This is a genomic window from uncultured Devosia sp. (genome assembly GCF_964244875.1).
In the GTDB taxonomy this organism is placed as follows: domain Bacteria; phylum Pseudomonadota; class Alphaproteobacteria; order Rhizobiales; family Devosiaceae; genus Devosia.
On the sequence record NZ_CAXTKA010000010.1, the window covers coordinates 57672 to 114807 of the forward strand.

At 62.6% G+C, this 57136-nt stretch carries 50 protein-coding genes, 1 tRNA gene, 1 pseudogene and 1 CRISPR repeat array (2 of these 53 only partly in view); of the genes and pseudogenes, 25 read left to right on the top strand and 27 right to left on the bottom strand.

What is annotated here, in order from left to right:
- The 3 genes and pseudogenes from cas2 to ACFE8X_RS12560 form a co-directional block, all read left to right on the top strand.
- A protein-coding gene (gene cas2, locus ACFE8X_RS12550) for a CRISPR-associated endonuclease Cas2 (protein WP_375451820.1) crosses the window boundary here: on the top strand, positions 1–7 show its 3' end. Its footprint begins 359 nt before the window's first position; 7 of the gene's 366 nt are visible here — the last part of the coding sequence; its start codon lies beyond the left edge, outside the window; the stop codon is at positions 5–7.
- Between the two features lie 72 nt (positions 8–79).
- Positions 80–5199: direct repeats of the CRISPR family, unit length 36 nt; unit sequence AGCTTAGCAGTTCAGAAAAAGCGGTCCAGCGGCAAC.
- Positions 5200–5408: 209 nt separating this feature from the next.
- Positions 5409–5891 (top strand): hypothetical protein, encoded by a 483-nt coding sequence (locus ACFE8X_RS12555; protein WP_375451821.1) that lies wholly within the window; start codon positions 5409–5411, stop codon positions 5889–5891.
- 245 nt (positions 5892–6136) lie between these two features.
- Positions 6137–6322: pseudogene (locus ACFE8X_RS12560) on the top strand (transposase); the annotation flags it as partial.
- Positions 6323–6513: 191 nt separating this feature from the next.
- Here the strand turns inward: ACFE8X_RS12560 and ACFE8X_RS12565 are convergent.
- From ACFE8X_RS12565 to ACFE8X_RS12600, 8 genes are all read right to left on the bottom strand, one after another.
- Complete coding sequence (locus tag ACFE8X_RS12565; RefSeq protein ID WP_375451822.1) at positions 6514–7563, bottom strand: acyltransferase family protein; 1050 nt, start codon at positions 7561–7563, stop codon at positions 6514–6516.
- Between the two features lie 276 nt (positions 7564–7839).
- Positions 7840–9375, bottom strand: a complete 1536-nt coding sequence (locus ACFE8X_RS12570) for a hypothetical protein (protein ID WP_375451823.1) — start codon at positions 9373–9375, stop codon at positions 7840–7842.
- Positions 9372–10424, bottom strand: coding sequence for an ABC transporter ATP-binding protein (locus tag ACFE8X_RS12575; protein WP_375451824.1), 1053 nt, complete (start codon positions 10422–10424; stop codon positions 9372–9374). Before ACFE8X_RS12575 ends, ACFE8X_RS12570 begins: the two co-directional genes overlap by 4 nt.
- Complete coding sequence (locus ACFE8X_RS12580; RefSeq protein ID WP_375451825.1) at positions 10421–11473, bottom strand: ABC transporter ATP-binding protein; 1053 nt, start codon at positions 11471–11473, stop codon at positions 10421–10423. Before ACFE8X_RS12580 ends, ACFE8X_RS12575 begins: the two co-directional genes overlap by 4 nt.
- An 11-nt stretch (positions 11474–11484) precedes the next feature.
- A complete protein-coding gene (locus ACFE8X_RS12585; RefSeq protein WP_375451826.1) occupies positions 11485–12627 on the bottom strand; it encodes an ABC transporter permease in 1143 nt (380 codons plus the stop codon).
- Positions 12624–13601, bottom strand: a complete 978-nt coding sequence (locus ACFE8X_RS12590) for an ABC transporter permease (RefSeq protein ID WP_375451827.1) — start codon at positions 13599–13601, stop codon at positions 12624–12626. The genes ACFE8X_RS12585 and ACFE8X_RS12590 overlap by 4 nt, the downstream gene beginning before the upstream one ends.
- 69 nt (positions 13602–13670) lie before the next feature.
- Positions 13671–15650, bottom strand: coding sequence for an ABC transporter substrate-binding protein (locus ACFE8X_RS12595; protein WP_375451828.1), 1980 nt, complete (start codon positions 15648–15650; stop codon positions 13671–13673).
- A 182-nt stretch (positions 15651–15832) separates the two neighbouring features.
- Positions 15833–17242: a hypothetical protein gene (locus ACFE8X_RS12600; protein WP_375451829.1), complete on the bottom strand. Its 1410-nt coding sequence runs from the start codon at positions 17240–17242 to the stop codon at positions 15833–15835.
- Between the two features lie 135 nt (positions 17243–17377).
- Between ACFE8X_RS12600 and ACFE8X_RS12605 the strand changes: the two genes are divergently transcribed.
- Positions 17378–18232, top strand: coding sequence for a helix-turn-helix domain-containing protein (locus tag ACFE8X_RS12605; protein WP_375451830.1), 855 nt, complete (start codon positions 17378–17380; stop codon positions 18230–18232).
- A 101-nt stretch (positions 18233–18333) separates the two neighbouring features.
- Complete coding sequence (locus ACFE8X_RS12610; protein ID WP_375451831.1) at positions 18334–19149, top strand: inositol monophosphatase family protein; 816 nt, start codon at positions 18334–18336, stop codon at positions 19147–19149.
- A gap of 2 nt (positions 19150–19151) precedes the next feature.
- Here the strand turns inward: ACFE8X_RS12610 and ACFE8X_RS12615 are convergent, their stop codons facing one another.
- The 6 genes from ACFE8X_RS12615 to ACFE8X_RS12640 form a co-directional block, all read right to left on the bottom strand.
- Positions 19152–19985, bottom strand: coding sequence for a glycerophosphodiester phosphodiesterase (locus ACFE8X_RS12615; RefSeq protein WP_375451832.1), 834 nt, complete (start codon positions 19983–19985; stop codon positions 19152–19154).
- On the bottom strand, positions 19978–21027 hold the full coding sequence (locus ACFE8X_RS12620; RefSeq protein ID WP_375451833.1) for an ABC transporter ATP-binding protein: 1050 nt from the start codon (positions 21025–21027) through the stop codon (positions 19978–19980). The genes ACFE8X_RS12615 and ACFE8X_RS12620 overlap by 8 nt, the downstream gene beginning before the upstream one ends.
- A 17-nt stretch (positions 21028–21044) precedes the next feature.
- On the bottom strand, positions 21045–21866 hold the full coding sequence (locus ACFE8X_RS12625; RefSeq protein WP_375451834.1) for an ABC transporter permease: 822 nt from the start codon (positions 21864–21866) through the stop codon (positions 21045–21047).
- Positions 21866–22741: an ABC transporter permease gene (locus tag ACFE8X_RS12630; RefSeq protein ID WP_375451835.1), complete on the bottom strand. Its 876-nt coding sequence runs from the start codon at positions 22739–22741 to the stop codon at positions 21866–21868. Before ACFE8X_RS12630 ends, ACFE8X_RS12625 begins: the two co-directional genes overlap by 1 nt.
- Positions 22738–23892: an extracellular solute-binding protein gene (locus ACFE8X_RS12635; protein WP_375451836.1), complete on the bottom strand. Its 1155-nt coding sequence runs from the start codon at positions 23890–23892 to the stop codon at positions 22738–22740. Before ACFE8X_RS12635 ends, ACFE8X_RS12630 begins: the two co-directional genes overlap by 4 nt.
- A gap of 377 nt (positions 23893–24269) precedes the next feature.
- Positions 24270–24482 (bottom strand): AAA family ATPase, encoded by a 213-nt coding sequence (locus ACFE8X_RS12640; RefSeq protein ID WP_375451837.1) that lies wholly within the window; start codon positions 24480–24482, stop codon positions 24270–24272.
- A gap of 66 nt (positions 24483–24548) precedes the next feature.
- Between ACFE8X_RS12640 and ACFE8X_RS12645 the strand changes: the two genes are divergently transcribed.
- From ACFE8X_RS12645 to ACFE8X_RS12680, 8 genes are all read left to right on the top strand, one after another.
- Complete coding sequence (locus ACFE8X_RS12645; RefSeq protein WP_375451838.1) at positions 24549–25061, top strand: GAF domain-containing protein; 513 nt, start codon at positions 24549–24551, stop codon at positions 25059–25061.
- Entirely contained in the window at positions 25058–26296 is a 1239-nt protein-coding gene (locus ACFE8X_RS12650) for an amidohydrolase family protein (protein ID WP_375451839.1), read from the top strand. Before ACFE8X_RS12645 ends, ACFE8X_RS12650 begins: the two co-directional genes overlap by 4 nt.
- Positions 26297–26404: 108 nt before the next feature.
- Complete coding sequence (locus ACFE8X_RS12655) at positions 26405–27400, top strand: sugar ABC transporter substrate-binding protein (RefSeq protein ID WP_375451840.1); 996 nt, start codon at positions 26405–26407, stop codon at positions 27398–27400.
- A gap of 68 nt (positions 27401–27468) precedes the next feature.
- On the top strand, positions 27469–29007 hold the full coding sequence (locus tag ACFE8X_RS12660; RefSeq protein ID WP_375451841.1) for a sugar ABC transporter ATP-binding protein: 1539 nt from the start codon (positions 27469–27471) through the stop codon (positions 29005–29007).
- A 3-nt stretch (positions 29008–29010) separates the two neighbouring features.
- Entirely contained in the window at positions 29011–29985 is a 975-nt protein-coding gene (locus ACFE8X_RS12665; protein WP_375451842.1) for an ABC transporter permease, read from the top strand.
- 25 nt (positions 29986–30010) lie between these two features.
- Positions 30011–30760, top strand: coding sequence for a GntR family transcriptional regulator (locus ACFE8X_RS12670; RefSeq protein ID WP_375451843.1), 750 nt, complete (start codon positions 30011–30013; stop codon positions 30758–30760).
- Positions 30760–31989, top strand: a complete 1230-nt coding sequence (locus tag ACFE8X_RS12675; protein WP_375451844.1) for an NAD(P)/FAD-dependent oxidoreductase — start codon at positions 30760–30762, stop codon at positions 31987–31989. The genes ACFE8X_RS12670 and ACFE8X_RS12675 overlap by 1 nt, the downstream gene beginning before the upstream one ends.
- 11 nt (positions 31990–32000) lie before the next feature.
- Positions 32001–33005 (top strand): 4-hydroxyproline epimerase, encoded by a 1005-nt coding sequence (locus tag ACFE8X_RS12680; protein WP_375451845.1) that lies wholly within the window; start codon positions 32001–32003, stop codon positions 33003–33005.
- A 50-nt stretch (positions 33006–33055) separates the two neighbouring features.
- Here the strand turns inward: ACFE8X_RS12680 and ACFE8X_RS12685 are convergent, their stop codons facing one another.
- The gene (locus ACFE8X_RS12685; RefSeq protein ID WP_375451846.1) at positions 33056–33970 is read right to left on the bottom strand and encodes a dihydrodipicolinate synthase family protein; all 915 of its coding nucleotides are present in this window, start codon (positions 33968–33970) and stop codon (positions 33056–33058) included.
- A gap of 202 nt (positions 33971–34172) precedes the next feature.
- Here ACFE8X_RS12685 and ACFE8X_RS12690 point away from each other — a divergent pair, with 202 nt between their 5' ends.
- From ACFE8X_RS12690 to ACFE8X_RS12705, 4 genes are all read left to right on the top strand, one after another.
- Positions 34173–36251: a hydantoinase/oxoprolinase family protein gene (locus ACFE8X_RS12690; protein WP_375451847.1), complete on the top strand. Its 2079-nt coding sequence runs from the start codon at positions 34173–34175 to the stop codon at positions 36249–36251.
- Positions 36248–37906, top strand: coding sequence for a hydantoinase B/oxoprolinase family protein (locus ACFE8X_RS12695; RefSeq protein ID WP_375451848.1), 1659 nt, complete (start codon positions 36248–36250; stop codon positions 37904–37906). The genes ACFE8X_RS12690 and ACFE8X_RS12695 overlap by 4 nt, the downstream gene beginning before the upstream one ends.
- A gap of 1 nt (position 37907) precedes the next feature.
- Positions 37908–38063, top strand: coding sequence for a hypothetical protein (locus tag ACFE8X_RS12700; protein WP_375451849.1), 156 nt, complete (start codon positions 37908–37910; stop codon positions 38061–38063).
- A gap of 240 nt (positions 38064–38303) precedes the next feature.
- Positions 38304–38996: a L,D-transpeptidase gene (locus ACFE8X_RS12705; RefSeq protein ID WP_375451850.1), complete on the top strand. Its 693-nt coding sequence runs from the start codon at positions 38304–38306 to the stop codon at positions 38994–38996.
- A 225-nt stretch (positions 38997–39221) separates the two neighbouring features.
- Here the strand turns inward: ACFE8X_RS12705 and ACFE8X_RS12710 are convergent.
- The 3 genes from ACFE8X_RS12710 to ACFE8X_RS12720 form a co-directional block, all read right to left on the bottom strand.
- Positions 39222–39298: transfer RNA gene (locus tag ACFE8X_RS12710), tRNA-Arg, on the bottom strand.
- Between the two features lie 141 nt (positions 39299–39439).
- Positions 39440–40867 carry an ATP-binding protein gene (locus ACFE8X_RS12715; RefSeq protein ID WP_375451851.1) on the bottom strand — a complete coding sequence of 476 codons (1428 nt, stop codon included), beginning with the start codon at positions 40865–40867 and terminating at the stop codon, positions 39440–39442.
- 52 nt (positions 40868–40919) lie between these two features.
- Positions 40920–42356, bottom strand: a complete 1437-nt coding sequence (locus ACFE8X_RS12720) for an FAD-dependent oxidoreductase (RefSeq protein ID WP_375451852.1) — start codon at positions 42354–42356, stop codon at positions 40920–40922.
- A 275-nt stretch (positions 42357–42631) separates the two neighbouring features.
- Between ACFE8X_RS12720 and rpmH the strand changes: the two genes are divergently transcribed.
- The 5 genes from rpmH to yihA all read left to right on the top strand — a co-directional run bounded on the left by rpmH (position 42632) and on the right by yihA (position 46735).
- The gene (gene rpmH, locus ACFE8X_RS12725) at positions 42632–42766 is read left to right on the top strand and encodes a 50S ribosomal protein L34 (protein ID WP_299731626.1); all 135 of its coding nucleotides are present in this window, start codon (positions 42632–42634) and stop codon (positions 42764–42766) included.
- Between the two features lie 23 nt (positions 42767–42789).
- Positions 42790–43188: a ribonuclease P protein component gene (gene rnpA / locus ACFE8X_RS12730; RefSeq protein WP_375451853.1), complete on the top strand. Its 399-nt coding sequence runs from the start codon at positions 42790–42792 to the stop codon at positions 43186–43188.
- The gene (gene yidC / locus ACFE8X_RS12735) at positions 43185–45023 is read left to right on the top strand and encodes a membrane protein insertase YidC (protein WP_375451854.1); all 1839 of its coding nucleotides are present in this window, start codon (positions 43185–43187) and stop codon (positions 45021–45023) included. The genes rnpA and yidC overlap by 4 nt, the downstream gene beginning before the upstream one ends.
- Before the next feature lie 165 nt (positions 45024–45188).
- Positions 45189–45998 carry an outer membrane protein gene (locus tag ACFE8X_RS12740; protein WP_375451855.1) on the top strand — a complete coding sequence of 270 codons (810 nt, stop codon included), beginning with the start codon at positions 45189–45191 and terminating at the stop codon, positions 45996–45998.
- Between the two features lie 92 nt (positions 45999–46090).
- Positions 46091–46735, top strand: a complete 645-nt coding sequence (gene yihA, locus ACFE8X_RS12745; RefSeq protein WP_375451856.1) for a ribosome biogenesis GTP-binding protein YihA/YsxC — start codon at positions 46091–46093, stop codon at positions 46733–46735.
- On the opposite strand, the gene ACFE8X_RS12750 is transcribed toward yihA, so the two are convergent.
- The 5 genes from ACFE8X_RS12750 to ACFE8X_RS12770 all read right to left on the bottom strand — a co-directional run bounded on the left by ACFE8X_RS12750 (position 46732) and on the right by ACFE8X_RS12770 (position 50259).
- Positions 46732–47442, bottom strand: coding sequence for a type 1 glutamine amidotransferase (locus ACFE8X_RS12750; protein ID WP_375451857.1), 711 nt, complete (start codon positions 47440–47442; stop codon positions 46732–46734). The two genes, yihA and ACFE8X_RS12750, sit on opposite strands and share 4 nt — an antisense overlap.
- Before the next feature lie 75 nt (positions 47443–47517).
- Positions 47518–48018, bottom strand: a complete 501-nt coding sequence (msrB, locus tag ACFE8X_RS12755) for a peptide-methionine (R)-S-oxide reductase MsrB (RefSeq protein WP_375451858.1) — start codon at positions 48016–48018, stop codon at positions 47518–47520.
- Positions 48019–48196: 178 nt separating this feature from the next.
- Positions 48197–48733, bottom strand: coding sequence for a fasciclin domain-containing protein (locus ACFE8X_RS12760; protein WP_375451893.1), 537 nt, complete (start codon positions 48731–48733; stop codon positions 48197–48199).
- Between the two features lie 249 nt (positions 48734–48982).
- Positions 48983–49705, bottom strand: coding sequence for an anti-sigma factor domain-containing protein (locus ACFE8X_RS12765; RefSeq protein ID WP_375451859.1), 723 nt, complete (start codon positions 49703–49705; stop codon positions 48983–48985).
- Positions 49702–50259 carry a sigma-70 family RNA polymerase sigma factor gene (locus ACFE8X_RS12770; protein WP_375451860.1) on the bottom strand — a complete coding sequence of 186 codons (558 nt, stop codon included), beginning with the start codon at positions 50257–50259 and terminating at the stop codon, positions 49702–49704. Before ACFE8X_RS12770 ends, ACFE8X_RS12765 begins: the two co-directional genes overlap by 4 nt.
- A 197-nt stretch (positions 50260–50456) precedes the next feature.
- On the opposite strand from ACFE8X_RS12770, the gene argB reads away from it, so the two are divergent.
- Positions 50457–51356, top strand: a complete 900-nt coding sequence (gene argB, locus ACFE8X_RS12775) for an acetylglutamate kinase (protein ID WP_375451861.1) — start codon at positions 50457–50459, stop codon at positions 51354–51356.
- 95 nt (positions 51357–51451) lie between these two features.
- Here argB and ACFE8X_RS12780 read toward each other — a convergent pair whose 3' ends face one another.
- Complete coding sequence (locus tag ACFE8X_RS12780) at positions 51452–52399, bottom strand: hypothetical protein (protein WP_375451862.1); 948 nt, start codon at positions 52397–52399, stop codon at positions 51452–51454.
- Between the two features lie 413 nt (positions 52400–52812).
- Positions 52813–53994 carry an FAD-dependent oxidoreductase gene (locus ACFE8X_RS12785; RefSeq protein WP_375451863.1) on the bottom strand — a complete coding sequence of 394 codons (1182 nt, stop codon included), beginning with the start codon at positions 53992–53994 and terminating at the stop codon, positions 52813–52815.
- Positions 53995–54083: 89 nt separating this feature from the next.
- Between ACFE8X_RS12785 and ACFE8X_RS12790 the strand changes: the two genes are divergently transcribed.
- Positions 54084–54644 (top strand): TetR family transcriptional regulator, encoded by a 561-nt coding sequence (locus tag ACFE8X_RS12790; RefSeq protein WP_375451864.1) that lies wholly within the window; start codon positions 54084–54086, stop codon positions 54642–54644.
- A gap of 33 nt (positions 54645–54677) precedes the next feature.
- On the opposite strand, the gene ACFE8X_RS12795 is transcribed toward ACFE8X_RS12790, so the two are convergent.
- Together ACFE8X_RS12795 and ACFE8X_RS12800 are read right to left on the bottom strand one after the other, a co-directional pair.
- On the bottom strand, positions 54678–56171 hold the full coding sequence (locus ACFE8X_RS12795; protein ID WP_375451865.1) for a DHA2 family efflux MFS transporter permease subunit: 1494 nt from the start codon (positions 56169–56171) through the stop codon (positions 54678–54680).
- 4 nt (positions 56172–56175) lie between these two features.
- Positions 56176–56790: a TetR/AcrR family transcriptional regulator gene (locus ACFE8X_RS12800; RefSeq protein WP_375451866.1), complete on the bottom strand. Its 615-nt coding sequence runs from the start codon at positions 56788–56790 to the stop codon at positions 56176–56178.
- A gap of 304 nt (positions 56791–57094) precedes the next feature.
- Between ACFE8X_RS12800 and ACFE8X_RS12805 the strand changes: the two genes are divergently transcribed.
- Positions 57095–57136, top strand: partial view of a hypothetical protein gene (locus ACFE8X_RS12805; RefSeq protein ID WP_375451867.1) — the beginning only. It continues 1203 nt past the right edge of the window; the window shows 42 of its 1245 coding nt (coding positions 1–42); the start codon lies at positions 57095–57097; its stop codon lies off the right edge, out of view.

Sequence of the window (57136 nt, forward strand, 5' to 3'; positions counted from 1 at the left end):
TTTCTGACCGGAAAATGCCTTTTCCAAGCACCGATACCGCCGATTTCCTGTTTGATAACAAGACGTTCGGACGGTATCGAGCTTAGCAGTTCAGAAAAAGCGGTCCAGCGGCAACTCGGACTCCTTCGAGTGGTCGGTCTGGAACAGCTTAGCAGTTCAGAAAAAGCGGTCCAGCGGCAACTGAACTGCACCGCGCCGTGATGCGTGACTCAGCTTAGCAGTTCAGAAAAAGCGGTCCAGCGGCAACCGAACGCTGCAACGACCGCTTCTGGCATCAAGCTTAGCAGTTCAGAAAAAGCGGTCCAGCGGCAACCAAGACCAGATATCGAGCTGGAAGGTGATTAGCTTAGCAGTTCAGAAAAAGCGGTCCAGCGGCAACACCCCACCGTCATACGACGTTCGGCCATTGAGCTTAGCAGTTCAGAAAAAGCGGTCCAGCGGCAACCATCTGCATAGCCCACAATCGACCACGGTTAGCTTAGCAGTTCAGAAAAAGCGGTCCAGCGGCAACATCGAAAAGCTCGATGCCGATCATAACCTGAGCTTAGCAGTTCAGAAAAAGCGGTCCAGCGGCAACTCTGGCGACAGATGACGAAATGGACATTGAAGCTTAGCAGTTCAGAAAAAGCGGTCCAGCGGCAACCCGAACCAGGCAACCAGGCGCCGCCCGTTGTAGCTTAGCAGTTCAGAAAAAGCGGTCCAGCGGCAACCTTGAAGCCCGCCGCCTGCATAATCGGAAAAGCTTAGCAGTTCAGAAAAAGCGGTCCAGCGGCAACTCAGGCCGGATGCTTTGCTATTCGTCGCCAAGCTTAGCAGTTCAGAAAAAGCGGTCCAGCGGCAACTGAGCCAGATCGGCGGCAGTTCCAGTCCAAAGCTTAGCAGTTCAGAAAAAGCGGTCCAGCGGCAACTCCAGTGGTGAACTGGACGGCAGGCTAAGCAGCTTAGCAGTTCAGAAAAAGCGGTCCAGCGGCAACTTGGGGGCACTGTCGGCGATGTTGACGATTAGCTTAGCAGTTCAGAAAAAGCGGTCCAGCGGCAACTACTCGGTCTTCAAGTCCTGATCGCGTACGAGCTTAGCAGTTCAGAAAAAGCGGTCCAGCGGCAACTAGTGGTAAGCCAATTCGTGCTCAGCGTCGAGCTTAGCAGTTCAGAAAAAGCGGTCCAGCGGCAACTGGTCGAATTAATGATGCTGATCGGCAAGCAGCTTAGCAGTTCAGAAAAAGCGGTCCAGCGGCAACCACAAGCGCCGAGGACAGATGGACCCTCACAGCTTAGCAGTTCAGAAAAAGCGGTCCAGCGGCAACCCGCATGATTCAACTACATTGCGGTTAAGTAGCTTAGCAGTTCAGAAAAAGCGGTCCAGCGGCAACAGAACTGGCCCTCGCGATCCGTCGCGCGCTAGCTTAGCAGTTCAGAAAAAGCGGTCCAGCGGCAACTGCGCCCCGCCTCCATCCACGGCAGGCTATAGCTTAGCAGTTCAGAAAAAGCGGTCCAGCGGCAACTCCGAAGCCTGAAAATGCGGGTCAAGAAGTAGCTTAGCAGTTCAGAAAAAGCGGTCCAGCGGCAACTTCTGCTGAAGGAGGGCGTGAAGGCCCATGAGCTTAGCAGTTCAGAAAAAGCGGTCCAGCGGCAACCCATCATGGCCGCGATCGCGACCGCGTCGGAGCTTAGCAGTTCAGAAAAAGCGGTCCAGCGGCAACCCAACTCTGGCGTTGAAATGTTTGGCGGCGAGCTTAGCAGTTCAGAAAAAGCGGTCCAGCGGCAACAGCCTGTTTCGATCTTGCTGGGGAGTTCGAGCTTAGCAGTTCAGAAAAAGCGGTCCAGCGGCAACGGCCACTGCAGCGCATCCAGGCTCATAGCCAGCTTAGCAGTTCAGAAAAAGCGGTCCAGCGGCAACTGCGGCACATGGCGCAGGCCGGGGTGCGGCAGCTTAGCAGTTCAGAAAAAGCGGTCCAGCGGCAACCCGCATCGGCATACCCCGCCGTAAAGGTGAAGCTTAGCAGTTCAGAAAAAGCGGTCCAGCGGCAACTCAAGGGCGCGATCGACAATGCCGACGCCAAGCTTAGCAGTTCAGAAAAAGCGGTCCAGCGGCAACGAAAATCTGAACCACCCCATCCTTGCCGCGAGCTTAGCAGTTCAGAAAAAGCGGTCCAGCGGCAACATGACGTCGCCGTTGCCTGCACGTCGCGGGAGCTTAGCAGTTCAGAAAAAGCGGTCCAGCGGCAACCGCGCCCTCGCCATTACCCGCCGCCAGGCCAGCTTAGCAGTTCAGAAAAAGCGGTCCAGCGGCAACTGCTCATTCTTTTCGCCCTTCGTTGCTTTGAGCTTAGCAGTTCAGAAAAAGCGGTCCAGCGGCAACGGTCAACGTCCAGCAGTCGATCAGTCAAAGAGCTTAGCAGTTCAGAAAAAGCGGTCCAGCGGCAACTTGAACCGTTCGATGGCGCGCTTTTCACCCAGCTTAGCAGTTCAGAAAAAGCGGTCCAGCGGCAACATCTCGCGCCGGTGCAACTTCCCGGCCCGCAGCTTAGCAGTTCAGAAAAAGCGGTCCAGCGGCAACTGGGAACGCGCATTGCGGCGGGTGAACTGGAGCTTAGCAGTTCAGAAAAAGCGGTCCAGCGGCAACCCTCCCAATTGGCTAGATCGGAGGCATGTCAGCTTAGCAGTTCAGAAAAAGCGGTCCAGCGGCAACAGGGCGAAATTCAGGCTGAATTTCTGGGAAAGCTTAGCAGTTCAGAAAAAGCGGTCCAGCGGCAACAAAGCGTTGCTCCACGAGTTTGCGCCGCCGAGCTTAGCAGTTCAGAAAAAGCGGTCCAGCGGCAACGCGCCAACCTTTCCGTGCATGCGCATCAGTAGCTTAGCAGTTCAGAAAAAGCGGTCCAGCGGCAACTCGCGCCCTTCGTTGAGAAAAGGGATTAACAGCTTAGCAGTTCAGAAAAAGCGGTCCAGCGGCAACCGAACGCTGCAACGACCGCTTCTGGCATCAAGCTTAGCAGTTCAGAAAAAGCGGTCCAGCGGCAACGTGAATTGCAGGCTGACGCGCTGTTCGATGAGCTTAGCAGTTCAGAAAAAGCGGTCCAGCGGCAACGCAGTGATTTGCCGTAAGCCGTAAGCCTTAAGCTTAGCAGTTCAGAAAAAGCGGTCCAGCGGCAACGGACCGGGCCGGTGATGTTGGTCGCGCCGGAGCTTAGCAGTTCAGAAAAAGCGGTCCAGCGGCAACCGATGGTCCCGAGAAGACACCGGACCTCAGAGCTTAGCAGTTCAGAAAAAGCGGTCCAGCGGCAACCAATTGCCGCCCATATAGACATTGCGATAAAGCTTAGCAGTTCAGAAAAAGCGGTCCAGCGGCAACTCAATTTCTCTAATCCGGCCACGTAATCCAAGCTTAGCAGTTCAGAAAAAGCGGTCCAGCGGCAACCGGCCAACGGGTCGAGAAACGCCCCGGTTAAGCTTAGCAGTTCAGAAAAAGCGGTCCAGCGGCAACTGAGCATGCGATTGAGGGCGCGGAGACCACAGCTTAGCAGTTCAGAAAAAGCGGTCCAGCGGCAACTGTATGGCAACACCAGCGGCGGGACCGTGCAGCTTAGCAGTTCAGAAAAAGCGGTCCAGCGGCAACCGTTCCTGACGTGCGTACCTAACCCTCACCAGCTTAGCAGTTCAGAAAAAGCGGTCCAGCGGCAACTCGGCGTCTCCAGCAACATCAGCGGCCGGAAGCTTAGCAGTTCAGAAAAAGCGGTCCAGCGGCAACCTGCCGCGTAGCGAGAATGGCTTGGCAGTTCAGCTTAGCAGTTCAGAAAAAGCGGTCCAGCGGCAACCGGTTCTAACTCTGGCGCTGTCCTGAGGAAAGCTTAGCAGTTCAGAAAAAGCGGTCCAGCGGCAACTGATGAACTTCGGCGGCGTTAGATCGCAACAGCTTAGCAGTTCAGAAAAAGCGGTCCAGCGGCAACTCAAACGGGCTGCGCCGCTGAATGACCGGGAGCTTAGCAGTTCAGAAAAAGCGGTCCAGCGGCAACTTGCGGACCGTGAGCGTGAAGCTGGCAGCGAGCTTAGCAGTTCAGAAAAAGCGGTCCAGCGGCAACTGCCCCATCTGGTGGATGTGTTCCGGCAGAAGCTTAGCAGTTCAGAAAAAGCGGTCCAGCGGCAACTCGCTCATGGCTATGATGCCCTCGCCATATCAGCTTAGCAGTTCAGAAAAAGCGGTCCAGCGGCAACGGAAAAGCTTCGCGTCGATGATCAAAATCGAGCTTAGCAGTTCAGAAAAAGCGGTCCAGCGGCAACTAGCCCATACTGGTACAGTTCATGCGCAAGAGCTTAGCAGTTCAGAAAAAGCGGTCCAGCGGCAACGGGCGGCGGCCTTGAGTTCGCTGGCGGGGTAGCTTAGCAGTTCAGAAAAAGCGGTCCAGCGGCAACACGGCACCACAACTGAGCGCGTAGCCAGCGAGCTTAGCAGTTCAGAAAAAGCGGTCCAGCGGCAACACCAATGGACTTCACCAATGCCAGAGCCGCAGCTTAGCAGTTCAGAAAAAGCGGTCCAGCGGCAACTCGCCTTTGCCACGGGTCTCGCGCCCGACGAGCTTAGCAGTTCAGAAAAAGCGGTCCAGCGGCAACGCAACCTTCGCGCGGCCCTTATTAAAGCCCAGCTTAGCAGTTCAGAAAAAGCGGTCCAGCGGCAACTCGTCGAACATGACGTCGGATTGAAACACGAGCTTAGCAGTTCAGAAAAAGCGGTCCAGCGGCAACCAATTGCCGCCCATATAAACATTGCGATAAAGCTTAGCAGTTCAGAAAAAGCGGTCCAGCGGCAACACAGATGATAGAACCTCTTGAACGATCGAGAGCTTAGCAGTTCAGAAAAAGCGGTCCAGCGGCAACGCCAGCTCGACGATATCGGTTTCGCCTGGCAGCTTAGCAGTTCAGAAAAAGCGGTCCAGCGGCAACTGGCACGCGCGCCGAGCTGGAATCGCTTGGAGCTTAGCAGTTCAGAAAAAGCGGGCCAGCGGCAACACAATGCGCGACTACTCCTTCGGGAGCCGCAGCTTAGCAGTTCAGAAAAAGCGGTCCAGCGGCAACTAGCCGGGACGCGCATCTATATCGGTGGCGAGCTTAGCAGTTCAGAAAAAGCGGTCCAGCGGCAACAGGCGCTGCGCATCATGCACAGCCTGGCACAGCTTAGCAGTTCAGAAAAAGCGGTCCCACATCGTACTACATGGAAATCTGCATGATGTGCAATCTAGGAAAGGTGGGAATCGCGATGCATTTGGGTGAAGCCGGTATTTACAGGCAGACTAACTTACCCGGCACGCTTAATGGCGGGCCAGGCAACTATGAAATTGGGGTAAAATACCCAATGAACCCCTTTTCAACTCAAAACCCTCGGGTAACCCATCGCTTTTTTCGACCGTGGTGACGCAGTGGAATTTCAAGCTCAGGAATGGTTCATTGATGACGTTAAATTGGGCGACATCGTTGACCTCACTATTGGCCGGACAAAGATTGGAGGTCGACCGCGGACATACGAAATTGCTCAGCTTGGTATTACCATTGCACTAGATATCGAAGTGGAGCGGGGAATTCGTGTTGGAGCCGTTCGCGGCTCTGATATGAGCCAAGTCTTCGTCGACTGGAGCGACGTCATTTTATATTCCACAGAAAGCAAGGCGGTTAAGCTGCTAAGTTTTTTTTGGCAGGGCGTTTCGTTTGAGGAGAATGTGACCATAGCATTGGGCCAGGGAGAGATTCTTGTTTTTTATCGCGATGGATATCGTAGTTTTGATTATCCCAACAACTTCGATATTGAGAGTATTACGGTGCATTCAGAGGATATTGTAGTAAATTTCTCACATGGAGAACAAGAACGTTTTAAGAAATTGGAGTCGGGGGGCGAAAGTTCCTGATTCTATTACCAATGAATGCTCAAGCGCTCAGGTTTGTTGGCTCATGTTATTGCCCGCGAGTTTATCGACTTGACCGCAGAGCTTGTCGGCATCGCTCATAGGCAAGATATTGGTGAGTCGGTGGTCGCCCGTGCCTACAAGGGCAAATCCGGCCACCATGGCAGCCGCGTTCGAGAACGCGACTTACCTTGCTCCCTGCATTTGATCCGGTTTGAAGTAGGCTCTGGCCCCAGTAAGGACCGGAGATGGAGCGCAGCAGGTTCACTGAAGATCAGATTATCGGTATTGAATGAGGACGAGGCGGGATGCCGGTCGCCGATCTGTGCGCAAGCATGATGAGCAACGCCAGCATCTGCAAGTGGAAGGCCAAGTATAGCGGCATGGACCTCGGCGAGGCCAGGAAGCTGAGGGCGCTGGAGGATGAGAACGCCATCACCGGATCAGCTAGTTCCGGCATGGTGGTGTCAGGCTCGGTTCGAGTTTGGCAATCAGAAAACCCTCGAGCGGCGCAAGCTTGCAGCCTGATTAACTGGGCGCACAACAGATCAAATTTTGGCAAGGCTGCCCGGCTTGACTGGGAACCTTGCAAATGCAGAGAACTAATCCGGCATGCTATTCCAACCTAGGAAACGCGATCACGCCATTGCATTGCTGGTACTTCGATAAAACGGTGCAGCAAGATCGAGCTGGTTATGACAAGTGCGAGGTAAATTGGCACAAGGGGGTGGCTAAACGGGATGCCGAGCTGGCGCCAAGCGAATACGAAGAGCGGATGCACGAGATAGATGGAATAGCTGATATCGCGAATTGGACTCCACATGCGCCAGGTCAAAGCTTTGCCCAGGTAGCCCTTTTCAGATGCCAGAACGACGATGATGACGGCAAAAAGACAGGGTGCAAGCAGGTCATTTCGTGGGTCGTGCCCATCGGGCAGGAACAAAATCGCCGCGACGGCGACCAGCGCAATTTCGATGGTTGATAGCAGTCGTCGGCCCTGAATCCCGGCAATTCGCCGATAACCGTAAAAAGCGACGACCCCGCAGCAAAATCCCAGGATGCACCGCAGCCCGCCAAAGCCGAGCAGCGAACTGGAGACACGCTGCAGATTGACGTCCATGACGTTGGGGGAATAATTCGCTATCAGCGCCAAGCATAGAACGGCACCGGCAACGCACAAACTACACAGAAGGGCGGGGTGTTTCGTCAACGGGAAGACGGCGGCGAAAAACGCAAGGCTAAGCCAGAATTCTACAGAGATCGACCATGCAATGCCGATGGTGGTGTCGGCAAAGATAACGGTTGCACCATTGTCGAGGCCCATGGCCTGCAATAGTGCCGCCGATATGGCGTAGTAGTACACTGGATCAGCAAGGCCATGTAGCCAAAGCACGGTTGCGGCGGATGCGACGAATAGAACGGCGTAAAGTGGAAACAGCCTGAAAAACCGGCGCGCTACAAAAGCGCGAAAGAACTGGTCAAATTTCGGTCTTGGATCGAACAGGATGGACTGAAAGAGGACGAAGCCGCTCAGGACGAAAAAGAAGTCGACTGCCAGAAAAAAGGCCCTCGGGAAAGCTGTGCTCGTGCCGTTCCAATAGAAATAATGGCCGGCGGCCACCGCCAGAGCCAAAGCCGTTCGAACGGTATCAAGGCCTTTAAAATTTTTCTTCAAGCGCTGTCCCACAGCTCAATTTGCGCACGGGATTCCGCGAAACGCATCATGGGCTGAGTTAATTGGTCATCGACACCAAAGTACATCCATATTCACTGGCGTGCCGCCGCGTCATATGCCGACGAGCTGCCGGCCTGGCCAAAAGTGCCCCGGTTCTTGTCTTCTGTCGAAGTGTTCGTCCCACGTGGCATGTTGGCGTGGGTATTGCTCCCACGCCGTGGACAGAGCGAAGCGTGTCGGGTGTGGACGCTGTTGGGTCCGGGTGATTGGCGGCGGCTATGAGACGATGGCGGATATGTCGAGGCTGTAGATCTGGCGCTGGCCGGTATGGGCGGAGTCGATGCTGACTTTGCGGCCGTCGCGGCTCCAGCGGGGGTGCAGGTCGCAGCGCAGTTCGTTGCGAAGCTCGGGCGGCGAATAGAATTTGCCGATATCGACACGCCGGCCGGTGGCCAGTTCATAAAGGATCAAAGTGCGATCCTGATTGGCATCGGGATAGGTGTCGGTCAGCATCCAGCGGCGATCGGGCGAGAACGAGCAGTGGCCGTCCGAGGAGAAGACATCCTGGCCGACGGGGGTGAACTTGTCCTCGTAAAGATCGTAGAGCGCGTATTCGTCGCGCTGGGTGCCGGGGGTGCGCGCATAGGCGACGATGGTGCGTTCGTCCAGATAGCCGAAATGGGAGAAATAGGTGTTGTCGTGAACGAGCCGGATATCGCTGCCGTCAGGCGATGAGCGATAGAACCGATCGTTGAAGCGCAGCTTGGGATCGAACTGGCAGCGGTTGAGAAAGACGAAGTTGCTGCCGTCAGGCGAAACGGTCAGGTGGTTGACCCAATGGGGTCCCAGATGCATACGCGGGATGGTGTGGGTTTCGAACAGGCGCTGCAGGGAAATGATCAGCTCGCTGGCACCGGTCGCAAGATCGATGCGGTAGACGCCGTCATCGTCGGGGTGGGGAGCGGGCAAGGTGTTCTCGGCGCCATCGGGATAGCCGTAGCCGGGGCGGGTGTGGTGCAGGCGGGCATAGTTGAGGCCCAGCGCATAGTGTTCGCCCACAGCATAGAACGAGCGCGACAGCCGCCGCTTCTCGCCGGTCTCGATATTGTGGATGACGGCATAGAAGCGATCATCCTCGCGGACATTGTAGATGATGGTGTGTTCGGGCTCGGAAGGCAGCCATTGGAGCATGGTGCCCTGCTGCCAGCTCCAGGCCGAGGTTTCGGCGAGCGGCGTCCAGGCATTGCCATTGTGGGTATCGATGATGCCGATGACGGCCATGTCCTTTCGCGTGGGCTGGCGATCGAGAAACTGCGTCTCTAGCCCCAGGTGATAGCGCCCGCTGCGGTTCCAGGGGAACTTGTCGTAATAGCCGAAGAAGTGCTGGTGACCGGTGGTTATCGCCTCGACGGGCACCACATGCTGCTCGATTTTGGGAGACCGCAAGGCTGCGGGGCCAGCGCCGCTCTGGGGCGCAGAGGCCGTGCCGATGGACAGGGGAAGACGATGCTCGATGCTGGTCATGGCAAAATACTCGGCAAGAGGTGGGGTGGCCACGACATCGTAGTCGCCGCCAGGAAGGTTGGTGATGGGCGTCAACGCGATGCGGATCACGTCGGGGCTAAGCTGCACCTGTCGCTCGGCATAGATGCGCCCGCCTGCTGCGATCAGGCGCAGCGTCACATCGCATAGCTCGTCGAGCGGGGGGTCGACGATCAGGTCGATAGAGCCGCCCGGCTCAGCCGGCGCAAGATCGAGCCGGGGCAGGACCCGGCGGTACTTTTCCAGGCGGTCGTTGGCGGGCTCGTTCATGCGGGCACCCGTTCGGGGCCGGGCGCGCCGATGCCGGCAAGGCCCAGGGTTTCGGCATAATGGCAGCGGGCCTGGTGATCGGGCCCCACCGGGCGCAGCAAGGGAAGCTCGGTCTGGCAGCGCTGGCCATCGTTGAAGCGGCAACGGGTATGGAACGGACAACCGGACGGCCGGGCAAACGGATCGGGGACTGTGCCGGCAATGGGCTCCAGGCGCCGGCCGGTCTGGCGCTGGCCCAGGCGCGGAATGGAATGCAGCAGCGCATGGGTATAGGGGTGGCGCGGGGCAAAGAAGATATCGTCGACCGGCGCCGCTTCGACCACCTGCCCCATATACATGACCACGACATATTCGGTCATCTGCGCCACCACGCCCAGGTCGTGCGTGACGAACAGGATGGCCATGCCGAACTCGGTCTGAAGCTTGCGCATCAGGGCCAGGATCTGCGCCTGGGTCGTGACGTCGAGCGCCGTGGTCGGCTCGTCGGCGATCAGGAGGCGCGGCTCGCAGGACAGCGCCATGGCGATCATGGCGCGCTGGCGCATGCCGCCCGACATCTCATGGGGATATTGATCCACGATCTGCTCGGGGCGCGGCATGGCGACCCTGGCCAGGATGTCGATGGCCAGGCGCCGGGCTTCGGCTGCGCCGACGCGCCGGTGGAGCATGATGGCTTCGATAATCTGATCGCCGATGGTGTGGACCGGGGACAGCGAACTCATCGGCTCCTGGAAGATCATGGCGATTTCGCCACCGCGAATGGCCCGGATCGGACGGCCATTGCCGTCCAGCGTGGTCAGGTCGACCACCTCCCCGTCCTTGCGCCGAAACTTGAGGTGGCCGCCGACGATCTTGCCGGGATTGGGCACGATACGCAGGATCGAGCGCAGCATCACCGATTTGCCGCAGCCGCTTTCCCCCACAATGCCCACTGCCTGCCCTTCGCGGATGGCAAGGCTGGCCCCGTCCACGGCGCGCACCGTGCCCTGGGGTGTGTGATAATGGGTCTTGAGCTCGTCGATATCGAGCAGGACCGGGTTCTGGTTCATGCCGGTTCCCCGTAGCTCAGATCGGGCGCGACACCGGCCAGGTGCAATTCCTCGGCGCGGTGGCAGCGCACCAGCCGGCCCGGCACGATCTCGCGCAATTGCGGCTCCTGGGTGCGGCAAGGCTCGATGCAAAAGCTGCAACGCGGGTGGAAATGGCAGCCGCTGGGCAGGTTGACCGCATTGGCGATATCGCCATCGAGGATCCTGGGCAGGCCGACGGCGCGCGGATTGGCAGCCGGCACCGCCGACATCAGCGCTTCGGTATAGGGATGCAGTGGCCGCTCGAACAAGGCGCTGGTCTGGGCCAGCTCGACGATTTGGCCCACATACATCACGGCGACCCGGTCGCAGAGATATTCGACCACGCCAAGATCATGGGCGATGAACAGATAGGTCAGGGTCTGTTCGGCCTGCAGATCCTGCAGGAGGTTGAGGATCTGGGCTTGTACCGAGACGTCGAGTGCCGAAACCGGCTCATCGCAGACGATGACGCGCGGATTGAGCGCCAGGGCCCGCGCGATGCCGATGCGCTGGCGCTGCCCGCCGGAAAAGGCATGGGGATAGCGCACCATGTGGTCGGCGCGCAGGCCGACGCGCTCGAGCAATTCGCCGACCCGTCGGCGCAGTTCGGCGCCTTTGGCGATGCCGTTGACGAGCATGGGCTCGCCGATGATATCGAGCAGCGTCATGCGCGGATTGAGCGAGGAAATGGGATCCTGAAAGATCATCTGGACGTCGAGGCGGTAGGGCTTGAGCTGGCGCGGAGTGAGCCTGGCCAGATCGACCGGGGCGCCTTGGCGGGGGGCATAGATGATCTCGCCAGCGGTGGGGTCGAGCGCCCGGGCGATGCAGCGCCCCAACGTGGTCTTGCCACAGCCGCTTTCCCCGACCAGGCCGAAGGTTTCCCCCTCATAGATATCGAAGGTGATGCCGTCGACGGCACGGATGGATTTGCCCGGCTTGCCGGCCCAGGTGGCCTTGCCGCCATAATGTTTCTTGAGGTCGCGGACCGACAGGACCGTCTTGGCCGAAGCCGATGGCATGGTCATGGATCGGGCTCCTACCTGGAAAAGGGGTCGGCAGCATCGCGCGCACCGTCACCGACGAAGTTGAACGCCAGCACCACCGAGACGACGCAGGCGGCCGGCCCGATCCACATCCAGGGATAGAACTGGATGATCTGCACCTTCTGGGCTTCCTGCAGCAGCACGCCCCAGCTGACGGTGGGGGCCTTGAGCCCGACGCCCAGAAAGCTCAATGCCGTTTCCCCGATGATGATGCCGGGAATGGCCAGCGTCAGCGTGACGATGACGTAGCTCATCAGGTTGGGGACCAGGTGCCGGGCGATGATGCGGGTCTTGCTGGCGCCGTAAACCCTGGCAGCGGTGACGAAGTCCTGCTCGCGCAGGGCCAGGAACCGGCCGCGGGCCACGCGCGCCGTGCTGGTCCAGGAGATCAGCGACAGCACCACCAGGATTGCAAAATACTGGTAGAGCGCCGGCCAGTCACGCGGCACGGCAGCAGCCAGGCCAAGCCATAATGGAATGGTGGGTATGGCGATGATGGCTTCGATGATGCGCTGGATGACATTGTCGATCCAGCCGCCATAGAGCCCGGAAATGCCGCCCATGACGAGGCCCAGCACCAGGCTCACCAGGACCGAGATCAGGCCGACCGACAGCGAGATCTGGGAGCCATAAATCAGCCGGGTCAGCATGTCGCGGCCGAAATTGTCGGTACCGGCGAGGTGGATATAGCCCCCCTCCTCCACGCCGAACAGGTGGATGTCGGTGCCGAGCAGGCCCAGCAGCTTGTAGGGCTCGCCATGAACGAACAGCGAGATGGGAAACATCGCTTGCGTGTCGACGGTATAAACGGGGCTCAAGGTCTTAAGGTCCCGTTTCATCTTGTAGCCATAAACGAACGGCTGGAGGTGAAACCGACCATCGGCGTCGATGAACTGAATACCCTGGGGCGGCGCGTAGAGGTTGCGGCTGCGGCCGGCCGGATCATAGGGCGACACGAAGCCGGCAAGGATGGTGCAGAGATAGGCAAAGATCAGGAAAGCCGCCGACACCACAGCCAGCTTGTGCTTGCGAAATTTCCACCACATCAGGCGCCGCGGCGAGATGATGCGGGTCGGCACACCGTCGGCACCGGCAAGCGGCTTGGCGATGGGCGGGGCGCTGATATCGGCGGTCATAGCTTGATCCTGGGATCGGCCCAGACCAGCAGCAGATCGGAAATGAAGGTGCCGATCACCGTCAGGATGGACAAAACGAAAATGATGGAGGCGGCTAGGAACATGTCCTGGGAGCGCACCGCATTGAGCAGCAGGGGGCCGGTGGTGGGCAGGTTGAGCACGGTGGCCGTGATCTCGGTGCCCGAGATCAGATGCGGCAGCACGAAGCCGATGGTGGAAAGGACCGGCGAAACGGCAACGCGTACCGGATACTTGAAGATCAGCCGCCATTCCGAGAGGCCCTTGGCGCGGGCGGTCTCGACATAGGCCTGGCTCAGTTCATCGAGCAGCATGCCGCGCATGACGCGGATGGTGGCGGCGGTGCCGGACAGCCCGATGATGAGCACGGCGACCGACATGTTCTGCACCATGTTGAGCGCCTTGCCGATCGACCACGGCGCCAACTCGTATTCGGGGGAGAACAGGCCGCCGACATTGCCGCCGAAATAGCGGGAGCTGACATAGATGGCGATGATGGCAAAGAGGAAATTGGGGATGGCGAGGCCGATGAAACCCACAAACGAGAAGATATAGTCGAGCGGGGAATATTGGCGCACGGCCGAGTAGATGCCGATGGGAATGGCCAGGAGGTAGACGAAGATTGCCGTTGGTATGGTGATGGCCAGGGTCAGTGGCAACCGCTCCGCCAACAGGTCGGCGACGGTGCGCTGGTATTGAAACGAGATGCCCATATTGCCAACCAGCAGGTTGGTGATCCACTTCCAGTATTGCACCAGAAGGTTCTCATCGAGCCCGAACTGGGCGCGCAGGCCCGCGATCGCATCCTGGGTGACGATGGTGCCGCCCGACAGCGTCGCGAGATAGGAATTGACGAAGTCGCCGGGCGGCAGTTGGATCACGATGAACGCGATCACGCTGATGACGAAGACCGTCACCAGCATCTGCCCGGAGCGTCGAACGATATAGTTCACCATGGGCGCACCGTCTCAAACAGAGGCGAAGGGGCGGCTGGAAGGATCATTGCCGCCCCTTCCCGGGGAGCTCTAGGCGCGTTCACCAGACCAGGCGCCGCCCTCGAAATAGGTTTGCTCGATCTGGTAATTGTAATTGCCCAGCCAGGAGAAGCCGGTGAAGCCTTCAGCGGGATAGTTCTTGAAGTTGGTGCCCAGGATTACCGGAATCGGCACTTCGCCGACGTCACCGATATTCCAGAGGTTATCGATGTTGAGCTGCAGGATCTGGGTGCCGATCTCCTGGCGCCGGGCCTCGTCGACGGTGATCTGCATTTCGTCGAACAGGTCCTGCACCATCTTGGCGTCGCCCTGCGGCTGCTCGCCCTTGGTGCCCTTGCTCGAATACCATTGGGCCCAGGACATGCCCCAAACATTCCAGCCGGTGGTCAAATAGGGCACATGCCATTCGGGCGAATGGGGGAACATGGCATCGGAACACTTGTCGCCGATCCAGATGCCCACTTCCATGTCGTTGTTGTCGATCAGCGCGCGCACCTGTTCGCGCGCGACGGAGCGGACGTTGAAGGTCAGCCCGACTTCGCGCATGAACTCGATGATAAGCTCGGCGACCGCCAGGCTCCCCGGATCATCGACAGGGATATCGATGTTGAGCACCACGGGCTTGCCGTCGGAGCGCAGGCGGATGCCCTGCCCGTCCCGCTCGCTCAGACCCGCCTCGTCGAGCAGCGCGTTGGCCGCGTCGGGATCGTATTGGGTGTCCTTGGCGACCCAGTCCTCGTTGCGCAATTTGGAGCCGGGTACCATCTGCAATTGCGAGGGCACGGCGAAGCCGAGATAGACGGTATCGGCGATCTGCTGGCGATCGATGGCCAGCGAAAAGGCGCGCTTGAACCGGATGTCATTGTAGAGCTCGCGCAGCACCGCATCCTTGGCCGTGTGGTTGAACATGATGGTGTGCTCGGCGCCGCGATCGGTCTGCCAGAGGTGGGCAACATAATTGCCGCGCTCTTCGCCTTCGCGATAGAGCGGCAGGTTGGTAAAGGTGGTGTCGGTATTGACCCAGTTCATTTCGCCCGCCGCGATGGCCGCGTCGCGCACTTCGGCGCTCTCGAAATTGGTCAGGATCACATCGTCGATATAGGGCAGTTGCTGGCCGGTGGGATCGACCTTCCAGTAGAAGGGATTACGATCGGCGACCAGGATGTTCAGCGCCATGGCCTTGCCCAGCTTGAACGGCAGGAGCGTGGGCATATCGACATTGTCGAAGGGCATGAGCCACTGCACGAAAGAGCGGTTGTTGAACAGCTCCACCCAGGTCTGGAAGCCGGCGGCCGAAACTTTTTGCGCCAGTTCGGCTGGATCGGCGTAATCCTCGTGGAACTGCTCGAGATAGTGGCGCGGCAACCAGCGGGGAATGGTGCCGCCGGGACCATGGGCGAGCAAGCCCGGCAGGTTCGCGTGCGGGGCCACGAAGGTCCACTGGACGGTGTATTCGTCCACGACTTCAAAAGTCGGCACCTGGTTCTGCACCATGAACTGGGCCATGGGTGCCGGGCTGAGCTGGGTGTTCAGATTGACGGCATTCCACCAGAATTCGAAACCGGCCGCGTTGAAGGGCTCGCCGTCCGACCATTTGATACCCGGGCGCAGATGCAGCACGAAAGTCTTGCCGTCACTGGTATATTCCCAGCTTTCGGCCAGGTTCGGCTCGACCGTGCCCCCATCGCGCCCAAGACGCAGGATGGGTTCGGGACCCCAGGCGGAGCGGGCCTGGAAGCCGCGGTTCTGGATGATGCCGGTGCGCAGGTGACCACCATAGACACCGGTGGATTCGAGCGGCTCGACCACCAGCGGGGTCGGCGGAAGGCGATCGGCGACGGGCGGCAGGGTGCCGGCCGCGACCAGTTCGGCCAGTTGCGGGGCCTCGCTGTATTGGGCGGTCGCTTGGGCGAAGCTGCGTCCGGCCTGGGTCGAGAGTGCGACGGCCGCGGCGGCGGCGCCCGAGAGCTTGATGAATTGCCGGCGCGAGGGCCGGATCGATGTCGGCATGATAGTCCTCCCTAAAACCGGCAGGCGCACGCGAGCGGTGCGAACAGGCCGGGCTTCCTCCGTAGGGACGGCGGCGCTCTTGGGGGCCACTCGTCCATAATCAGCCTAAGAATTTCCGGCCACGATGTCGTTCAAGTTTGTGGTCGGAGAAAATCATACATCGGCCTGGCTCGGCCGCTCGTTCAGGACGCCTGGGCACGCAGGGAGCCTTCACCGCCATACCAGTGCTGGGGGATGACATCGCGCTCGGCGTCGAGCAGGTCGTCGATCAGCGCTTCGGTATCGCCGATCGAATTGGTCAGCGGGTCGACCAGCAGGGCCCGGCGCAGCAAGGCGCGGTCGCCCTTGGCAACGGCCTCGGCGGTCAATTCGTGGGTATCGAGCACGATTTCCTGCATGGCGCGAATGCCGCGCGGCATATCGCCGACCGGGCGGGGGCGGGGGCCATCCATGTCGACGTCGCAGAGCAGTTCGAGATAGGCGTCATCGGCCATGTTGGTCACGGCGCCATCGTTGCGCGTGTTGATGTAGAACGGCTTGCCGAGACCGCCGACCATGTTTTCGATGATGTCGGTGGCGTGGTCGGGCCCGAAGGTCTGCATATAGTCCGCGATCGGAGTGGCACCGGAAATGAAGCCATCGATCTGCTCCCACATTTCGCGGTGGCGGGCATAGCGAGCCTCGGTTTCCCACAGGGTCAGCTCGGGGATGTCCTCGGGCGTCACGCCATGACCCTGCCAATAGCGGACATATTCCTTGGTGTGGGCCACGCAGGCCGGCACCTTGTCGAACAGCTGGAACAGCTGGTAGCCGATGGCATCGTTGTTGACGGCCTTGGCGCCCTTGTCGCCGCCATCGGTTTCGGTCGCGGCACGCCGCCCGATGGCTTCGCCGATGTCGGACATGACGTCCTTGCCATCGTATTCGGCCTTGAGCACCCAGGTGAAGTGATTGACGCCGGCGATGCGCAGGTCGAACCGCCGGTCCTGTTCGGCGCTCAGTTTTTCACCGGGACCGACGATGCCGGCGCGTTCGGCATAGGAGCGCTTGACGTGGGGCATGTGCAGGCTGTCGCAGAGGCCAAAGCTTTTGAGCCGGGGGGCGAAACGCTTGAGCGCCATGCCGTTGACGGCTGACGGATTGATGTAATTGATCACCCAGGCGTCGGGGCACAGCTCCTCGATATCGCGGGCGCAATCGAGAATATGGGGCAGTTCGCGCATGGCGCGGAACACGCCGCCCGGCCCGATGGTGTCGCCCGAACACATGCGAATGCCGTATTTCTCCGAAATCACGGTGTCGAGCCCGCGATAGCGCACGGTGTCCTTGGCAAAGCTCAGGACCACGAAATCGGAACCCGCGAGCACGGCGCGGCGATCCGTGCTGGTTTCGATGGTCAGGGAAACGCCCTCGCTCTCGACCACCATGCGGGCCAGTTTTTCGAGCTTGTGCAGCCGCTCGACATCGGTATCCACCAGCGCCAGCGTTCCGGTATTGAGATGGGGCGAATGCACCATCTGCCAGATCGCCTGGCGCCCGAAGAACAGGCTGCCTGCCCCGATAACCGTCACCTTGGGACCATTGGCCGCCATAAGAACCTCCCTTGCCGTCAAAGCATCCGGGTCGTGCGCCGGGGCTTGATCCCACATGCCTTGATAAACCCGCTTGTTGGGTCATAGGTAATGGCGGCAGGCGCCGCTGTCTTTCAAAATTGGAAGCTGAGAAATTTGAACATCGAAACCTTCGAGATGTATCGACGCCCCAATTTCATCGTCCTGCCGGAACTGGTGAGCCTGGGCATGTTCGTGACGGCCGAGTCCCGCCTGGGCGGCGTGCGGCAGGACGGGACCGGGGGTCTGGAAATCGGCTATCTCGAACATGGCAGCGTCGAATGGTGGGACGGCAGCCATCTCGATGAAGCCGGTCCGGGCAGCGTGCTGATCGATCATCCCGGCGATTGGCAGGGCGGGGCAAGCGCCATCGTGCATCCCTGCACGCGCTATTGGATGCGGTTCGATTTTCCCGAAGCGGGCAGCCTGCCGGGCCTGCCGGGCGCAACCAAGCTGTCGTTGCAAACGGCCTATGGCGCCATGAACAGGCGGCATTTTCCCGGTTCGCCGGCCCTGCGCGACATGTTCAACAAATTGCTGATCGAGCAGCGCCAGCCCGATGCGCTGTCGCAGGATTTCAGCCGCGCCCTGTTCCACCAGATCCTGATTGCGGTGTTGCGCGACTACCAGCGCATGCAGCTCAGACAGGTGTCGGCGGTATCGGCCAAGGCGCAGGCGTTTTTGCGACACAACCTGGCCAGCGACATCCACGTGGAGACGCTGTCGCGCCATGTCGGGCTCAGCACGGGCTATTTTCACGACGTGTTCCTGCGCGAAACCGGCTTCACGCCGGCGCGCTATCACCTGTGGCTGCGGGTGGCCGCGGCCAAGCGGGCGTTGATCGAAACGGGGGGGTCGATCACTGACATCGCGCTGGATCTGGGGTTTTCCTCGAGCCAGTATTTCGCCACGACCTTCAAGAAGGTGGTCGGCTTGACGCCGCTGGAATACCGACAGCTCAGGGGCGGGTGAATGGCCGCGGTGGCTGGGCGCGATTCATGCGCTAAAAGGTTGCGCTGCCGGGCATTTTTCGCCATTAGGCTGGGGACGCAACCTCATGGAGCTCGCTCACGATGTCGGTCGATTACGATGCCGTCCTGGCAGATATGGTCGCGGTGGCGCGACAGGCCGGCGCGCTGACGCTGGGCTATTTCGAACGGTTCCGCGAATTGGAGATCGGCATCAAGGGGCCCGCCGATTTCGTTTCGGAGGCCGATAAGGAGTCCGAACTGCTGATCCGCCGGTTTCTTGCCGAACGCTATCCGGACTGGAGCTTTACCGGCGAGGAATTTCCTCCGGTCGACGGGCAGGACCAGGACTTTCGCTGGCTGGTCGATCCGATCGATGGCACCACCAATTTCCTCAACGGGATGCATTATACCATCTCGATCGCGCTGCGGCGCGGCAACGAGACAGTGTGCGGCGCGCTCTACAATCCTGCGGCCAATGAAATGTTCACCGTGATCAGGGGGCAAGGCGCATTGCTCAACGGAACACGGCTGCAGGTCAGCGGGCAAAGCGAGATCGGCTTGCTGACGGTGGGCACCGGGCTGCCCACGTCCAATCTTTTCACCTTTCCCGGCGCCTACCAGCGCCTGCAAGACATTCGCGATCCGATCGGGGCCGTGCGCGTCGTTGGCAGTTCGGCCAATTCGTGCGCCTATGTCGCCTGTGGCCGGCTGACCGGCTATTTCGAGGAATCGGGGCTGATCGATTGGGCGGTGGGTGTCCTGCTGGTCCAGGAAGCGGGTGGCATCGTCACCGACTGGCAGGGGCGCGGTCCTGAATTCTACGAAAAAACCGGCACCGTCATCGTCGCCAACACGGCCACCCACGCCTACCTGCTGGACAAACTCAGGAGTGCCCCGGTCAAGAATCCGGCAGACTGATCTTACCGATCGAGGGCCGCAGCCAGGCCTTGGGGATCGTCGGTGGTGATCTGGTCGACCTTGAGCGCCAGCAGGCGCTCGACGCGCCCTAGGCTGTCGCGATCGGCCTGCTGGATGGTATAGGCATCGACGCGCCTGTCCCGTGCATGGAAGGCGGCGACGAGATCGAAGCCGGCGTCTTCCGCTTGCAGCACCAGTTGATGGGCAAGATAGATCATTTCTGCGGGGGAGGCCGCCACGGCGTCCGTGACGAAGCCGGTAAAATCTCGGCTTTGGGCCAAACGGGCCAGCGCGTCGCCATGGCAGGGATCGTAGCCGATGCGCAGACCCGGTGCCGCCGTGGTCAATAGTTGAACCGCCTCTGCATCGCCTGAGGACAGAATCATATTGCCGGCCACCGAGGCAACGCTGTTGGCAAAAGTGTCGAGGGCGCGCGGGTCGAGGGCTGCGGCGTCTTCCTTGTAATCAAGCTGCAGCAGGGCGTCGGGATGGACGCGCCCGTTCAGGAGCAAGGCCGCCAGATCGTCGAGCAGCAGCACCGGCTCGTTGGTTGGCACACCGTCATTGTCGCGCAGTTTTTGCGTACGCAATTGGGCTGCGGTCTTGGAGAGCACGGGGCCTTCGCCGGTGCTTTCGCGCCCCAACCGAAGATCATGCAAGACGGCAAAGCCGCGGTCGGCGTGAATGACCAGATCCACTTCGATGCTGGCCCCCAGCCGCATGCCCTCGAGGATGCGCGAGAGGGTAAATGCCGGATCACCGACGCATTTGCGGGCGCGGTGCCATTTGAAAAAGGTGCGGTGCCCGGCTCGCGTGATCGAAATCGGATCAGCCATTGGCATCCAGGCTCCGAAAGATGGCGGCATTGTCGCGATAGGCGGCAAAGGCGCGCGGCTTGAGTGCGACAGGCTGTCCGGCGTTCCAATTGCGCGCATCGGGCACCATTGCCTTGAGGCGGACGCCGTCCGGCAGTTCGATATCGACCACGGCATGGGTGCCATAGTCGGTGACGCGGTGGATCGTTGCCATGCCCGAGCCGGCAACGTCGACGATATCGAGCGCCTCGGGGCGCACGGCGAGCGTGGCCACCCCGTCGCTCACCGCCAACGGTACGGTGAGACCGGAATGGGTGAACACGCCATTGGCGACCACTCCATCGAGCAGGTTCATGCTGCCGATAAAGCCGGCAACGAAGGGCGTTTCGGGCTGGCGATAAACAACATCGGGACGGTCCGCCTGCTCGGTGCGCCCGTCACGCATCACCACGATACGGTCGGCCAGCGCCAGGGCTTCGTCCTGGCCATGCGTGACGAACAGGGTGGTGATCCTGAGGCGCTGCTGGATATCGCGGACCTCTTCGCGCAGGCGCTCGCGCAGATGCTGGTCGAGGCTGGCAAAGGGCTCGTCGAGCAGCAGGATCTTGGGTTCCAGAACCAGCGAACGGGCCAGGGCGACGCGCTGCTGCTGGCCACCGGACAATTGGCCGGTCTGGCGCGCGCCATAGCCACCAAGGCCCACCAGATCAAGCACGGCCTCGACCTTGCGCCTGATCTCGGCGCTTTGCAGGTGCCTTAGCTTGAGGCCGAAGGCCAGGTTGTTGAAGACGTTCATATGCGTCCACAGGGCATGGCTCTGGAACACCATGCCGGTGGGGCGCCGTTCGGGCGGCACGCGCGTCACGTCCTCGCCATCGATGGCGATCAGTCCATCGCTGGGGGTTTCAAAGCCGCCGACCATGCGCAACAGCGTCGACTTGCCCGAGCCGGACGGGCCCAACAGGCAAACCAGTTCGCCATCCGCCACGTTCAGGCTGAACGCATCCACGGCGGTCGTGGTCTGGAAGCGCTTGGTGACGCCTTTGATTTCAAGCACGGCCATCGGATAGATCAGCCTTTCTAGCCGCCAAAGCCACGGGCGAACGAGCCCGAACTGATGATGCGCCGCGCGAACAGCAGCGCGGCAAAGGAAGGCACCCACAGGATCACCGACAGCACGGCGCCGTATTGGATCACCGGCTGGTTGTTGATGAACGAAATCATCAAAACCGGCAGGGTGCGGATCTGCGGGGCGCCGATCAGCCAGGCGCCCTCGGTTTCATAGAACGTGCCGACAAAGCTCAGCAGCACCGCCGCCGCAATGGTCGGGCCGGCCTGCGGCAGGGTGATGGACCAGAACACACGGAAGGGGCCGGCGCCCACATCGCGCGCCGCTTCCTCCATCCGCCGGTCCACCGATTGAAAGGCGGCCACCGGGATCCAGATCATGAACAGCAGCGTGCCCACGAGTTGGATGAGCACTACGCCCCAGAAGGTGGCGATCAGGTTGAGTTGCAGGAAAATGCCGGCGATCGCCACCAGCAGGCCGAACTTGGGAAAGGCGTGGCCGGCCAGAAACGAAAAGAACAGCAGGTTGCGCGCCGGGAACTCCATGCGGGCAAAGGCATAGGCCGCCGGCAGGCAGATGATGCAGGAGAGCAGCGTCACGGTGACCGAGAGGCTGAGACTGGTGGAAATGGAAATCCACACATCGGCCCGCGCCAGCGTCTGCTGCCAGAACTTGAGCCCGAATTCCTGGGGAATGACGGAGGGGTAGCGCCACACATTGGTGAAGGCCCAGGTGCCCACGATCAGCAGCGGAAAGATGATGACCAGGGTCAGCACCGCGGCAAAGGCGATGCCGGTCCAGTCCGTGCGTTTTTCGATCAGGGCACGGGCCATCAGGGTGCTCGATTCCTGGCGACGGAATAGACGTAGAACAGGCCAAAGACGATGCAGAAGCCGAACGCGATCACCGCCTGGGTGATGGCCGTCGTCGGCTCATTGAGATCGCGGAAGGTGCGCTGCATGAACGGGCCCATCATTTCTGGCGCGGCCGGGCCCAGCACATAGGGCAGTGTAAAGGCCGAAAAGATACCGAGCACGGTGAAGGATACCGCCACCAGCAGCGAATTGGAAATGCGCGGCAGGATGATATGCCACAGCACGGCGATCCGGCCGGCGCCGACATCGCGGGCCGCCTCGATCGACTGGTTGGACACATTGCCCAGGCCCGACAGCAGGATCAGCACGGTCAGCGGAATATTGTCCCAGACCAGCCCGATGACCGGACCCCAGGGCGTCAGATAGGGAGAGCGGATATGGGGCAGATGCACGGCGTTGAGCAGCAGGTCCACCGTGCCATTGGGGCCCAGCACGCGGATAAAGGCGTAGCTCAGGATGATGGAGGGCACGAACATGGGAAAGATCGCCAGGCCCTGCACATAGGCGGCAATGCGGTTGGTGGCAAAGCGCAGGTAAAGGGCAATGGGCAGGCAGATCAGCAGCAGGATCAAGGCGGTGACGGCAGTGGTCCAGAGCGTGACCGTCAGATTGTTGATGCTGTACTGGTCGGAAAAGAAGAACTGGTACGTCTGGAGCGTGAAATGGCGCTCGCCGGCGTCATCGGGCAGCCAAACCGTACGGATGACGGCGGAGATGATCGGCCAGATGATCAGCCAGCACACCAGAAGGACAGGCGCGGCGACGAGCAGGAGACCGACTGGCCTCCTGCTCGGTTTGCTGCCGACAATGTCGTTTGCCGGCGCGATGGTCACGCGGCGTTGCGATCGACATTTGGCGCCACGGCGCGATACCAGCCGTCATTGACCGCCTTTTCCCAATCGCCGCCCGGGAAAACCGGGATCGAGGTCGGCACGATATCCTTGAACTTCTCGCGCAGGTCCGCTGCGACATAGTCCCACGATACGCCGGGGTAGCCGCCAAGCTCGGTCAGCACAGCGGACTGGATTTCTTCGGTGAGGAGGAAATCGGCGAGCTTGAGCGCGGCATCCTTGTTCACGCCGTTGGAGAACACGCCAACCTTGGTGAAACCGCCGGGCAGGCCCAGATCGGTCAACTGGACGAGGCCCGTGGTTTCGGGCAGCACGCCCTGGCTGATCGCCGACAGGGCCTGGTCGGACCAGGCCGGAATCATGGTGACGGCCGACTGGCTGAGCAACTGGATCGACTGGGTATTGCCCGACGTATAGGCGCCATTGTCGAACAGAGCGCCGGAGAGGTCCTTAAGAATGTCCCAGGCGGGGTTCAGCGAGGCGTCGGCGAGTTCCTGGGTATAGTTGTCGACGGCGAACTTGGAGGGGTCCTTGCCGGTCGCTTCAAAAATAGCGCGGCGCACGAAATTGCCGCCGGAGCCGCCCTTGTCGGGACGGTTGTAGATGAACTGGCCGGGATTGGCCTTGATCCAGGCAACCAGATCCGGCCAGGTCTTGGGCACATTGGCGGGATCGAGCTTGGTGGTGTCATAGGCCAGCAGGACCTGCGAGCCGCGATAGGGCAAGTTGGTCGGAATGTCCTGCGCCAGTGGATTGATCTTGGAATAGTTGGACAGGCCGGCAGCCGAAAAATCGACCCAAAGGCCGGCATCGATGCCGCCGCTGGGCAGGCGGGTGTCGAAGCCTTCGGCCAGGTCCGACTGCGGGTCGGCGCCGGTCGGCAGTGCGGCAAGCGCGCGGTCGGCGATCGCCTGCACGCCGGCACCATCGCCGCCATCGATCAGGTTTAGGGTGACGCCCGCATTGGCGGCCTCGAACTTCGGCTTGACCACATTGGTCCAGAAATCGATGACGTTCTGATCCGAGGTGAAATACACATCGATCTTGCCGGCCTCGGCGAAGGCCAGCCGCGGCAGCAGGGCCAGGCCGGCGGCCGTGCCGGCCGCGGAAATCATAAACGAGCGACGTTTCATAACTGTTCTCCAGTTGGCCGGCGGGACGTCCCGCGGCTTCAAGGTCCGACGTCGGCGACAGGCCGATCTGCTTGCGCGGGCGGCCCCCTGCCAAAGCAGGTGGACAAACCAGCTCGGCCGAAAGTGGCGGAAGCCAGTGGGCATTAAGAGACGCATATGACAGGCCGATGACCGTCGCTGCGCCTTGGGCAGACGTGCTTGGGCTCCCCCCGTGCGGCGCTTTGCGGCCTCCCTTGTACACGTGCACACTTTTAGGCGGCACTCCAGCGGGTTTTGCCGGGGAACCACGAGAACAATCTCGCCGCTCCTCGCCTATTCGTGAAGCCGTCAACGCCCAGACGACGGTCTCGATTGGCGCAGGCGTTGCCGTTGGCTGATCAGGCGCCTGCGAATGCGGCGTCGCGACGGCACTGCAGAGCAGACAGTCCGGCAGATCCCGCAGCGGCCGCGGACAACGGGCTGCCCAGTTCGCCATAGCTGCGCAGCATTTGGTCAGCGCCGGCGCGCAAGCGGACCGAATTCGGGCCGAAGGCGCGCTTGAACACGTCCCGGGACAGTGCGCCGACACAGGAATACAACATGTTCGGCATGCCAATCTTTCTGTTGTCGACAATCTGGATACGATATAGCGTTGCGGCAATGCTGGAGCGCGTGACGTGATCGAGCCTGTCCTGATTTCCGACTTCATGGCCAGCGTCCGCCGTCCCGGCACCAGTGCTGCCGAGCTGATCGGCGGCGTTGGCCGCATGGTCCATGCGAGCATCGGCACCAAATTGCTGACGGCCTCGGTGTTCGATATCGGCAAGCGCCAATCGCGCCGCATCCATTCGGAAAATCTCGCTGCCTATCCATTGGCCGGCGTCAAGCCGATCGAGGACAACCGATGGACCGAAATCGTTCTGAGGCAGCACAGGGTGTTCAGCACCCTGCGCATCGAGGACATCGCCGAGGTGTTTTTCGACTGGAGGCTGATCCAGTCCCTGGGCTGCGAGTCCAATGCCAATATTCCGGTGGTGGTCGATGGCAAGGTGATCGGCACACTCAATCTGCTGCACGAGGCCGGCTATTACACGGCCGAGCGCCTCGCGCCGGTCGAGGCTTTGCTGCCCTATGCCACCATTGCCTTTCAATTCCTGGCAAAAGTTCTTGACGCGGACCCACGCCCATGACGCGCATCCTGTTTTTCAATGGTCGCGTCCTTGACCCCAAGGCCGATGCCCTGTCCGATCAGACCAGCGTACTGGTGGACGATGGGGTGATTGTGCACGTGGGCATCGACACGATAGAGGCTGCGGCCGACGAGCGGATCGATCTGGGCGGCCGCACCATCATGCCGGGCCTGATCGACTGCCATGTGCATGTGGTCTCCAGCTTCATGGACCTGATGAAGAATGCCATCGAGCCCACTTCGCTGACGGCGTTCCGTGCCGCAAGGATCATGAAGGCCGCGCTGCATCGCGGCTTTACCACCGTGCGTGACCTTGGCGGCGCCGATATCGGCCTGGTCCAGGCCGTCGAGGAGGGCCTTATCGAGGGGCCGCGCCTGATCATCTGCGGCAAGGGCCTCAGCGCCACCGGCGGCCATTGCGACACCCGTGCCCGCACCGACGATCGCAGCTCGATCATGGCGCACCATCTCGGCTCGATGGGACGCCTGGTCGACGGGGTGGACAATTGCCGTCTTGCGGCGCGCGAGGAGCTCAAGGCCGGCGCCAGGTTCATCAAGATCATGGCCAATGGCGGCGTCGCTTCGCCGAACGATCCGATCCATGTGCTGCAATATTCGCGAGACGAGATCGGCGCCATCGTCGAGGAAGCCGAAAACGCCAATACCTATGTGTCGGCGCATGTCTATACCGACCGCGCCATCCGCCGCGCCGTCGAGTGCGGCGTGCACAGCCTTGAACACTGCAACCTGATCGAGGCCGAGACTGCGGCCATGGCTGCGGCTGCCGGCTGTATCGCGGTGCCGACGCTGGTCGCCTATGAAGGTCTGGCGCTGGAAGGGGAGCGTTTCGGGCTGGGGCCCGAAGCTGCCGCCAAGATCGAAACGGTTCGCTCGGGCGGTCTCAGGTCACTGGCGGTAATGCGCGATGCCGGCCTGCCGATGGCCTTTGGGTCAGACCTGTTGGGGCCGCTGCAAAAGTATCATAGCATGGAATTTCAAATCCTGGCCCGCGTGTTGAGCCATGCCGACATCATTCGATCGGCGACGCTGGTCGGGGCGCGGCTGTGTGCGCTTGAAGGCCAGATCGGGGTGATCGCCGAAGGCGCCCGTGCCGATCTGCTGGTGGTCGATGGCGACCCCTATGCCGACATCACGCTGCTTGGCAACGACGGCGCCCATATGGCGGCGATCGTGAGAAACGGAGCGTTCGTCAAGAACGATCTGCGCGTCGCCTAGCCGCGAGGCGAAGCGAAACAGGGCGCCCGGCCGGCTTACCGGTGGGGCAATTGGTTGGAACGCCGTCGACGGAACAGGGCTTCCGCGCGGCTGGTAAGGGAAATCGTCATGACGCTACGTCTTGCATTGCTGACCTCCGTTGCTGCATCCGGGCTGCTGGCAGCCTTGCCGATCGCGGCGCAGGAACCGTTCCGCGTCGCGTTCCTCGCCTCGAGCAGCCAGAACGGCTATAATCAGGCGATCTATGCCGGCGTGCAGGAGGCCGCCGCCGAACACGGCGTCGCGGTGGAAATCTTTGATGGCGCGTTCGATTCGACCAAGCAGTTCTCGCAGGTCGAGGACGTGGTGGCCGGTGGACGCTTCAACGCCTTTATCGTGACCCCGAACGATACCGTGGGCATCGCCCCGGCGCTTGAAGAAGCAACCTCGGCCGGCATCACCGTGGCCACCACATTGTTTCCCGTTGGTCCCGAACTCAGCAATATGGAACCGCAGGTTCCGGGACTGACCACGACGGTTGCCGCCAACCCGGCCAATGGCGCCACCGCCCAGGCCCAGGCCGTCGTCGATTTCTGTGCCGACAAGGACCCCTGCCGGGTCGTGGTGATGATCGGCCAGTTGATCTATCCGTTCGACAATCTGCGCAACGACACCTTCAAGGCCGTGCTCGGCACGCATGCCAATATCCAGATCGTGGCGACCGGCGAAGGCAATTACGACCCCGACGCATCGCTCACCGCCATGCAGGATATCCTGCAGGCCAATCCGGAAGTGGACGCAGTGCTGTCCAATGCCGACCAGCATCTGATCGGCGTGGAAATCGCCCTTGCCGATGCTGGCATCGACGCCTCGTCGGTGTTCCTGATCGGTGGCGGTCTCAACCAGATCACGGTGGATGCCATTCGCGCCGGCAAGGTCGATGCCACATTGGCCGAATATCCCAAGAGCATGGGCAAGGCGGCGCTCGAAGCGGTGCTGACGACGCTGGAAGGCGGCACCGCGCCGACATGGATCGACCCGACCACGCTGGGCTCGGCGCCGATGATCGTGACCAAGGAATGGCTGGACGCGCATCCCGACTTTACGGCCGAATGGCAGGGCTGATCGATGGCAGGCAGCCCTTGGGGCGGGACCTTGGGGCCCCGCCGCGCCTATCCTGAAGGTCGCCGGCGATGAGCCAGGCCAGCAAACCTGCCGTTCGGCTGAGCGGGATCGACAAGAGTTTTGGCAATGCCAAGATCCTCAACGACATCACGCTGGATTTCGCAGCTGGCGAAGTGCACGCGCTGATCGGGGAAAACGGCGCCGGCAAGTCGAGCGTGGGCAAGATCATCGGGGGCTATTACACCGCCGATGCGGGTCAGCTGGACATCGGCGGCATCCCGTTGCAACAGGCCACGCCGCGCGGTGCGCTGCGGCAGGGCGTGGCGATGATCCATCAGGAACTCCAATTAGTGCCGCAACTGACGGTGGCGCAGAATGTGTTCCTGGGGCTTGAGGCCAATATAGCCGGCCTGCTCAGCGGCTCGGATGAAAGACGCTTTGCCGCGCTCGAAAAGCGCTGTCAGTTCGGGCTCGACCCGCGCCGCAAGGTGAGTGAACTGGCGATCGCCGACCGCCAGAAGGTGGAGATCATGCGCGCCATTGCGCGCGACGCCCGCGTCATCATCATGGACGAGCCGACCTCCTCGTTGACCGCCGACGAAGCTGAGCGCCTTCACCGCGTGATTGCCAGTTTGTGCGCCGAGGGGCGCACGGTGATCTATGTCACCCATTTTCTCGACCACGTGCTGGCGGTGTGCGATCGCGTCACCATCATGCGCGATGGCAGGGTGGTGCGCACCGGCGTCGTCGCCGAGGAGACCAAGCAAAGCCTGGTGGAGGCCATGCTCGGGGAAAGCATCGATGTGGCCTATCCCACGCTCCCCGCCGCTCCCGATGCCGGGGTCGCGCCGCGCATTGCGCTTGATGGGATTGCCACCGCTGCGGGCATCCACGATATCAGCCTCGTCATCCGGCCGGGCGAAATCGTCGGCCTTCTGGGGCTGGTCGGCTCAGGACGCAGCGAGGTCGCCCGGGCTGTGTTCGGGGCCGACGCTCTCACCGCCGGCAGCATCGCCCTTGATGGGCAGACGATTGGCGAGATGTCGCCCAAAAAGGCCGTGCGCAACGGCATGGCGTTCATTCCCGAAGACCGCCGCAAGCAGGGCCTCGTCTTGGCGCAGCGCACCCGAGCCAATATGAGCCTGCCTCACCTCGATCAAATCAGCCGGCTGGGCTTTCTCGACATGGCCGAGGAACGGCGCCGGACCGCGCGCCTGATCGCCCATTTCGGCATCGTGCCCAATAGCGTCGACGGCGAGGTCGCCTATTATTCCGGCGGCAACCAGCAGAAGGTGCTGCTGTCCAAATGGGCTTATGGCAAACCGCGCGTGGTCATTCTGGACGAGCCCAGCCGCGGCGTCGACATCGGTGCGCGCCGGCGCATCCACGATTTCATCGTCGAACTGGCAGAGGACAATGTCGCGGTGCTGCTGATCTCCTCGGAACTGGAGGAAGTGCTCAAGCTCTCGCATCGCGGCTATCTGATGCGTGCCGGCACAATTATCGGGGAGCTCGACTGTCCCCATGCCAGCCTCGAGGATGTGCTGTTCCGCTTGTTCAATGTGCAGAAGCCGCACGCCTCGCCCACCCCGCCGAAACTGGATTGACCCATGGCCCAAGCCAATATTGCCGCCTCGACATCTGCAGGATTGCGCCGGTTCGCGGTCGGTGACTTCCTGCGCGAATATGGCGTGTTGCTGATCATCGTGTTGCTGATGATCGGCCTGAGCTTTCTCAGCCCTTCGTTCCTGACGCCGCGCAACCTGCTCAACATCCTGAACCAGAGCGCGCCGCTGGCGCTGATCGCGGCGGCGCTGACGCTGGTGATCATCAGCGGGGGCTTCGATCTGTCGACCGGCGCGATCTTTGGGGTAGCCAGCGTCACGGCCGCCTGGCTGGCGGTCAATGTCGATCCGACGCTGGGCATGATCGCGGGTCCGGTCGTGGGCGTCGTGCTCGGGGTCATCAATGGCCTGATCATCACGGGCTTCAACGTCCACTCGTTTCTGGCCACGCTGGCATCGTCCATGGTCTATCGCGGCATCGCCGTGCTGATCACCGGCGGCGCGCTCATCCCCGTACGCATGGAGGAGTTTGCATGGCTGGGCCGAGGCCGCGTCGGCATGGTCAATGTGGCGGTCATCCTGCTGGCGATTTTCACCATCATCATGATGGTCCTGCTGAACCGGACGACCTTCGGGCGCCGCGTCATCGCCGTGGGCGGCAATGAGGAGGCGGCGATCCTTTCGGGCGTGCGCACCAACCTGGTCAAGATTTCCGCCTTTGGCCTGACCGGCTTCGCCGCGGGCCTGGCCGGCATCATCGCGGTGTCGCGCATTTCGATGGGCCAGCCCCAGGCCGGCGTCGGCATGGAACTGGAGGCCATTGCGGCAGTCATCCTGGGGGGAACCAGCATCTATGGCGGCGCCGGCGCGGTATGGCGTTCGATTGCCGGGGTGCTATTGCTGGCGCTGATCGGCAACGGTTTCAACATCCTCAACGTCAATCCGTTCTACAAGGACTTGACGACAGGCGTGATTATCGTTGTTGCCGTCGCATTGAGCGCCGGCAAGAAGCGTCGGTAGGGTCCGACACCGGATGGAGCAGCGGATGGCAAAGGCGAAGGTCAAGGCCGACAAGATCGAGGCGGCCGGCGATGCCCCCGGAACGGGCCGCGTGCGCGGCCAGGGCGCGCGGACGGTCTACGATACCTTGCGGCAGGCCATTCTGGAGCTGACGCTGGAGCCGGGCAGCCCGCTCGACGAGGTGACGCTGTCGGAGCGCTTCGACATGTCGCGCACGCCAATCCGCGAGGCGCTGGTCCGCCTGGTGGCCGATGGGCTGGCCAAGACGCTGCCCAATCGCAACACGGTGGTGGCGAGCATCGATTTCGAGCAGCTTCCCACCTATTTCGAGGCACTCACCCTGATGTATCGGGTGACGACCCGGTCGGCGGCGGTGCATCGGCGGGCCGAGCATATCGCGATCATCCGGGCGTTCGAGGCCGGCTATGCCGATGCCGTTACGCGGCGCGATGCCCTTGGCATGATCCAGGCCAACCGCGATTTCCACATGGCCATTGCCGAGGCGGGCGGCAACAGCTATTTCACCACGCTGTTCGGCCGGCTGCTCGATGAGGGCCGGCGCATCCTGCGCCTCTATTACCAGTCCTTCGACGACCAGTTGCCGCGCCAATATGTCGACGAACATGGCGCAATGGTTGCCGCGATCGAGACCCGGGATGCCGAACGGGCCGATGCCCTGGCGGCTGCCCATGCCGCCCAGATCGTGCGGCAGATCCAGAGCTACATTGCCCGCTCGACGGTCACGGGCATCGCCTTGACGATGGAGCGCGACTGATGGCCCGAATTGCCGTCGTCGGCGCCGGCATTATCGGCTCGACCATCGCGGCGCGCCTGTTGGGCGAGGGACACGCGGTCAGCCTTTACGAGCCGGAGCCCGATGGCCTGCCGACATCGTCGGGCAATGCCGCGTTGATCGCCCTGCCCGAAATCGCGCCCATTGCCAGTCCCGGCATGCTGCGGGCGGTTCCCGGCTGGCTGCTCGACCCATTGGGACCGCTGACGGTACGCTGGACCGACGTTCCGGCCTTGCTGCCTTGGCTGATGGCGTTCCTTGCATCGGCAACTCAAGCGCGGGGCGCCAGGGCGCGCGGGGCCTTGACGCAACTGATGCTGACGGCCTTGCAGGACCATGTGTCGCTTGGCCAAAGCATCGGCCTGACCGACCACCTGCGCCAGACCGGGTACCTGTCGGTGCATGATAGCGAAGCCAGCGTCACGGGTGCACTGGAAGAGGCCAAGGGCGTCAAGGCCGCGCTTGGCTACGATTATGAGCGGCTTTCCAGCGCCCAGGCCCGCAGGCTGGTGCCGCAGCTGGAGGGCGAGTTCGTCGGCGCGGTGCATCAGCCCTTGTACTGGGCGGTGTCCAATCCGCTGACGGTCTTGCGGCGCTACCAGAGCTTTGTGGCCGGGCGCGGCACGCTGGTGAGGGAGCGCGTGGTGCGGGTCAGCGCGGACGCCGATGGCATTTGGTTGCACACGCAGACCGGCCAAACCTCGTTCGACAAAGTGGTGGTGGCGGCCGGCGTGTGGTCGCGCGACCTGGTGCGCGGCCTGGGCGTCAAAGTCCTGCTCGAGACCGAACGGGGCTATAACACCACCTATCATGATCTGGACTGGAGCCTGGCCATGCCGGTGGGTTTTGCCGATCACGCCTTTGTCGCGACGCCCTTGGTCGATGGCCTGCGCGTGGGGGGCGCGGTGGAACTTGCCAGGCCGCAGACCAGCCCGAACTTCGCGCGGGCCAAGGCCATGCGGACCAAGATGCGCCGCTATATCCCGGCCCTTCCCGAAGGCGGGACGGAATGGATGGGACGGCGCCCGTCGACGCCCGACTCCCTGCCCGTCATCAGCTTTCATCCCGGTGACGAGCGCATCGTGCATGCCTTCGGTCATGGCCATCTCGGCTTGACCCTGAGTGCGGTCACGGCGCGCCTGGTGTCGCAGATGATTGCCGGCACCGCGGCGGCGGCGGCACTCGCCCCTTTTCACATCAATCGGTTTTAATAGGCTCCCCCATGGCTAAGAAGAGTTTTTTCTGCGTCGATGCGCATACCTGCGGCAATCCCGTGCGGGTGGTGACGGGAGGCGGCCCCGATCTGGTCGGGGACACCATGAATGCCCGGCGCGAGCATTTCCTGGCGGAATATGACTGGATCCGCACCGGGCTGATGTTCGAGCCACGCGGCCATGACGTGATGTCCGGATCGATCCTGTATCCGGCCTTGCGCGACGACATGGATGCCTCGATCCTGTTCATCGAAACCTCGGGCTGCCTGCCCATGTGCGGGCATGGCACGATCGGGACCGTCACGGTGATGATCGAGGAGGGGCTGGTCCGGTCAAAGGTGCCCGGCCGGCTGCGGCTGGAAGTGCCGGCGGGGGTGATCGAAGCCCGCTATGACATGGACGATGCCGGCCATGTCACGCAGGTCAAAATCACCAACGTGCCCTCGTTCCTTTACGCGCAGGACCTGCAGATCGATCTGCCGGGCCTGGGCCCCCTGCGGTTCGACGTCGCCTATGGCGGCAATTTCTACGCGATCTTCGAGCCCCAGCAGGGCTTTTCGGACATGAGCCAGTTCACCGCGTTCGACATCCAGCAGCTATCGCCCATCGCCCGCCGCCTGATCGGGGAGCAATACACGTTCCAGCATCCCGAATTTCCCACGATCAATTCGCTGCGCCACGTGATGTGGACCGGCGCGCCGCGCCATCCGGACGCCGATGGGCGCAATGCGGTGTTTTACGGCGAGAAGGCCATCGATCGCTCGCCCTGCGGCACCGGCACCTCGGCGCGCCTGGCGCAGAAGGTAGGCAGGGGCCAGTTGCAGGTCGGCGACAGCTTCGTGCACGAGTCCATCATCGGCAGCCTGTTCCACGGCAAGGTGGAGGCCGCGACCAAGGTCGGCGATTTCGATGCCATCGTGCCGTCCATTGCCGGCCAGGCCTGGATGACGGGCTACAACACGATCTTCCTCGATGATCGCGACCCGTTCGTCAAAGGTTTTACCGTGTCCTGACGCTGCGGCAGTACGGCGGATCACCGGGTGCGGCCACGAGATGCAGGCGATCAGAAGCCGTATTTGGCCAGGTCCGGACGATGCTTGAGCCCGGTCTCGACCACACTGCGCACCGCCTGCGCGTCGGCGCCGACCAGTTCGAGACGCGGCTGGCGCACGACGGGCGAGGTTCCGCGCACGATGGCTTCGGCCAGCTTGATGTTCTGGACGAATTTAGGCCCGATATCGAGATGCAGCAGGGGCAGGAACCAGCGATAGATTTCCAATGCCTCGTTGATGCGACCGTCCTGAACCAGCTGGTAGATCGCCACGGTTTCCCGGGGAAAGGCCACGACCAGGCCGGCAATCCAGCCAACGCAACCCAGCACCAGGCTTTCGAGCGCCAGATCGTCAACGCCGGTCAGCAGGTGATAGCGGTCGCCGAAGGCAGCGATGGTCTCGTTGATGCGGCGGGTATCGCCGGTCGATTCCTTGATGGCGACGAATTTAGGCTCGTCGGCCATTTCGCGCAGCATGGCGGCGGTGATGTTGATGCCATAGGCGATGGGATTGTTGTAGACGATGATCGGCAGCGCCGATACTGCGGCAATCGCCCGGTAATGGGCGACGACTTCGCGATCGTCGGCAAGATAGCGCATGGCGGGCAGGACCATCAGGCCCTCGACGCCGATGGTCTGCGCTTCGGCGGCAAGGCTGGCGCCGGCAGCGGTGGAGTCCTCGGCAATGGTCAGGATGATCGGCACGCGGCCAGCCGCGGCGTCGATGGCGACCCTGGCGATCTCGAGCTTTTCGGCGCGAGTCAGGCTGGACGCCTCGCCCAGCGAGCCGCAGACCACCACGGCATCGACGCCGGCGTCGCGCTGGAAGATCACATCGGCACGCACGCCACCGAAATCGACCTGCTGGTCCGGCGTCATCTTGGTGGTGATCGCCGGCAAGACACCGCGAAAATCGCTTTTCTGCATCGTTTCCTCTTGGTCGCAAACCAGGTCATTCCATTCACCCCTAGTCTGATGTATTTAGTTTGTCGACAGCAAAGTTAGGGCGAACCGTCGGGAAAGTGTCCCTGCCCTTATTGTCGACAGTTTGGATGTAAAATAACCTGGCAAACCAGGGGCGGCGCAAATTGCTGTGCGCGGCCGGAACCGGTTTTGGGGCAATCTCGTCATGAGCGAAACGATCAGCCGAATGGCGACCGATGTGGGCGGCACCTTCACCGATCTGGTCTATTTCGAAACCGACAGGACCACCGGCCGCCAGACGGTGCGAACCGAAAAGTCCGATACCACGCCGCCCGATTTCGAGCAGGGCGTACTGAACGTTATCGAGAAAGCGGGCCTGTCGCTCGCCGAAATCTCGTTTTTCGCCCATGGCACGACCGTCGTCATCAACGCCCTGACCGAGCGCAAGGGCGCCCATACGGCGCTGATCACGACGGCGGGCTTCCGCGACGTTCTGGAAATTGCCCGCGGCAATCGCCCCGACTTCTTCAATCTCTCCTATGAGAAGCCCGCGCCGTTCGTCGAGCGCTATCTGCGCCAAGAGATTGCCGGCCGCATGGATTATCGCGGCAGCGAAACGGTGGCGCTGGACCTGTCGGGCCTGCCGGCCATCATCGATGGCTTCAAGGCCGATGGCGTGCAGGCGATCGCGATCTGCCTGATCCATGCCTATGCCAACCCGGCGCACGAAAAAGCCGTTATTGCCGAAATTCGCCGGCTCTGGCCCGAGATCGCCGTGGTGGCTTCGCACCAGATCACCCGCGAATGGCGCGAATACGAGCGCACCAGCACCACGGTGCTCTCGGCCTATGTGCAGCCGACGGCCGAGCGCTATCTGGAGCGGCTGGAAACCGGCCTTCGCGGCGGCGGCTACGGGGGTCCGCTCTATATCATGCAGTCCAATTGCGGCGTCGATTCGCTTGCCTCCACCAAGGCCATTCCGATCACCATGGTGGAGTCGGGTCCAGCATCGGGTTTCTGGGGCGCCGCCGAATTGGGCCGGATCATCGGCGAGCCCAATGTGCTGGCCCTCGACATTGGCGGCACCACGGCCAAATGTTCGCTGATCGAAAACGGCCAGGTCAGCATCAAGACCGACTACTGGATCGAGCGCGACCGCAAAAGCGCCGGCTATCCGATCATGGTGCCCGTGGTCGACCTGGTTGAAATCGGCAATGGCGGCGGCTCGATCGCCTGGGTCGATGATTTCGGCAAGCTGCATGTCGGTCCGCAATCGGCGGGTGCCGTGCCCGGTCCTGCCGCCTATGGCAGGGGAGGCCTTGATGTCACCACGACCGATGCCAATCTGGCGCTCGGCCGCATCAATCGCGATTATTTCTGCGGCGGCGCGATGATCGCCGACATGGAAGCCGTCGATGCATCCCTGGGGGCACTGGCCGACAGACTGGGCGTCAGCCAGCAGGAGGCCGCCCGCGGCATCGTGCGCATCGCCAATGCCAATATGGTCAATGCGCTCAAGCTGGTATCGCTGAACCGCGGCTATGATCCGCGCGATTTTACCCTGGTCGTCTTCGGTGGCGGCGGGGCCATGCATGGCGTGGCGCTGGGGCAGGAACTGGGGGTCGGCAAAGTCGTCGTGCCGCGGGGTGCGCCGGTGTTTTCGGCCTGGGGCATGATGATGAGCGACCTGCGGCGCGACTATTTCGTGACGCGGCTGATGGACGGCACCGATGTGGCCGGTCTCGATGGCCTGGTTTCGGAAATGGGCGCGCATGCCATGGCGCAATTCGGCAAGGAGGCGGTGGCCGCTGAGGCCGTCAAGCTGCAGCCCCTGGTCAAGGTGCGCTATCGCAACCAGGAGCATTCGGTCGAAGTGCCGCTGGTCGCCGGGACTATCGATGCTGCCTGCCTGGCCCAACTTGCGCAGGACTTTCACGAGATCTACGAGCGCGAATATACCTATCGGCTGGACACGCCGGTCGAGATCGTGGGCGTGCACCTGATCGCTTCGGCCGAAGTGGGCAAGCTGCAAATGCTGCCGCAACCGCGCACGGGCGCCGTGCTCCAGGATGCCATCAAGGGCACGCGCCTTGTCGATTACGCCACCGAAGGCGTGCACCAGGCCATCATCTACAATGCCGAACAGCTGGAGCCCGGCATGCGCTTTGATGGGCCTGCGGTGATCGAGGATCCCGGCACGACCATCGTCATCCATCCCGACAATGGGGTTTCGATCGACGATTTCGGCAATACGCATATCACCATCGGGGGCCGATCCGCATGAGCACCGTCACCTTCGATCCCGTGACCTTCGATATCATCCAGAACGGTCTGGAAGCGGTTGCCGACGAAATGTTTGCGGCCCAGCGCAAGACCTCGATGAGCGCCATCATCTACGAAGTGCTCGACCTGGGCACCGGCATCTGCGACGCCAATGGCGAAATCGCGGCGTCGGGAGCGGGCATTCCCGCCTTCGTCGGCGTGCTCGACAAGGCGGTCAAGCGGATGATCGAAAAGCATCCGGTCGCCACCGTCAAGCCGGGCGACCTGTTCGCTTCCAACGATCCCTATTGGGGCGGGGTGACCCATCTCAACGACATGATCCTGGCCATGCCGGTGTTTGCCGATGGCAAGATCGTGGCCTGGACGGCCAATATCGCCCATTGGAACGATGTCGGCGGCATGGTGCCGGGCTCGATGTCGTCTGACGCCACCGAAATCTTTCAGGAAGGGGTGCGCATTCCGGCCGTCAAGCTGATCGATGCGGGCGTGCCCAACCAGGCGGTGTTCGACATTCTTTATGTCAATACCAGGCTGCCCGAGTTCCTGCGGGGGGATCTGTGGGCCGGCATTGCCGGCGTTCGCATCGGCGAGCGCCGCATCCTTGAAATGGTGGACAAGTATGGCGCCGAAACATTCACTGCCGCCGTGGCCGACTTCATGGATCTGGGCGAACGCCGCGCCCAGGCGGCCCTCGCCAGGCTGAGAAAGGGTGTCTATCCCTTCGAGGAAGAGCAGGACGATGGCGCGATCCACAAGATCGTCATCGAGATCACCGAGGACGCCTTCAGCATCGATCTGCGCGACAACCCCGACCAGAAGGGGTCGAGCAATTCGAGCCGCGAGGGGGTCGAGATTTCCGCACAGCTGGCGTTCAAGGCCTTTACCGACACCCAGGCGCCGGGCAATGGCGGCTTTTTCCGCCCGCTCAAGCTGTTGACGCGGCCCGGCTCGGTGTTTCACGTGGTTGAACCAGGTGCCTTGGGCTATTATTCCGAGGTCGAAATCCGCTTGTTCGATTTGATCCTGCGGTGCCTCGCGCACCACTTTCCCGGCGTCATCCCGGCGGGCAACTTCGCGTCGATCTGCGGCACCGTGATCGGGGGCAAGCATCCCGATACGGCGCGCCATTACACCATTGTCGAGCCGCAGCTGGGGGGATGGGGCGCCGAGCGGGGGCGTGATGGCAATAGCGCGATCTTTTCGGGCTTTCACGGGGATACCTTCAACTGCCCGGCCGAAGTGGCGGAGGCCCGCTATGGCCTGCATGTCGATGAGCTGGCGCTCAACCCTGCCACGGGCGGACATGGGCAATGGCGCGGCGGCAAGGGCATTTCCGTGCGGTACCGGGTGCGCGCCGACGATAATTTCCTCAGTGTCGGCTATACCCGCTCGCGCATTCCGCCCTGGGGCCAGAATGGCGGCGAGGACGGCTCGCCCAACTTCGTTGAAGTGCTGCGCCCCGGCAAGCCTGCCGAACGCTACAGCTTTGCGACCAATGTCGCGTTGGGCAAAGGCGACGTGGTCCATGTGGTGACCGGGGTGGGGGGCGGGTTCGGCATGGCGGCCGACCGCGCCGAGAGCCTGGTGCGGCGCGACCTGCGCAACGGCTACATCGACGCGGAGACGGCAGCCGGGATTTATGGCGTCGAGCCATGACATGAGGTCAGCGCTGGAACTTTCCGGCACCGTCGCAGGCCGCAGGCAAGATCAGGCGTCGCCAGCCGTGGTGACCGGGCCGGATCAGGCCAAGGCGATTTGCTCGGCCATCATCATGGTGTGCCGCCAGCGGCAGGAACGCATCCATGCCAAATAGCGCCCGAAGCGACATGGATTGGCCTTGCCCTCATTGGGAAATTTCTTTCCCCGCTGCCACCGAACGACTGCTTTGCGCCTCAATACGATCATTCAGGTTGCGCCGGCGAGTTCCTAAAGCGGACATTGCGCTGAAAGACCGCTGGGCGCGGGTGAAGCGACGTCATTTTCCTGTTGTTGCGGGTTGCCAACGCCATCGTGCTGGAACAGTCTGTCGCGTAGCGCCAGGGAGTGAGCCACGATGATCTCGATTGATGCAAGCCAGGGCGCGGTCAGTTGCACCACGGCGCAAGCCGATGACTTCAGCCGCAGATCGTTCCTGGCCGGCCTGGCCGCGTTTGGCGCGCTCGGATTGGCCGGATGCGTGGCGACCGGCGGAATGAGCCGAGCCGAGGCCGAGCGGGTCTATGGACCGCTTCCCGATGAGCGGTTTCCCGTGCCGGCGGTCAACATCGACAAGGTCAACCCGAAGTATTTGCGGCAACGGGTGCGCTACAGTTCAGATGAAGCGGTCGGCACCATCATTGTCGATCCCCGCCGCTATTATGTCTACCGCATCGAAGGGGGCGGCTACGCCACCCGCTATGGCGCCAATGTGGGGCGAGCGGGTTTCCTCTGGAGCGGCGAAGCCTATATCGGCCGCAAGGCAGAATGGCCGATCTGGACGCCGCCCAAGGAGATGATTGCGCGGCAGCCCGAAGCGGCACCCTACGCCAATGGCATGGCCCCCGGCCTGGATAATCCCTTGGGCGCCAGAACCCTCTATCTCTACCAGAACGGCGCCTACACGCTGTACACCATATACAGCACGATCATGCCGGAGACGATCGGTCGCGGTATTTCAAGCGGCTGCGTGGGCCTGCTGACGCAGGACATGGTCGATCTTTACGAGAAGACCGCGGTCAATACCAAGGTTATCGTTCTGCAAGCTTAGCTGCTCGTCCAGACTTGCCGCCGTGGGCGTCGCCAATGCGCCCCAATTCCGATCGCTCGCGAACCAACCTCATCGTTCCCAAAGCTGCTCGTCTGTCAACACGCCGCGCTGGCGGCAAGGGGTGGAGTGCTGCCAGGCCCGCTTTGGACAGCTGCGTGGAGCAAGCACGCATTCACATTCTCTCAAAGACGGAAAATCCGTTCGATATCAATGTCCTGAAAGAAATGGCGCGCCCTAAGAGATTCGAACTCCTGACCCCCAGATTCGTAGTCTGGTGCTCTATCCAGCTGAGCTAAGGGCGCGCACGTCCGGGTGGACCGGAAAGCGGTCATGCGGTCGGCTTGGGCCAGTCCCGCGTGAAGCGGGGCAACCCATACAGCGGCCCACCGGCGTTGGCAAGCGTGACCGGGCCATAAATGTCAGTCCTGCGACAAGGACCGGCGTCACGCCAGCACGGTGCTGGCGGGCAGCGTCACTTCGAACCTGGTGCCCGCCGGCTGTTCGATCCATTGCAACTGCCCGCCATGGGCTTCCACCTGTTCGCGGGCGATGGCGAGCCCCAGGCCGGTGCCGCCGGCGCGAGCCGAACCCTCGAAGGCGACGAACAGGTTGGCGCGGGCGCGCGGCGGCAGGCCGGGGCCGTTGTCGAGAACAGCGATGGTGAGGCCGGCGTCGCTGCGGCTCACCTCGACCCGCACTGCGGGCGCGGCAACGGGCGCCGTTACTGCCTCCAGCGCTTCGCGCGCATTCTTGAGGAGGTTGACGAAGACGCGGGCCAATTGGGCGGCGTCGACATTGATGCGCAGGCGCTCGGGCGCGCCGTTGCTGAAGGCAATGGACGGATGGCCCACGAGGCGCGCATCGAACGCGGCATCCTCGATCAGGCTACGCAAATCCACCGGGCCGGGCACCGGCGGGGCGGCGCTTTCGCGGCCGTAATCGAGCACCGACTGGGCAAAGCCGATGGCCTTGTCCAGCGTCGTGACCAGGCGCGGGGCCAGCCGCTGCACCTCGGGATCGTCCAGCGTCGCCACCTGGTCGGAGAGCAATTGCGCCGAGGTCAGGGTATTGCGCAGATCGTGGTTGATCTTGGCGACGGCAAGCCCCAGATCAGCCAGGTGCCGGCGCTGGCGAAGCATGGAGAACAGGTCCTGCTCCATGGCGCCCAGTTCGCGCTCGACGATGCCGATTTCATCGCGCCGCTGGGACGGAATGATGATCAGGCTGGCATTTTCGGGGGCCTGCCGATAGGCCAGCATGTTCTCGGTCAGGCGCCGCACCGGCCGGATGAACAGCCGGCTGACCAGCACGTAGAGCGTCACCGCGGTGATGGCGGCGATGATCAGCGAGATCAGGAAGAAATCGCGCGAATAGGCGAAGACGTCGCGCCGCAGCGGCCGCTCGGACATCAACAGCTCGACGAGGCTGGAATTGAGATCCCCCTCCCCCACGATGCGCAGGGTGCGCCCGCCGCCGCCGAGCAGGGTATCGATGGCGCCGGCGATCAGCGTCATCGGATCGCGCAGGCGCATGTCGGCGGTAACCGCGACGGTGGGGGTTTGCGCATCGGCCAGTTCGATCAGCTGGCTCTGGCCCTCGCGGCGATAGACGATGGCGTCGGCGCCGGCCGAATTGAGCAGGCGGTCGGTCAGGTTGCGCGGAATGGCCATGACATCGGGAACCGCGTCGAGCACCCGTGCCGCGACCACGCCGACCCGCAGGCGGTCGTCGAGCCAGCTGGCCCGGTAATTGGCGATGGAGGGCAGGAAAACCACGATTTCGACGGCAAAGATCACCGCGATGATCGTGGCGATCAGCTTGATCGACAGCCCGGAGAAGCGGCCGGGCAAAAAGCGGGGTTCGGCTGTCATGTCAGGCCAATATAGGGCAAGCGCGGGTTTGCGGAAGCCCCTGCCCCGCAGGTCAGGGCAAGCGCCTGACCAGGGCCAGCCGGCGCTGGCGCCAGTGCTCGGGCCCGGCCTGCTCGTGCCAGGCGGCGACCAGATGGCCGATAATGGCGGAAAAGCTCGGATCGGGCAGCGCCAGATCGGCCAGATCCGGCACGGCAATGGCGCGGCGGATGGCCAGGCCGAAGAGCGCGACCAGTTCGCCCGCTTCGGGGCCGGCGATCGCGATACCCAGGATGATCCCCCTGGGGTCGGTGATCAGTTTGGCGCTGCCCTCGATGCGGCGGGTGGCGATGGCGCGAGCGTTTTCGGCAAAGCTGGCGCGCAGGACGACATAGCCGGATTTGAAGCGCTGCCGCGCCTCGGTCTCGCTCAACCCCACCTGCGCCAATTGCGGATCGGTGAACACCACGCTGGCGACCGCCCCGGCCATGGGTTTGGGCGCCCGGCGGAACAGGGCATATTCCATGACCCTGTGGGCGTCGTGGCGGGCGGCCTGCAGCGACGGCAGGCCGCCGGCGGCCTCGCCGATAACATGGACACGGCCATTGGTGGTCAGCAGATGGGGCCGCAGCATCAGCCGGTCGTCGCGCGCCCGTTCGAAGCGAATGCCCGCCTTGTCGAGCGCCAGGCCGCTAAAGTCTGGCTTACGGCCCAGCGCGACCAGGATATGGGACGCATCGAGTGTCGTTTCGGCGCCATCGGTTTGGCGGATGCGCAGACCGATCCCCTGGCTGCGCGGCAAGACTTCGAGGGCCTGGCTGCGCTCGTGGATGACGACACCTTCCTCGCGCAATTTGCGCAGGGCGATGGCGGCCAGTTCGGGATCGATGTCGGCCAGGGCGGCGGACGCCTCGATGATGCTGACGTCGCAGCCGAGGCGCCGATAGGCCTGGGCGAATTGCAGCGCCGTGGCACTGCCGCCCAGAACCACCAGATGGGAGAGCTTATAGGCATTGGCCCAGATCGTGTCGGCGGTGAAGAACGCCACCTGGTCGAGATTGGCCAGAGGCGGCACGATCGGTCGCGAGCCGGTGGCCAGAACGAAGCGTCGCGCCCGCACCAGCACGTCGCCGGCCTGCAGCGTACGCTTGTCGAGAAAGGACGCCGGTCCGAGCCGCAGGTCGATGCCGAGCGCGCGCAATCGCTCGGGCGTTTCGCGCGGGGCGATGGCAGCGATCACCGATTGGACATGATCGTGCACGCCGCGGAAATTGGGCTTGGGCTCGCCGCCGACCATGCCGAACGCGGCGGCGTGGCGCAGCGCCTGGGCATGGGCGGCGGCCGCGGACAGAGCGGCCATTGGCACCGGCCCGGCCCGCAGGCTGTCGCCGGGGCTGCCGGTATCGAGCAGCACGACGCCGGCGCCATGGGCGCGCGCCGCCATGGCCAGGGCAATGCCGGGTGCGCCGGCACCGACGATGCACAGATCGGGCTTGATGATATCCGCCATGTCCGCCGGGGCCGCAAAGAGTTCGATTGCGCTCTTATGAGCAATAGCGCCGACGATGACAATCGCGCGCGCCGGGCTTGCACCTGTTTGTCGGGGGGACAGCCCAGTTGCGCCGTCCGATTGATCCCGCCAACCGCTTGGGATGCGTTGACTTGAGGCGGCGTTTTGCCTATAGACCGCGCAACCCGCAGCGTCCGAGTCAGCTCGACGGCTGCCACAGTCTTGCGCAAGCAGAGCCAATTAAGAGGAACCGGGCGCAAGCGCGGTCTGATGTCATGAAGCGTACATACCAGCCCAGCCAGCTCGTGCGTGCCCGCCGCCACGGTTTTCGTGCCCGCATGGCCACCAAGGACGGCCGGGCGATCCTGAACAAGCGTCGCCGCGACGGCCGCAAGAAGCTCTCAGCCTGAGGCGGACTGGCCGGATGCCGGCCATGGCACAAGCGGGCATCGCTCTGCGCCGGTTGAAAAAGCGCTCCCAATTCGTTCGGGCCGCCCGGGGCATTCGCGCCGGGCGCTCTGCGTTTGGCCTGCAGGCCATCACGAGCCGCGAGAGCGATCCGGGCGTCGGGTTCACGGTGACCAAGAAGTCGGGTAATTCGCCCGAGCGCAACCGCATCAAGCGCCGCCTTCGCGCAGCTGTGACAGCGTGTGCCGGTGACTTTGCCCCCGGCCATGATTATGTGCTGGTGGGCCGGCGCGAAGCGCTGGAGCAAAAGTTCGACCGTCTGGTCGCCGATCTGGCCTTTTGCATTGCGCGCGTGCACAGCAAAGGCAGCGGCGACAAGCCTCATACGCCCGGCCGTGCCGGCCATCGGAACACTCGCCCATGACAGACAATCGCAATGTGATCATCGCCATCGTGCTCAGCATGATCGTGCTGTTCGGTTGGCAATTTCTCGTGGCGGGCCCGCAGTTGCAACGGGCCCAGCAGCAGCAGGAAATCGCCGCTGCCCAGCAGGCGTCGGCCGATGCCGCCCTGGCGACCCCAAGTGCCGTCACGCCCGCGGGCACGCCCGGCGCCGTCCAGGCAGCCGCCGGCAATGCGGTTTATCCCGACCGTGCCGCGGCGATCGCGGCAACCCAGCGCGTGAGCATCAATACCGAGGATCTGGCCGGCTCGATCAACCTGACCGGGGCGCGGCTGGATGATCTCGAACTCAAGCAGTACCAGGAGACGGTCGATCCCGGTTCCCCCATCATCACGCTGCTGACGCCCTCGGGCGTGCCCAACGCCTATTATATCGAGCAGGGCTGGGTGCCGGCCAACGGCGCCAGCGTTGCCGTGCCGGACAATGCGTCGGTGTGGACCGTCGAGGGCGCCAATACCAGCCTGACCGAGGCCACTCCGGTCACGCTCAGGTTCGACAACGGGGCCGGGCTGATCTTCCGCCGCACCTTTGCGGTAGACCAGCATTATCTGTTCAGCGTCAGCCAGAGCGTGGAAAATACCGGCGCCGGCGATGTGGCGCTGTTCGCCTACGCCCGGGTTGTGCGTCACGACACGCCCAAGGTGCAGAATTTCTTCATCCAGCATGAAGGCCCTACCGGGGTGCTGGCGTCCAACAACCTGGTCGCCAAGAAATATACCGACATGCAGCACGATCAGATGATCGATCTGCCGGGGACCTCGGGCTGGCTGGGCTTTACCGACAAATACTGGGCGACCGCCGTGCTGGCCAAGCCGGGCGTGCCGCTCAATGCAAGGTTTTCCTGGTCCAATCCGTCGGGCACCATGGATACCTACCAGTCGAGCTATGTCGAAACCACGCCGGTCGTGGTCGCGGCGGGCGCAACGGCCACCAGTGAGAGCTATATCTTTGCCGGCGCCAAGGAAGAGGCGGTGATCTCGGCTTACGAAAAGCAATATGGCTTTGATCGGCTCGAGCTGATGATCGACTGGGGCTGGCTGCATTTCATCACCAAGCCGATGTTCTACCTGCTGACGTTCCTTTACAGCATCATCGGCAATTTCGGCGTGGCGGTGCTGTGCGTGACGGTGCTGGTCAAGGCGATCTTTTTTCCGCTGGCCAACCGCTCCTACAAGTCGATGGCGGCGATGCGCCGCGTCCAGCCGGAAATGAAATCGATCCAGGAGCGCCTCAAGGAAGACCGTCCCGCCCAGCAACAGGCGATGATGGACCTCTACAAGCGCGAAAAGATCAATCCGCTGAGCGGCTGCTGGCCGATGCTGATCCAGATACCGGTGTTTTTTGCGCTCTATACCGTCATCTTCATCAGCCTTGAAATGCGCCATGCGCCGTTCTTTGGCTGGATCCAGGATCTGGCGGCGCCCGATCCGACCAATATCTTCACCCTGTTCGGTCTCGTGCCCTGGGATCCGACCGTGCTGCCGATCATCGGGCATTACCTGCATCTGGGCGTGTGGCCGGTGATCATGGGTATTACCATGTGGGTGCAGATGAAGCTCAACCCGCCGCCGCCGGACCCCACCCAGGCGATGATCTTTTCGGTCATGCCGGTCATCTTCACCTTCATGCTGGGCACGTTCCCGGCGGGCCTCGTGATCTATTGGGCCTGGAACAATACCCTGTCGGTGACCCAGCAATGGTTCATCATGAAGCGCCATGGCGCCGAGGTGAACCTTCTGGGCAATATCGCCGACACCTTCAGGCGCAAGCCCAAGGTGGAAACGCCCAAGGCTTGATCACAAAGACTTGATAATCCTCGCGAATTTGCGCTCGTGACAGCTCAAATTGTGTCGTTCCCGCCACAAAGCCGACAACAGTGTGGCTGCTGACGAAACGTGATGAGGCGAAACTGGGGCGCTGACCTATCGTCCGGGCATAGAAAATATCTTGCCCGGAGGCTGATGATGAAGCATTTGACGACCCTGCTGCTGGCCAGTGCCGCCCTAAGCTCGCCTGCCTTTGCCGCCGACTTTTATGCAGATGCGCCCGCAGTCCAGCCGATGGCTGAAGCTGCCGTGTCCGACTGGACCGGCTTTAATGTCGGCATTTTCGGCGGCGCAGCCTTCAATCCGTCCGACCCCGGCGTCTTGCAGATCGACCAAGACCTGGACGGCAATTTCGACGAGCCGCTGGTGGCGCCGCTTCTGGCAGCGTTCGGGGTGGCATTTTCGGGCTCGCGCGACAGTGGAATTACCGGCGGCATCGCAGCCGGGTACGATCTGCAGATCGACCAGTTCGTCGTCGGCGGTATCGTCGACATCGCCTATGTCGATTATGCGGACAGCCAGTCGGGTTTCTCCACGACGCCGGTCAACTATACCGAACGGCGCGAAGTGGGTGCCTTGGCGACCGCTCGGGTGCGCGCCGGATATCTCATCACCAACGATGTTTTAGCCTATGTGCACGGTGGCCTCGCGGCAGCCGATGTGGACAATTCGTTCACCTCGCCGGGTAACCCCAATGGCGTCACCACTGGTGGCGACGACATCCAGTTCGGCTATCAGGTCGGCGTTGGTATCGAAACGCGCGTTGCCGATAACATCACGATCGGCGCCGAATATGCCTATACCAATCTGGGTGACAACGATTTCAACAATCGTTATGCCAATGGGCCGTTCGACGATGTGAGCCCGGCCGGCTCGGACCTGCGCGGCTCCGACCGCATCTTCGACTTCCACACCGTCAAGGGAACGGTCAAGTTCCACTTCTAGTCTCAGGCGAAGCGCGACATCGCTTCGCACCAGCAATTATGCTACTGCCCGCCGCATCGCTGTGGCGGGCAGTTTGTTTTGATGAGCGCGTTATGACTGAAACCGACTATTCACCCGAGATCGTGGAAACCGGCCGCCTGCTGTTCGCGCGGCCGTTCGTGTTCGTCAAGGGCTGCGTCAAGCTTGCGGACCTGCCGCCGATGGACAGGGTCGAGATCGCCTTTGCCGGTCGCTCCAATGTGGGCAAGTCCTCGCTGATCAACGCCTTGTGCGGGGTTTCGGGGCTGGCGCGCACCTCCAATACGCCGGGGCGCACGCAGGAGCTCAACATCTTTGAAAGCACCAGCGCCCAGTTGCGCATCGTGGACATGCCCGGCTATGGCTTTGCCAAGGCGCCCGAGCCCAAGGTGCGCGCCTGGACCAAGCTGATCCATCAATACCTGACCGGCCGGCAGACGCTGCGCCGGGTCTATGTGCTGGTCGATGGCCGCCACGGCCCCAAGGACAACGATTTGACGGTCATGAACGAGCTCGACAAGTCGGCCGTCAGCTACCAGGTCGTGCTGACCAAGGCCGACAAGCCGCTCAAGGCGGAGTTGGACGCAGTCATCGCCATGACGCAAGCCGCGATCGCCAAGCGGCCGGCGGCCCATCCGCAGGTGATCCTGACCTCCAGCGTCAAGGGCGACGGCCTGCGCGATCTGCGCAGTGAAATCGCCATGCTGCTGGCAAGCTAAGCGCGGGCTCCCAGGAACTGGGCGATATAGCGCGCCATGTCGGCGCTGTTCGAAGGCGTGGCTAATGAGGCCAGCGCCGTATCCACCAGCCCATCGGGCGCCTTGCCGCGCCGCAGTTCAGCCAGGGCCGCGGTATAGTCGTCGGCAAATTCGGGATGGGCCTGGAGGCTCAGGGCCGCGCCGTTGCGATAGCTCAGGCCGGCATGGGGCGTGAATGGGGACGCCAGGATAATCTCGGCTTCCGGCGGCGCCAGCAGCACCTGATCCTGGTGCGAGCAGGCAATGGCGAGCGTGGGTGGCGCATTGCTCAAGAAAGCGTGCCGGCCTTGCACGGCGTAACGGTGCCGGCCCAGGCCCCAGCCCTTGTCGGACTTGCGCACATCCCCGCCCAGCGCGTCGGCCATGATCTGGTGACCAAAGCAAATGCCCAGCATGCCGGTTTTGTGGCTGTAGGCGTCGCGGATGAACTGGCGCAGGGGATCGAGCCAGGCATGATCCTCATAGACGCCGGCCGCCGAGCCGGTGATGAGGATGGCGTCCAGCGTTGCGGGGTCCGGCAGCGGCGCGCCCGCGAAGACCGCAATGGTCTCGTAGCTGAAATCGCCGCCGGTGGCGTCGAACATGGTCTGGAACATCAGCGGATAGGGCATGAAGCGGTGGCGCAGCGGCTTGGGAACAGCGCCGGTCTGGATCATCGTGAGCTTCATGAGGACCCTGTCAAAACCAATGCCCTCTGCATTGTCAGCAAAGGGCATCGCAAAGCAAGGGCATCGTGACGAAGCTCAGGCGGCGATGAACTTGAGCGCCACGCCGTCGATGCAATAGCGCAGGCCGGTCGGCTCGGGACCATCATCGAAGACGTGGCCTTGGTGGCCGCCGCAATTGGAGCAGTGCACCTCGGTGCGGGTCATGCCCAGCGTCGAGTCCGTGGTGGTGCCGATAGCGGCCGGGATGAAATCGTAAAAGCTCGGCCAGCCGGTGCCGCTGTCGAATTTGGTTTCCGACTTGAACAGGGGCTGATCGCAGCCGGCACAGGCGAAGGTGCCGGCGCGGTGTTCCTCGAGCAGTTCGGAGGTGAAGGGACGCTCGGTGCCTTCATTGCGCAGGATTTCGTAGGCGTCCGGGGACAGCTTGGCCTTCCACTCGGCATCGCTCAGCTTGTAGGGAAAATCGCCCTCGGCGGCATTGGCGACGGTCGGCCCCATCGGGCGTAGCAGCCCATAGGCACCCAGCGCGGCCACGGCGGCGCCACCGAGAAGAAGTGTGCGGCGATTGGGGTTCATCGGTCAGCTCCCTTTAAGGACCCCGCGTTCGTATGCCGGAGGGAGGCGGTCCGATCGCGGGGCGATTGACGGCCATTGTAAATCCTTGGGCAAGGCAATGGCACGTCAAAATCTGGTGAGAGTTCGCGGGATCGCGAACCCTCTGGCGCAACGCCATTCGAAATGGCGAGGCGTTTGGTTACATGGCCGACTTGGGCGTCAGGACGGCGTCGATCACGTGGATCACGCCATTGGACTGGATCACGTCGGGGATGGTCACGTTGGCAACGGTGCCGTTCTCGTCGGTCACGGTGACCTTGCCGTCAACGGCCTTGAGGGTCAGCTTACAGCCACCCACGGTGTCAACGACATGCTCGCCGCCATCGGCTTCGACCATCGAAACGATATCGGTCGACAGGGCCTTGGCAGGAATGACGTGGCAAGCCAAGATGGTGGACAGCATTTCCTTGTTTTCCGGCTTCAGCAGCGTGTCGACGGTGCCAGCGGGCAAGGCGTCGAACGCAGCGTTGACGGGGGCCAGGACGGTGAACGGGCCGGGGCCCGACAGGGTCTCGACCAGGCCGGCAGCCTTGACGGCGGCAACGAGCGTGGTGTGGTCGGCCGAGTTCACGGCATTCTCGATGATGTTCTTGTCGGCCAGCATGGGTGCGCCGCCAACCATCGGGTTTTCCTGAGCGAACACGGCAGCGCCCGAAAGCGAGCCTACGGTCAGCATGGCAGCAAGCGTGAGAGCGCGAAGTGAGATGTTCATTTGAATGCGTTCCTTCCTGTGATTGGTTCCCATTGTTCGTCTGGGACACGCACAGTAACGGAGCCGTCAGGCCGAAGTTTCAGAGACCGGTGAAATCGCGCAAATAAATCTTGCGCTGGACGGAAAGCCTGCAAGCCTTGTCTATCAAACCGCCAGAAACAGCAATGCAGCCAAGCAATTAAGCTGGCGGCATGCGCATTGACCGACCAGGTTTCAGATCCGGGTCACGGCGCCCTTGGCGATCACCGGGCCGGTCGGATCGCCACTGGGCGAGCCGCCCTTGGGCTCGAGCGTGATGGCCAGAACCGAGCCTTCGCCCCAGCCGGCGGCGATTTCGGCCGAGAGGCCGACTTCGCTGCGGGCATGGGCGGCAATCACGCCCATGGAGCGCGGCTTGCCATCGCCCTGGATGGCCCAGAGCTCGAAATCCTTGTCGGCCGCCGCATCGCCCGACAAGGCGGTCAGGCGCACCATGCCGGTGCCGCCATCGTACAGGGCGACGAACTTGACGTCGCTGCCATCTTCCTGGAGCGCCGCGACGAGCTGGTTGGCCAGGCTCGCGGTGGTCTGGGCCGGTTGCAGCAGGTTGAAGCCGACCGCCGTGACCGCAACTGCCAGGGCCCCGCCGGCCAGGGCGCGCCACAGCATCAGGCTGTCCCAGAAACTGGCCGCGCCACGCGACTTGACGCGATCGCCAAAGGCACGGGCCTCGATGGCGTTGAAAATATGGGCGGGAACCGCGGTTTCCTCGTATTCCCGGTTGAGCGCGCCAAAGCGCGACACCCAGAAATCGCGCTCGCGGCGCAGGGCCGCATCGTTCTCGATCAGGCGGCCGATCCGCTCGTGTTCGCTGGTGTCCAGCAGGCCAAGCACATACTCGGCGACAAGCGCATTGCGCCCGCCTTGATCTTCACCGGTATGCTCGCTCGTGCTCATGCTGAAAGGCATTCCCGGAGTTTTAACAGGCTGCGGCGCAGCCAGGTTCGCATCGTATTGAGCGGCACGTCGTAACGCGCCGCCAGTTCTTCATAGCTATAGCCATCGAGATAGGCGCCCCGGACCGCTTCGGCGCGCTCGGGTTCGAGCGTGCCCAGGCAGTGATCGATCCGGCCGCGCTCGTCGCTGTCCTCGGCGGCCCGTTCCGGGCTGGGGCCGGAATCGGGCACTTCGAGCGCCGCGTCGATGTCGGCCGATACCGGCCGTCGGGCCCGCAGGACGTCGAGGGAGTGGTTGCGCGCCACGGCCACAAGCCAGCTGATGGGGCTATAGCCCCCGGCGACGTAGCGATCGGCGCGCTGCCAGATCTTGACATAGACTTCCTGGATGGCCTCTTCGGCTTCGGATCGGTCTCTCAAGATACGCAGGACCACGCCGAATAGTTTCGCGCTGGTCCTTTGATACAAGGCGCTGAAGGCGGAGCGGTCCCGCAGGGCGCAGCGGGCGATCAAATCGGCAATTTCCTGGCTTTGCGGCTGCATGACCGAACTCATAGCGTGCCTCCTGTGCCCTGAACACCCCGCCCTTGCCCGGATGCGGTGGAATCGTGAGCCTGCGCGATACGGACTATGGCGGCTAATGGATCAACCGTCATCATTTTATCGGACAAGCGCGTTCCGTTGCGCCGCAAAATCGATTAGAGCGGAGCGGGACTTTTTTGCGCCGCTTTCCAAGGAGATTGGGTTCGCCCATGATTGAGCAAGACAACTCCGACCGGTTCTCGCACGATGCCGGCATTCTGGCGCAGGCGCTGCCCTACATGCAGCGCTACGAGGGCAAGACCGTGGTGGTCAAATATGGCGGCCACGCCATGGGCGATGCCAAGCTGGGCGCCGCGTTCGCCCGCGACATCGCCCTGCTCAAGCAATCCAAGGTCAATCCCATCGTGGTGCATGGCGGGGGGCCGCAGATCGCCTCCATGCTCAAGAACCTGGGGATCGAATCCAAGTTCGAGGGCGGCTTGCGCGTCACCGACGCGCGGACCATGGAAATCGTCGAGATGGTGCTTGCCGGCTCGATCAACAAGGAAATCGTGGCGCTGATCAATGCCGAGGGCGAATGGGCCATCGGGCTGTGCGGCAAGGACGGCAACATGGTGTTCGCCAAAAAGGCGATCAAGACCGTCAAGGACCCCACATCCAATATCGAGCGGGTTCTCGACTTGGGGTTCGTGGGCGAGCCGGTCGAGGTGGACCGCACCCTGCTCGACCTCCTGGCCCGCTCGGAAATGATCCCGGTGATCGCCCCGGTGGCGCCGGGCCGGGACGGGGCGACCTACAATATCAATGCCGATACCTTTGCCGGGGCCATCGCCGGCTCGCTGGGGGCCAAGCGCCTGCTGTTTTTGACCGACGTGCCCGGCGTGCTCGACCGGGACGGCAAGCTGATCACCGAACTGTCGGTACGCGAAGCCAAGGCGCTGATCGCCGACGGCACGGTGTCGGGCGGCATGATCCCCAAAGTGGAAACGTGCCTCGAAGCCCTGGAAAATGGCGTCGAGGGCGTGGTGATCCTTAACGGCAAGTCACCCCATGTCGTGCTGGTGGAACTGTTCACCGAATTCGGTGCCGGCACGCTGATCGTGCGATAGTTCGGCTCTGCCGGGCGCAAAGGCCGCCCGCCGGGCGGCCTTTGCGTTCCGGTATTGCGCAAGGCTTGCCCGCGCGGTGTCAGCAGGTGAGTGCTCTACTCCTGCAACCAGGGCGTCTGCGTGCTCCAGAACACCGCATCGACGCCCAGATAATCGGTCGCGAACTCGACGAATTCGGCCTTGGTGAACGGCTTGCCCGTCGCCTCGTTGACATAGTCCAGCGTGGGTTCCTGCACGGCCATGCCGACAATGCGCAGTGCGCCCTTGCTGGCATTGAAGAAGGGATAGGAATTGTTCATCTGCCCCTCGCGCCAGGGCACGATGTCGGGGCCGCCCAGGCCGATGTCGTTGGCTTGGGCGAAGTCGAACAGCCGGCTCATGTAGTGGTGGTCATTGTCCCATTCGCAGGGCCAGAAGTTGACATATTGCACCACGACCGACTGCGTGAAGGCCGCGCGGGCGGCCTTGAGGTTTTCCAGCTCGGCGTCGAAATAGCTGTCGCAGGCAAAGCCGGCTTCGGCGCGGTCCTCGGTCACATCGATAGCGGTTTCGGGCAGGTTGACGCCATAGATCTTGCCGTCGAAGCGCGCCGCCAGGGCACTCAGCAGCGCCTGGTAGCGTTTGCGCACGGCGGGCAGCCATTGCATCGTGGTCCAGCCGTAGCCCTCGGTCTTGCCCTCCTCGATCTGCTGCACCAACCCGCCGCCATAGCGGGCATCCTCGAGCAGGTAGGCGGGAATGTTGCGCGCCTCGGGGCTGAAAAAGCGATCCTGCACCTGAACGAACAGCTTCTTGCCCAGGGCGTCGGTCAGCGCCAGGTCCCGCTCGATGGCGGAAAAGTCGTATGCGCCTTGGCTGGGTTCGAGCAGCTTCCAATTATAGACCACCTGCGCGCCCTCGATGTCGGGGCGTTCGAGGATGGTCTGGGCGGCCGGCAGTTCGCCGGCGCTGGTATAAACGAAATTGGCCGGGGCGGCGGTCGCGGCCAGCGCGGTACCGAACAGGATGGGCAGAGCGAGAAGGCAATTGCGAAGCTGCATCATGGGCGCCATTGTTGAGGTCGATGCAGCTAGTTGACTGCCGATCTGGTCGCTAGAACGGCTGAATTGTGGCCGATCGCAGCAGGGTTTACCAAAAACTTCCTCTTTCAGGCTCCGCCACTCCTCGTTTCCCATCGAGAGCAGCGTTTAACGTCGATAGCAATGCGCCGTCGCCGCTGGCTTCGCTCCCGCCTTTCCCAACGAGAACAGTGTTCAACGTCGACCAGCGTCTGGAGCTTCACCCACTTTCGCCGTGCCGGCACCCTCGCTCTCCATTGTTGCTTATAAGACAGATGAAATTCAGCTTCTTATAAGGAGATAATTGGTAGGGGCGGGCGGGAAATCGAAAGAATGGAGGAGATGGGCCTGCTCATCGTCTCCTCCTCTTGATAACGGAGCGGAGATCAAAGCGCTCGTTAATCGGGCACGCGAGCGGCTGCAGCCCGGCCAAGGCCGGAGAGGCCGAGCAAGAGCTTTCGCCGCGCAGGCGCGATGGCATTGAGGGCGCCGAGACCGAGATTGCGCAGGCCGCGCGACAGCCGGTTGCGCATGGTTGCCAGTTCGGTCAACCCGCCAGCCAGCTTGAGGACCTGGGCTGCCGCCGGGCGGCGCAGGCGCTCATAGGCTTCCAGCACAGCGTCAGGCCGGCCCCCGGCGACGACCTGAGCAAGCAACTCGCCCAGCACAACGGCATCGACAAGCCCCGTGTTCATGCCCTGCCCGCCGGCGGGACTGTGGACATGGGCGGCGTCGCCGACCAGGAACAGCGGTCCCTTGCGGTAGGCATCGGCCAGCCGGTGCTGCACGCGGAACCTTGAACTCCAGCCGATGTCGGTGACCTCGGCCTGTCCTTGCGTCGGTCCGCGCTGGCGCAGGATGGACTGGATGAGTGCCGCATCGGAATGTTCGGGCGCCTCCGTCACTGTCGCCACGATCCGGAAGCGGCCATCGGGCAAGGGCGCCACCACCATGACCCCTTGCGGGGAAAAGAACAGCATCACGTCGTCCGCCGGCAGGCCCCATCGCATGGTGACATCGGCAAGCACGAAGGATTCGGCATGGGCGGCACCCGCATAGCCGATGTCGGCAGCCTCCCGCACGATGCTGTGCATGCCGTCGGCCCCGACTACGAAGCGCGCCGCAATGTCGAGTTCGCCGGCGGGCGTCATGACCGTTACGCGGGCACCGCCGGGTTGCACCGTGATCGCCAGCGCGGTGCAATCGCGCCAGATTTTGCCGCTGGCGGCAATCAAGCGTTCGCCCAGGAGGCGCTCCGTCTCGTTCTGCGGCAACATCAACAGGTAGTTGTGCGGCGATGGCGCGGTGCCGAAATCGAGCTGCAGCATGGCGCGGTCGCGGTCGCGAACCGAGAATTTGCGCAAGGGCAAGCCCGCCGCCACGAGCGGGGCAGCAGCCCCGATGCGGTCGAGCACGTCCAGGGTGTGGGCGTGAACGACGGCCGCCCGGGAATTGGCCTGCGGGGCGGCCAGCTTGTCGATGACAAGGCAGTCGACACCGGCCTGACGCAAGGTCACGGCCAGTGCGAGGCCAGCGGGACCGGCGCCAATGATCATCACTTCAGTCTTGACAGGAAGCATGTTGTCTCTCCATTTATCAACGTGTGTTGACAAAATGGCGTAGTCCGTGAGTTTTGTCAACGATTGTTGACAAAACTAGGTGCATGATCATGGCCGAGAAGAAATCGGATCGAACCAAAGCCGCCATACGGACTGCGGCCCGGGCGGTGTTCGCGTCGGTCGGCTATGAACGCGCCACCATCCGGGACATTGCGCGCGCCGCGGACATCGACCCCGCCATGGTGATACGCTATTTCGGGTCCAAGGACGGCCTGTTCGCCGATAGTGCCAGTTTCGATCTCAGCCTGCCGCCCGATCTGGACGAAGCGCCGAACCTGGCTGGCGCCCGCCTGGCGGCACATTTCATAACAGTATGGGAACACGATGACGGGGGCTTTGCGGTGCTGCTGCGCTCCGCCGCGTCCAATCCGGTGGCTGCGGCGCAGATCGCCGCCGTGCTCGGCGAGCAACTTCTGCCTGCGGTGGCCGCTCTGGTCGGTCCGCAAGACGCGCCGCTGCGCGCCGCGCTCATCGCTTCGCAGATGCTTGGCTTGGCCCTGACGCGCTATGTCCTGCGGCTCGGGCCGGCGGCAGCGATGTCCCATGACGAGATTGTCGCCGGCATCGGCCCGACCCTGCAATTTTATCTCTATGGCTCCCTCAAGCCGTAAGGCCGCCCAACAGGGCGGCCCTTGCGATGGCAATCAGGCCTCGACCAGCACCGGCGCGGCACCGGCGCCCTGCCCTTGCGGCGGTCCGGGACGGCGGAACAGCGGCACCAGCAGCAGCACCAAGCCGAACGAGCAGACCACGTAGAGCAGAGCCAGGCTCGAAGCGTCGCTGAAAGCGGTATGCTGGGTGCCGCCGGCGGCAAAGCCGTTGCCCAGATTGGTGAAGAAGATCTGCCCGATCAGCGCCACGCCCAAGGCGCCGCCGACCTGCTGGAACGCCTGCAGCGCCCCCGAGCCGGCCCCGGCATCGCGCGGGGGCACATTGGCCAGCACCAGTTGGAACAGGGCCGAAAAGCCCAGGCCGAGCCCGACGCCGGCAATCAGCAGCGGCGGCAGGAAGGCCCAGTGGTCGATGCTGTCGGTGACGCCATCGATATAAAAGTGCAGCCAGCCGATGCCAATGACCAGAAGGGCACCCGATGCCGCGAGACGCGAGCGCAGAAAGCTCGAGCCGAACCGGCCCGCGATCAGCGAAGCGATCAGGACGCCCACCGAGAAGGGCGTGTTGGTCAGGCCCGATTGCAGCGGCGAGAAGGCAAATCCGCCCTGCAGCAACAGCGAGATGACCATGAACATGCCCGGAATGCCCGAGGCGAACACGGTCATGACGAAGGCGCCGAACATGAATTGCCGATTGGTGATCAAATCGAAATTGAGCAATTGGGACTGGTCGCGGGCGGCGCGGGCGCGGGTCCAGAACACGAACAGCACCAGCAGCACCAGGCCGGCGGCCATCATGGCAAAGGTCCAGGGCGCCCAGCCATAAGCGCGGCCCTCGACAATGGGAAAGACGATGGCGACGATGCCCAGGCCGAACAGGGCGATGCCGACATAGTCGTTGCGCAGGGCCGAATGGCCGGGCAGGCGCGGGATCAGGAACCAGCCGGCGATCACGGCGGCGATGCCGATGGGAATATTGACCAGGAAGATGGGCTGCCAGTCGAGCCCGAACAGATGGCCCGAAATCAGCACGCCGCCCAGGATGGGGCCGCATACCGAAGCCAGGCCGGCCGACAGGCCGAACAGGGAAAAGGCCTGGCCGCGTTCCTGGGGCGGAAAGGTGACGGTGGCGATGGCCAGCACCTGGGGCGTCATCATGGCGCCGGCCAGGCCCTGGATGACGCGGGCGCCGATCAGGAACTCGATATTGGGCGCCAGCCCGCACAGGCCCGACGCCAGGGTAAAGGCACCGACGCCCCAGAGGAACAGCTTAGTGCGGCCCAGGATGTCGCCGAGCCGGCCGAACGGCAGCAGGGCCAGGGCAAAGGCCATGATATAGGCGGCAATCACCCATTCGATCTGGCTGTCCGTGGCGCCAAGGCCGTCGCGCATGCTGGGCAAGGCGACATTGACGATGGTCACGTCGATCAGGTTCATGAAATTGGCGATCAGCAGCACGAACAGTGCCAGCCAGCGGCGCGGATCGGCGGTTTCGAGCGTGACCGGCGCTGTGGGTTGAGGGGACATCGGATTATCCTTGTGGTGGTGAGGGGAGCACGAAGGCGCGCTCGAGTTCGGCGAAGAAACTGTCGAGGCTGGACTGGAATTCGGTGCGGTCGCGCCAATAGTCCGACAGCGCGCCGGTGACGATCAGTGCGGCGGCGACTGGATCGAGATCGGCGCGGAAGGCGCCTTCGAGCACGCCGCGGCGGAAGATCTCGACGAACTGGCGGCGCCAGAAATTGTAGATCGGGCCCATGATGGCGGCGACGACTGGATCGCGGCGGGCCCGTTCCACCAGTTCGGTCAGGATGATGATCAGGTCGGGCATGTCGGTGACGATTTCGCGGAAATCCTCGAATTCCATGCGCAGCAATTGCAGCGCGCTCTTGCCGGCGCGCGGGCGGCGCAGCGACTGGCTCTGAAAATCGGTGCGGATGCTGGCAGCCACCAGGGCGATCAGCGCTTCCTTGGATGGCACATGGTAGTGCAGCGTCGCGATATTGATGCCGACGCGCTGCGCGATGTCGCGGGTGCGCAGGCCCTCGAGGCCCTTTTCGATGATCAGCGCCCGTGCGGCAAGCGCGATGGCGAGCTTGCGCTCATCTCCGCTTTCGCGTCTGGCAGCGGCGATGGGCATGGTCATGGGACGCGTTCCAACGGGACGGCTTCATAGCGCGACCGGCGTTCTCAATCAAATGATTGATTGAGAACCTCTGCCATGCGCTGACGGAATGGCGGTTGACAAAGCCCATGCCGCTAAAATTGCAGCAGACTTTCGACATGATGTTGAAACCGAACCAATTCACCCTCCGTTCAGGACCCGGGGGATAATCGGACGCCACCGCATTGCCACGACATCGGCGAGTGGTCATCAGTTTGCCGCAACCTTGCTTCTACTTTGTCTGGCCTGCCCCCGACAACAACAACACAACACTGCCGGAGACGACATGAAGTCCTTCAAGATTACCCGCCTTGCCCTGCTTGCCGGC

Bases quoted from the DNA above. Each gene is read 5' to 3' on its own strand.
- ACFE8X_RS12635 (WP_375451836.1), bottom strand. From the start codon at position 23,892: ATGAAACGTCGCTCGTTTATGATTTCCGCGGCCGGCACGGCCGCCGGC.
- yihA (WP_375451856.1), top strand. From the start codon at position 46,091: ATGACTGAAACCGACTATTCACCCGAGATCGTGGAAACCGGCCGCCTG.
- ACFE8X_RS12760 (WP_375451893.1), bottom strand. From the start codon at position 48,733: ATGCTGACCGTAGGCTCGCTTTCGGGCGCTGCCGTGTTCGCTCAGGAA.
- ACFE8X_RS12680 (WP_375451845.1), top strand. From the start codon at position 32,001: ATGGCTAAGAAGAGTTTTTTCTGCGTCGATGCGCATACCTGCGGCAAT.
- ACFE8X_RS12690 (WP_375451847.1), top strand. From the start codon at position 34,173: ATGAGCGAAACGATCAGCCGAATGGCGACCGATGTGGGCGGCACCTTC.
- ACFE8X_RS12770 (WP_375451860.1), bottom strand. From the start codon at position 50,259: ATGAGTTCGGTCATGCAGCCGCAAAGCCAGGAAATTGCCGATTTGATC.
- ACFE8X_RS12615 (WP_375451832.1), bottom strand. From the start codon at position 19,985: ATGGCTGATCCGATTTCGATCACGCGAGCCGGGCACCGCACCTTTTTC.
- ACFE8X_RS12700 (WP_375451849.1), top strand. From the start codon at position 37,908: ATGAGGTCAGCGCTGGAACTTTCCGGCACCGTCGCAGGCCGCAGGCAA.
- ACFE8X_RS12715 (WP_375451851.1), bottom strand. From the start codon at position 40,867: ATGACAGCCGAACCCCGCTTTTTGCCCGGCCGCTTCTCCGGGCTGTCG.
- ACFE8X_RS12620 (WP_375451833.1), bottom strand. From the start codon at position 21,027: ATGGCCGTGCTTGAAATCAAAGGCGTCACCAAGCGCTTCCAGACCACG.
- ACFE8X_RS12705 (WP_375451850.1), top strand. From the start codon at position 38,304: ATGATCTCGATTGATGCAAGCCAGGGCGCGGTCAGTTGCACCACGGCG.
- ACFE8X_RS12685 (WP_375451846.1), bottom strand. From the start codon at position 33,970: ATGCAGAAAAGCGATTTTCGCGGTGTCTTGCCGGCGATCACCACCAAG.
- ACFE8X_RS12765 (WP_375451859.1), bottom strand. From the start codon at position 49,705: ATGAGCACGAGCGAGCATACCGGTGAAGATCAAGGCGGGCGCAATGCG.
- ACFE8X_RS12580 (WP_375451825.1), bottom strand. From the start codon at position 11,473: ATGACCATGCCATCGGCTTCGGCCAAGACGGTCCTGTCGGTCCGCGAC.
- ACFE8X_RS12610 (WP_375451831.1), top strand. From the start codon at position 18,334: ATGTCGGTCGATTACGATGCCGTCCTGGCAGATATGGTCGCGGTGGCG.
- ACFE8X_RS12785 (WP_375451863.1), bottom strand. From the start codon at position 53,994: ATGCTTCCTGTCAAGACTGAAGTGATGATCATTGGCGCCGGTCCCGCT.
- msrB (WP_375451858.1), bottom strand. From the start codon at position 48,018: ATGAACCCCAATCGCCGCACACTTCTTCTCGGTGGCGCCGCCGTGGCC.
- ACFE8X_RS12740 (WP_375451855.1), top strand. From the start codon at position 45,189: ATGATGAAGCATTTGACGACCCTGCTGCTGGCCAGTGCCGCCCTAAGC.
- ACFE8X_RS12650 (WP_375451839.1), top strand. From the start codon at position 25,058: ATGACGCGCATCCTGTTTTTCAATGGTCGCGTCCTTGACCCCAAGGCC.
- yidC (WP_375451854.1), top strand. From the start codon at position 43,185: ATGACAGACAATCGCAATGTGATCATCGCCATCGTGCTCAGCATGATC.
- ACFE8X_RS12575 (WP_375451824.1), bottom strand. From the start codon at position 10,424: ATGAACCAGAACCCGGTCCTGCTCGATATCGACGAGCTCAAGACCCAT.
- ACFE8X_RS12720 (WP_375451852.1), bottom strand. From the start codon at position 42,356: ATGGCGGATATCATCAAGCCCGATCTGTGCATCGTCGGTGCCGGCGCA.
- ACFE8X_RS12800 (WP_375451866.1), bottom strand. From the start codon at position 56,790: ATGACCATGCCCATCGCCGCTGCCAGACGCGAAAGCGGAGATGAGCGC.
- ACFE8X_RS12660 (WP_375451841.1), top strand. From the start codon at position 27,469: ATGAGCCAGGCCAGCAAACCTGCCGTTCGGCTGAGCGGGATCGACAAG.
- ACFE8X_RS12590 (WP_375451827.1), bottom strand. From the start codon at position 13,601: ATGGTGAACTATATCGTTCGACGCTCCGGGCAGATGCTGGTGACGGTC.
- rpmH (WP_299731626.1), top strand. From the start codon at position 42,632: ATGAAGCGTACATACCAGCCCAGCCAGCTCGTGCGTGCCCGCCGCCAC.
- ACFE8X_RS12780 (WP_375451862.1), bottom strand. From the start codon at position 52,399: ATGATGCAGCTTCGCAATTGCCTTCTCGCTCTGCCCATCCTGTTCGGT.
- ACFE8X_RS12675 (WP_375451844.1), top strand. From the start codon at position 30,760: ATGGCCCGAATTGCCGTCGTCGGCGCCGGCATTATCGGCTCGACCATC.
- rnpA (WP_375451853.1), top strand. From the start codon at position 42,790: ATGGCACAAGCGGGCATCGCTCTGCGCCGGTTGAAAAAGCGCTCCCAA.
- ACFE8X_RS12665 (WP_375451842.1), top strand. From the start codon at position 29,011: ATGGCCCAAGCCAATATTGCCGCCTCGACATCTGCAGGATTGCGCCGG.
- ACFE8X_RS12750 (WP_375451857.1), bottom strand. From the start codon at position 47,442: ATGAAGCTCACGATGATCCAGACCGGCGCTGTTCCCAAGCCGCTGCGC.
- ACFE8X_RS12670 (WP_375451843.1), top strand. From the start codon at position 30,011: ATGGCAAAGGCGAAGGTCAAGGCCGACAAGATCGAGGCGGCCGGCGAT.
- ACFE8X_RS12585 (WP_375451826.1), bottom strand. From the start codon at position 12,627: ATGACCGCCGATATCAGCGCCCCGCCCATCGCCAAGCCGCTTGCCGGT.
- ACFE8X_RS12655 (WP_375451840.1), top strand. From the start codon at position 26,405: ATGACGCTACGTCTTGCATTGCTGACCTCCGTTGCTGCATCCGGGCTG.
- ACFE8X_RS12600 (WP_375451829.1), bottom strand. From the start codon at position 17,242: ATGGCGGCCAATGGTCCCAAGGTGACGGTTATCGGGGCAGGCAGCCTG.
- ACFE8X_RS12595 (WP_375451828.1), bottom strand. From the start codon at position 15,650: ATGCCGACATCGATCCGGCCCTCGCGCCGGCAATTCATCAAGCTCTCG.
- ACFE8X_RS12790 (WP_375451864.1), top strand. From the start codon at position 54,084: ATGGCCGAGAAGAAATCGGATCGAACCAAAGCCGCCATACGGACTGCG.
- ACFE8X_RS12795 (WP_375451865.1), bottom strand. From the start codon at position 56,171: ATGTCCCCTCAACCCACAGCGCCGGTCACGCTCGAAACCGCCGATCCG.
- ACFE8X_RS12625 (WP_375451834.1), bottom strand. From the start codon at position 21,866: ATGGCCCGTGCCCTGATCGAAAAACGCACGGACTGGACCGGCATCGCC.
- ACFE8X_RS12570 (WP_375451823.1), bottom strand. From the start codon at position 9,375: ATGAACGAGCCCGCCAACGACCGCCTGGAAAAGTACCGCCGGGTCCTG.
- ACFE8X_RS12695 (WP_375451848.1), top strand. From the start codon at position 36,248: ATGAGCACCGTCACCTTCGATCCCGTGACCTTCGATATCATCCAGAAC.
- ACFE8X_RS12640 (WP_375451837.1), bottom strand. From the start codon at position 24,482: ATGCCGAACATGTTGTATTCCTGTGTCGGCGCACTGTCCCGGGACGTG.
- argB (WP_375451861.1), top strand. From the start codon at position 50,457: ATGATTGAGCAAGACAACTCCGACCGGTTCTCGCACGATGCCGGCATT.